At 63.6% G+C, this 57671-nt stretch carries 50 protein-coding genes (2 of these 50 only partly in view); 36 read left to right on the top strand and 14 right to left on the bottom strand.

Features of this window, described 5'->3' with window-relative positions:
• A protein-coding gene (locus tag ABUE11_RS15500; protein WP_367066245.1) for a peptidoglycan DD-metalloendopeptidase family protein crosses the window boundary here: on the bottom strand, positions 1–656 show its 5' portion. Its footprint begins 709 nt before the window's first position; 656 of the gene's 1365 nt are visible here — the first part of the coding sequence; it begins with the start codon at positions 654–656; its stop codon lies beyond the left edge, outside the window.
• 191 nt (positions 657–847) lie between these two features.
• Here ABUE11_RS15500 and tyrS point away from each other — a divergent pair, with 191 nt between their 5' ends.
• On the top strand, positions 848–2080 hold the full coding sequence (gene tyrS / locus ABUE11_RS15495) for a tyrosine--tRNA ligase (RefSeq protein ID WP_367066244.1): 1233 nt from the start codon (positions 848–850) through the stop codon (positions 2078–2080).
• A 2-nt stretch (positions 2081–2082) separates the two neighbouring features.
• Here the strand turns inward: tyrS and ABUE11_RS15490 are convergent, their stop codons facing one another.
• Positions 2083–3069, bottom strand: coding sequence for a LysR substrate-binding domain-containing protein (locus ABUE11_RS15490; protein ID WP_367066243.1), 987 nt, complete (start codon positions 3067–3069; stop codon positions 2083–2085).
• A gap of 121 nt (positions 3070–3190) precedes the next feature.
• Between ABUE11_RS15490 and ABUE11_RS15485 the strand changes: the two genes are divergently transcribed.
• The 3 genes from ABUE11_RS15485 to ABUE11_RS15475 all read left to right on the top strand — a co-directional run bounded on the left by ABUE11_RS15485 (position 3191) and on the right by ABUE11_RS15475 (position 5993).
• Entirely contained in the window at positions 3191–3535 is a 345-nt protein-coding gene (locus tag ABUE11_RS15485; protein ID WP_367066242.1) for a DUF2917 domain-containing protein, read from the top strand.
• Positions 3536–3640: 105 nt separating this feature from the next.
• On the top strand, positions 3641–5065 hold the full coding sequence (gene glmU, locus ABUE11_RS15480; RefSeq protein ID WP_367066241.1) for a bifunctional UDP-N-acetylglucosamine diphosphorylase/glucosamine-1-phosphate N-acetyltransferase GlmU: 1425 nt from the start codon (positions 3641–3643) through the stop codon (positions 5063–5065).
• 157 nt (positions 5066–5222) lie between these two features.
• A complete protein-coding gene (locus ABUE11_RS15475) occupies positions 5223–5993 on the top strand; it encodes an ATP-binding protein (protein WP_367066240.1) in 771 nt (256 codons plus the stop codon).
• A gap of 317 nt (positions 5994–6310) precedes the next feature.
• Here ABUE11_RS15475 and ABUE11_RS15470 read toward each other — a convergent pair whose 3' ends face one another.
• A complete protein-coding gene (locus tag ABUE11_RS15470; protein WP_367066239.1) occupies positions 6311–6838 on the bottom strand; it encodes a hypothetical protein in 528 nt (175 codons plus the stop codon).
• 226 nt (positions 6839–7064) lie between these two features.
• Between ABUE11_RS15470 and ABUE11_RS15465 the strand changes: the two genes are divergently transcribed.
• From ABUE11_RS15465 to ABUE11_RS15450, 4 genes are all read left to right on the top strand, one after another.
• Positions 7065–7598 (top strand): pilin, encoded by a 534-nt coding sequence (locus ABUE11_RS15465; protein ID WP_367066238.1) that lies wholly within the window; start codon positions 7065–7067, stop codon positions 7596–7598.
• Positions 7599–7759: 161 nt separating this feature from the next.
• A complete protein-coding gene (locus tag ABUE11_RS15460) occupies positions 7760–8296 on the top strand; it encodes a pilin (protein WP_367066237.1) in 537 nt (178 codons plus the stop codon).
• Between the two features lie 36 nt (positions 8297–8332).
• Positions 8333–9109 (top strand): hypothetical protein, encoded by a 777-nt coding sequence (locus ABUE11_RS15455; RefSeq protein ID WP_367066236.1) that lies wholly within the window; start codon positions 8333–8335, stop codon positions 9107–9109.
• A 118-nt stretch (positions 9110–9227) separates the two neighbouring features.
• Positions 9228–10247: an IS30 family transposase gene (locus ABUE11_RS15450; protein ID WP_367066235.1), complete on the top strand. Its 1020-nt coding sequence runs from the start codon at positions 9228–9230 to the stop codon at positions 10245–10247.
• Here ABUE11_RS15450 and ABUE11_RS15445 read toward each other — a convergent pair.
• The 5 genes from ABUE11_RS15445 to ABUE11_RS15425 all read right to left on the bottom strand — a co-directional run bounded on the left by ABUE11_RS15445 (position 10234) and on the right by ABUE11_RS15425 (position 13056).
• A complete protein-coding gene (locus ABUE11_RS15445; RefSeq protein ID WP_367066234.1) occupies positions 10234–10719 on the bottom strand; it encodes a TA system VapC family ribonuclease toxin in 486 nt (161 codons plus the stop codon). The two genes, ABUE11_RS15450 and ABUE11_RS15445, sit on opposite strands and share 14 nt — an antisense overlap.
• 3 nt (positions 10720–10722) lie before the next feature.
• Positions 10723–10962 (bottom strand): hypothetical protein, encoded by a 240-nt coding sequence (locus tag ABUE11_RS15440; protein ID WP_367066233.1) that lies wholly within the window; start codon positions 10960–10962, stop codon positions 10723–10725.
• Between the two features lie 161 nt (positions 10963–11123).
• Positions 11124–11447 carry a chaperone modulator CbpM gene (locus ABUE11_RS15435; RefSeq protein ID WP_367066232.1) on the bottom strand — a complete coding sequence of 108 codons (324 nt, stop codon included), beginning with the start codon at positions 11445–11447 and terminating at the stop codon, positions 11124–11126.
• Between the two features lies 1 nt (position 11448).
• Positions 11449–12438, bottom strand: coding sequence for a DnaJ C-terminal domain-containing protein (locus ABUE11_RS15430; RefSeq protein ID WP_367066231.1), 990 nt, complete (start codon positions 12436–12438; stop codon positions 11449–11451).
• 126 nt (positions 12439–12564) lie between these two features.
• Entirely contained in the window at positions 12565–13056 is a 492-nt protein-coding gene (locus ABUE11_RS15425; protein WP_367066230.1) for an Lrp/AsnC family transcriptional regulator, read from the bottom strand.
• Between the two features lie 150 nt (positions 13057–13206).
• On the opposite strand from ABUE11_RS15425, the gene glmS reads away from it, so the two are divergent.
• From glmS to ABUE11_RS15310, 23 genes are all read left to right on the top strand, one after another.
• Positions 13207–15117 (top strand): glutamine--fructose-6-phosphate transaminase (isomerizing), encoded by a 1911-nt coding sequence (gene glmS / locus ABUE11_RS15420; RefSeq protein ID WP_367066228.1) that lies wholly within the window; start codon positions 13207–13209, stop codon positions 15115–15117.
• 271 nt (positions 15118–15388) lie between these two features.
• A complete protein-coding gene (locus ABUE11_RS15415; protein ID WP_367066227.1) occupies positions 15389–16831 on the top strand; it encodes a mannose-1-phosphate guanylyltransferase/mannose-6-phosphate isomerase in 1443 nt (480 codons plus the stop codon).
• Between the two features lie 165 nt (positions 16832–16996).
• Positions 16997–17608, top strand: coding sequence for an XrtA/PEP-CTERM system exopolysaccharide export protein (locus tag ABUE11_RS15410; protein WP_367066226.1), 612 nt, complete (start codon positions 16997–16999; stop codon positions 17606–17608).
• 47 nt (positions 17609–17655) lie between these two features.
• Positions 17656–19218, top strand: a complete 1563-nt coding sequence (locus ABUE11_RS15405) for an XrtA system polysaccharide chain length determinant (RefSeq protein ID WP_367066225.1) — start codon at positions 17656–17658, stop codon at positions 19216–19218.
• A 9-nt stretch (positions 19219–19227) separates the two neighbouring features.
• Positions 19228–20196, top strand: a complete 969-nt coding sequence (locus ABUE11_RS15400; RefSeq protein ID WP_367066224.1) for an XrtA-associated tyrosine autokinase — start codon at positions 19228–19230, stop codon at positions 20194–20196.
• 84 nt (positions 20197–20280) lie between these two features.
• Complete coding sequence (locus ABUE11_RS15395; RefSeq protein ID WP_367066223.1) at positions 20281–21867, top strand: TIGR03016 family PEP-CTERM system-associated outer membrane protein; 1587 nt, start codon at positions 20281–20283, stop codon at positions 21865–21867.
• 3 nt (positions 21868–21870) lie between these two features.
• Positions 21871–22977: an XrtA/PEP-CTERM system-associated ATPase gene (locus tag ABUE11_RS15390; protein ID WP_367066222.1), complete on the top strand. Its 1107-nt coding sequence runs from the start codon at positions 21871–21873 to the stop codon at positions 22975–22977.
• Positions 22978–22985: 8 nt separating this feature from the next.
• Entirely contained in the window at positions 22986–23858 is an 873-nt protein-coding gene (locus ABUE11_RS15385; RefSeq protein ID WP_367066221.1) for an XrtA system polysaccharide deacetylase, read from the top strand.
• A 4-nt stretch (positions 23859–23862) separates the two neighbouring features.
• Positions 23863–24906, top strand: a complete 1044-nt coding sequence (locus ABUE11_RS15380; protein WP_367066220.1) for a FemAB family XrtA/PEP-CTERM system-associated protein — start codon at positions 23863–23865, stop codon at positions 24904–24906.
• Positions 24907–24920: 14 nt separating this feature from the next.
• Positions 24921–26156 carry a TIGR03087 family PEP-CTERM/XrtA system glycosyltransferase gene (locus ABUE11_RS15375; protein WP_367068836.1) on the top strand — a complete coding sequence of 412 codons (1236 nt, stop codon included), beginning with the start codon at positions 24921–24923 and terminating at the stop codon, positions 26154–26156.
• 13 nt (positions 26157–26169) lie between these two features.
• A complete protein-coding gene (xrtA, locus tag ABUE11_RS15370; RefSeq protein ID WP_367066219.1) occupies positions 26170–27741 on the top strand; it encodes an exosortase A in 1572 nt (523 codons plus the stop codon).
• 2 nt (positions 27742–27743) lie between these two features.
• On the top strand, positions 27744–29651 hold the full coding sequence (locus tag ABUE11_RS15365) for an XrtA/PEP-CTERM system amidotransferase (RefSeq protein ID WP_367066218.1): 1908 nt from the start codon (positions 27744–27746) through the stop codon (positions 29649–29651).
• Between the two features lie 33 nt (positions 29652–29684).
• Positions 29685–31796, top strand: coding sequence for an NAD-dependent epimerase/dehydratase family protein (locus tag ABUE11_RS15360; RefSeq protein WP_367066217.1), 2112 nt, complete (start codon positions 29685–29687; stop codon positions 31794–31796).
• On the top strand, positions 31793–32914 hold the full coding sequence (locus ABUE11_RS15355; RefSeq protein ID WP_367066215.1) for a glycosyltransferase: 1122 nt from the start codon (positions 31793–31795) through the stop codon (positions 32912–32914). The genes ABUE11_RS15360 and ABUE11_RS15355 overlap by 4 nt, the downstream gene beginning before the upstream one ends.
• Positions 32915–32927: 13 nt before the next feature.
• Positions 32928–34145, top strand: a complete 1218-nt coding sequence (locus ABUE11_RS15350) for a TIGR04063 family PEP-CTERM/XrtA system glycosyltransferase (RefSeq protein WP_367066213.1) — start codon at positions 32928–32930, stop codon at positions 34143–34145.
• Positions 34142–35269 (top strand): UDP-N-acetylglucosamine 2-epimerase (non-hydrolyzing), encoded by a 1128-nt coding sequence (wecB, locus tag ABUE11_RS15345; RefSeq protein WP_367066212.1) that lies wholly within the window; start codon positions 34142–34144, stop codon positions 35267–35269. The genes ABUE11_RS15350 and wecB overlap by 4 nt, the downstream gene beginning before the upstream one ends.
• A gap of 13 nt (positions 35270–35282) precedes the next feature.
• On the top strand, positions 35283–36503 hold the full coding sequence (gene wecC, locus ABUE11_RS15340; protein ID WP_367066210.1) for a UDP-N-acetyl-D-mannosamine dehydrogenase: 1221 nt from the start codon (positions 35283–35285) through the stop codon (positions 36501–36503).
• 48 nt (positions 36504–36551) lie between these two features.
• A complete protein-coding gene (locus tag ABUE11_RS15335) occupies positions 36552–37733 on the top strand; it encodes a glycosyltransferase family 4 protein (protein ID WP_367066209.1) in 1182 nt (393 codons plus the stop codon).
• Entirely contained in the window at positions 37720–39330 is a 1611-nt protein-coding gene (locus ABUE11_RS15330; RefSeq protein ID WP_367066207.1) for a glycosyltransferase family 39 protein, read from the top strand. The genes ABUE11_RS15335 and ABUE11_RS15330 overlap by 14 nt, the downstream gene beginning before the upstream one ends.
• Before the next feature lie 188 nt (positions 39331–39518).
• Positions 39519–40850 carry a putative O-glycosylation ligase, exosortase A system-associated gene (locus ABUE11_RS15325; protein ID WP_367066206.1) on the top strand — a complete coding sequence of 444 codons (1332 nt, stop codon included), beginning with the start codon at positions 39519–39521 and terminating at the stop codon, positions 40848–40850.
• Positions 40847–41809: a polysaccharide deacetylase family protein gene (locus tag ABUE11_RS15320; RefSeq protein ID WP_367066204.1), complete on the top strand. Its 963-nt coding sequence runs from the start codon at positions 40847–40849 to the stop codon at positions 41807–41809. Before ABUE11_RS15325 ends, ABUE11_RS15320 begins: the two co-directional genes overlap by 4 nt.
• Positions 41806–42834 (top strand): polysaccharide deacetylase family protein, encoded by a 1029-nt coding sequence (locus ABUE11_RS15315; protein ID WP_367066203.1) that lies wholly within the window; start codon positions 41806–41808, stop codon positions 42832–42834. Before ABUE11_RS15320 ends, ABUE11_RS15315 begins: the two co-directional genes overlap by 4 nt.
• A 227-nt stretch (positions 42835–43061) precedes the next feature.
• Positions 43062–44096, top strand: coding sequence for a GNAT family N-acetyltransferase (locus tag ABUE11_RS15310; protein WP_367066201.1), 1035 nt, complete (start codon positions 43062–43064; stop codon positions 44094–44096).
• Here the strand turns inward: ABUE11_RS15310 and ABUE11_RS15305 are convergent, their stop codons facing one another.
• Positions 44097–45047: a glycosyltransferase gene (locus ABUE11_RS15305; protein WP_367066199.1), complete on the bottom strand. Its 951-nt coding sequence runs from the start codon at positions 45045–45047 to the stop codon at positions 44097–44099.
• Positions 45048–45138: 91 nt separating this feature from the next.
• A complete protein-coding gene (locus ABUE11_RS15300; protein ID WP_367066198.1) occupies positions 45139–46587 on the bottom strand; it encodes an oligosaccharide flippase family protein in 1449 nt (482 codons plus the stop codon).
• A gap of 146 nt (positions 46588–46733) precedes the next feature.
• Here ABUE11_RS15300 and tviB point away from each other — a divergent pair, with 146 nt between their 5' ends.
• From tviB to ABUE11_RS15285, 3 genes are read left to right on the top strand one after another with little or no spacing between them, the layout of a single operon-like run.
• Positions 46734–48011 (top strand): Vi polysaccharide biosynthesis UDP-N-acetylglucosamine C-6 dehydrogenase TviB, encoded by a 1278-nt coding sequence (gene tviB / locus ABUE11_RS15295; protein WP_367066196.1) that lies wholly within the window; start codon positions 46734–46736, stop codon positions 48009–48011.
• 2 nt (positions 48012–48013) lie between these two features.
• Positions 48014–49087 (top strand): NAD-dependent epimerase/dehydratase family protein, encoded by a 1074-nt coding sequence (locus ABUE11_RS15290; protein WP_367066195.1) that lies wholly within the window; start codon positions 48014–48016, stop codon positions 49085–49087.
• A gap of 24 nt (positions 49088–49111) precedes the next feature.
• Positions 49112–50344: a polysaccharide pyruvyl transferase family protein gene (locus tag ABUE11_RS15285; RefSeq protein ID WP_367066194.1), complete on the top strand. Its 1233-nt coding sequence runs from the start codon at positions 49112–49114 to the stop codon at positions 50342–50344.
• Between the two features lie 157 nt (positions 50345–50501).
• Here the strand turns inward: ABUE11_RS15285 and ABUE11_RS15280 are convergent, their stop codons facing one another.
• Positions 50502–52664, bottom strand: a complete 2163-nt coding sequence (locus ABUE11_RS15280; RefSeq protein WP_367066193.1) for a hypothetical protein — start codon at positions 52662–52664, stop codon at positions 50502–50504.
• A gap of 396 nt (positions 52665–53060) precedes the next feature.
• Here ABUE11_RS15280 and ABUE11_RS15275 point away from each other — a divergent pair, with 396 nt between their 5' ends.
• On the top strand, positions 53061–54065 hold the full coding sequence (locus tag ABUE11_RS15275) for a GNAT family N-acetyltransferase (protein WP_367066192.1): 1005 nt from the start codon (positions 53061–53063) through the stop codon (positions 54063–54065).
• Between the two features lie 36 nt (positions 54066–54101).
• Here ABUE11_RS15275 and ABUE11_RS15270 read toward each other — a convergent pair whose 3' ends face one another.
• Genes ABUE11_RS15270 through ABUE11_RS15260 form a run of 3 tightly spaced genes read right to left on the bottom strand, consistent with a single transcriptional unit; the run spans position 54102 to position 56127 of the window.
• Positions 54102–54971: a hydrolase 1, exosortase A system-associated gene (locus tag ABUE11_RS15270; RefSeq protein ID WP_367066191.1), complete on the bottom strand. Its 870-nt coding sequence runs from the start codon at positions 54969–54971 to the stop codon at positions 54102–54104.
• A complete protein-coding gene (locus ABUE11_RS15265; RefSeq protein ID WP_367066190.1) occupies positions 54968–55870 on the bottom strand; it encodes a hydrolase 2, exosortase A system-associated in 903 nt (300 codons plus the stop codon). The genes ABUE11_RS15270 and ABUE11_RS15265 overlap by 4 nt, the downstream gene beginning before the upstream one ends.
• Complete coding sequence (locus ABUE11_RS15260; RefSeq protein ID WP_367066189.1) at positions 55867–56127, bottom strand: acyl carrier protein; 261 nt, start codon at positions 56125–56127, stop codon at positions 55867–55869. Before ABUE11_RS15260 ends, ABUE11_RS15265 begins: the two co-directional genes overlap by 4 nt.
• Before the next feature lie 95 nt (positions 56128–56222).
• On the opposite strand from ABUE11_RS15260, the gene ABUE11_RS15255 reads away from it, so the two are divergent.
• Positions 56223–57671 carry the 5' portion of an acyl-CoA ligase (AMP-forming), exosortase A system-associated gene (locus ABUE11_RS15255; protein ID WP_367066188.1) on the top strand. It continues 204 nt past the right edge of the window, so 1449 of the gene's 1653 nt are visible here — the first part of the coding sequence; it begins with the start codon at positions 56223–56225; the stop codon falls past the right edge of the window.

The raw sequence follows: 57671 nt of genomic DNA, 5'->3' as shown, positions 1-57671 counted from the left end.
ATGGAGCCCGAGAACACATCGGCCAGCTGCACGGCCACGGCGTCGGGGATGCGGGCCTCGTCGGTGGCGGCAAACAGCGAGCTGCGGATGACGCCGCCCGCGAGCCGCGTGCCCACGGTCAGCTTGGCGGTCTCGATGCGCGAGGCAAAGCCGCCGTCCTTCGTGCGCTCGACCACCAGGCGCTGGAACTCGTCGCCCTCGGCCGGAGCCCAGCGCGCCGTCAGGCGCGTGAGGCGATGGTCGTCCGTGGTCTCGGCCGAGAGGGCGCGGCCCGCCCGGCCCAGCAGCTGGTCGCGCACCAGGGCGTTGCCGCGCAGAAACGCGGCCGCGGCCGGGTCGGCGATGCCCATGCGCTGCAGCAGGCTCTCGGCTGTGTCCGAGCTGCGCGAAGTGTCGGAGCGGTAGAGCGCGAACGGCGGCATGTCCACCAGGGCCGAGAGCTGCGCCTCGCCGGCCAGCGACGGCACGACCTGCGACACGATGTTCACGGGCAGCTCGGCCGGATCGGGTGCCAGGGATGCCACGGCGAAGGCGCCGCCGCCTGCGGTGAGCAGCAGGGTGGCGACGGCCGCGGTGATGCGCTTCGGGTGTTGTTGGATCGTCTGCTTGAGCTGGCTGAGCAATAGCAGTCCGGCGGTGGTCAGGCCGTTGGTCAAGAGTCTTACCCCAGGCAGATGTGCTTGCGGGCCGTAGACCGGGGGCACACGGGCGCGCAGGCACAAGGAATGTGGTGATGCCGTGGAAACGGCCCCCAGGCTGTCCGAACGGACGGGGCTACTAGAATCCGCAGCTTGGAAACGCCCGAGAGTATAGCCCTTGGGGTCTAGGTAACACCCTAAAAACCCTTATGAATCAATCCACTGTTACGAAATACCCGGTCACCGATGGCGTAGGGCGGGCGCTCGAAGTCTCACTGCGTGGCGTCGATGAGCTGCTGCCGCGCGAGGACTGGGTGCAGAAGCTGGCGCGTTCCGAGGCCACGGGCCAGCCGCTGCGCATCAAGCTGGGCCTGGACCCGACGGCGCCCGACATCCACATCGGCCACACCGTGGTGCTCAACAAGATGCGCCAGCTGCAGGACCTGGGCCACCAGGTGATCTTTCTGATCGGCGACTTCACCACGCTGATCGGCGACCCTTCCGGGCGCAACAGCACGCGCCCGCCGCTCACGGCCGAGCAGATCAAGGTCAACGCCGAGACCTACTACACCCAGGCCGCCAAGGTGCTCGACCCCGCGCGCACCGAGATCCGCTACAACAGCGAATGGAACGACGCGCTGGGCACGCGCGGCCTGATCCAGCTTGCGGCGCGCTACACCGTGGCGCGCATGATGGAGCGCAACGACTTTCACCAGCGCTTCACCGAGGGCAACTCCATCAGCCTGCATGAGTTCCTCTACCCGCTCTTGCAGGGCTATGACTCGGTGGCCTTGAAGAGCGACCTTGAACTCGGCGGCACGGACCAGAAGTTCAACCTGCTCATGGGTCGCCATCTGCAGCAGGAATACGGCCAGGAGCCGCAGTGCGTGCTCACCATGCCGCTGCTCGTGGGCCTGGATGGCGTGGACAAGATGTCCAAGTCCAAGAACAACTACATCGGCATCACCGAGGACGCCAACACCATGTTCGCCAAGGTGCTGAGCATCTCGGACGAGCTGATGTGGGACTGGTACACCCTGCTGTCCTTCAAGAGCCTGGCCGAGATCGCCGCGCTCAAGGCCGAAGTCGCGGGTGGGCGCAACCCCAAGGACGCCAAGGTGCTGCTCGCCAAGGAGATCACGGCGCGCTTTCACAGCGCGGCCGCGGCCGATGCGGCCGAGCAGGACTTCATCAACCGAGCCAAGGGCGGCATCCCCGACGACATCCCCGAGGTGCAGCTCGCCGGCGCACCGCTGGGCATTGGCGCTGTTCTGAAGCAATCCAACCTCGCGCCCTCGACCAGCGAGGCCAACCGCCTGATCGACGGCGGCGGCGTGCGCGTCGATGGATCGGTGGTCAGCGACAAGGGCCTGAAGCTGGCCGCGGGCAGCTACGTGGTGCAGGTGGGCAAGCGCAAGTTCGCGCGCGTGACGCTCGGCTGACCTCAGCCGCCGCCGCTGACCTCGCCCGCCTCCCCGATCGCGCGGCGCGTGGCCTCGGCCTGCAGCAGCAGCCAGGCGCAGAAGGCCTGCACCTCGGGCCGCTCGCTGCTTCTGGGCCCCGGCACCAGCCAATAGGCCAGGGGCGATGCCAGCCGGTGGCCGGGCAGCACCTCCAGCAGGTCGCCCGTGGCCAGGCTGTGCGCCACCAGCGGGGTGCGCGCCAGCGCCAGGCCCTGGCCGGCCAGGGCCGCCTGGGCGATCTGCTGCGCGTAGTTGAAGTACAGCCAGCGCCGCGGCTGCAGCTGGGCAAGGCCGTGCACCTCGAACCAGCGGCGCCAGGTGATCAGCTCGAAATAGGGCAGGCGGTGCGCGTCGCCGGCCTCGATCAGCGTGAACTGCGCCACATCCGCGGCCTCGCGTATCGGCGTCATGCTCTTGAGCAGCCAGGGGCTGGCCACCACCGCGAGTTGCTCGCCGAACAGCCGCGTCGCCCCCGCCGGCTGGCTGCCGGGCACGTTCGAGCGCAGCGCCAGATCCACGTCGGCCGTCTCCAGATCGACCATGGCGTCGCTCGCGTCGATGCGGATGTCGATGTCCGGGTGCTCGCGCTGGAACTCCTCCATGCGCGGAATCAGCCACATCGAGGCAAAGCTCGCCCAGGTGGCGATCGCCACGCTCTTGCGCCCCGCCTGCTGGCGCACCAGGCGCACGGCCGCGTCCATGCGCTCGAGCGCCGGCGCCACGGCGCGCAGCAGCTGGCCGCCCGCGCCCGTCAGCTCCACGGCGCGCGTGTGGCGCAGGAACAGCGGCACGCCCACCTCGTCCTCCAGCGCCTGGATCTGGCGGCTCACGGCCGACTGGGTCAGCGCCAGCTCCTCGGCCGCGGCGCGAAAGTTCAGGTGCCGGGCCACGGCCAGAAACGCGCGCCAATGACCGACGGCCACGGGCCGCGTGCGCAGATGGGTGGTGGAGACAGGGGGCGCTTTCATGGCCGTCGATGATGCCGCAATTGATGCGGGAATGGAATCTATGAGGCGCCGCGCTTTCATTGGACGCATGGCCCATGCCGGGCGCAAACTGGCGCCACGCAAACGCTTTCAGGAGACCATCATGAGCGCGGTACATGTTCTCAATTCGCAACAATCCCAGGGCCACGGCCGCTGCCTTCTCGCCGTCGGCACGACGCGCAGCCTGCTCCTCCGGCACGCCATGCAGCTGCACGTGCTCGCCGGTCGCGCGTGGGTGACGCTGGACGACGGCCCGCATGGCTGGCATGAGGGCTCGGGCGACCTGCTGCTGCGGCCCGGCCAGAGCCTCGCCCTGGCGCCGGGCCGCCATGTCGTGATCGAGCCCCTGGGCCACGAGGCGCTGCAATACCAATGGCTCCGCCCGGCCGTGGCCCGGTCTGCGGGTCGCCAGGTGGCCGGCATCGAGCCCGCGACCTGCCCCGCCTGAAGCTTGTTGACGCTGTGCGGCCCGGGTGGCGCCGGATAATGCGAGGTTTGTCGGCGGGCATGGGGCCCGCCGGCCAGAGCCGATTTGCCACCACATTCACCACACATGACAGCACTGGACATCATCATCATGGCCGCGGGCAAGGGCACGCGCATGAAAAGCCGCACCCCCAAGGTATTGCAGCGCCTGGCCGGCCGGCCGCTGCTGCACCATGTGCTGGACCAGGCGGCCAGCCTGCAGGCGCGGCGCGTGGTGGTGGTCACGGGCCATGGCGCTACAGAAGTACAAGCTGCCTGCACAGGTGGGACGGGCGCTGGAGGCCAATTTGACCTGTGTTTTGTGCGCCAGGAGCCGCAGCTCGGCACCGGCCACGCCGTGCAGCAGGCCGTGCCACGGCTGGCCGGCGACGGCATGGTCGTCGTGCTCTCGGGCGACGTGCCGCTGACCCAGGCAGCCACGCTCGCTGCCTTGGTCGATGCCGCGGGCGGCGAGCGCCTGGCGCTGCTCACCGTCACCCTGCCCGACCCCACGGGCTACGGCCGCATCGTGCGCGGCGCGCAGGGCACCGTGCAGCGCATCGTCGAGCACAAGGACGCCAGCGCCGAAGAGCGCGCTATTCAAGAGATCTACAGCGGCATCATGGCCGTGCCCGCGCGCCTGCTGGCCGGCTGGCTTGCGCGCCTGACGAATGACAACGCCCAGGGCGAGTACTACCTGACCGACATCGTCGCCATGGCCGTGCAGGATGGCGTGCCCGTGGTGGCGCACCGCATCACGGACGCGCTGCAGGTCGCCGGCGTGAACAGCCCCGTGCAGCTGGCAGAACTGGAGCGCGCGCACCAGCTGCGCCAGGCCACCGCCCTCATGGAGCAGGGCGTGCGCCTGATGGACCCGGCGCGCTTTGACCTGCGCGACGACGCGCGCGGCCGCCGCGCCGAGCTCCTCTGCGCGCAGGACGTGGAGATCGACGTCGGCTGCATCTTCACGGGCCGCGTGGAGCTGGGCGAGGGCGTGCAGATCGGCGCGCACTGCCACATCAGCAACGCGCGCATCGCCGCGGGCGCCGTCATCCACCCCTACACCCATATCGACGGCGAAAAGGCCGGCGCCCAGGTGGGCGAGGGCGCGCTCGTCGGCCCGTTCGCGCGCCTGCGCCCGGGCGCCGACCTGGGGCGCGAGGTGCACATCGGCAACTTCGTCGAGGTCAAGAACTCCAGCCTGGCCGCCGGCGCCAAGGCCAACCACCTGGCCTACCTGGGCGACGCCACCGTGGGCGAGCGTGTCAACTACGGCGCGGGCAGCATCACCGCCAACTACGACGGCGCGAACAAGCACCGCACCGTGATAGAGGCCGACGTGCACGTGGGCAGCAACTGCGTGCTGGTCGCGCCCGTCACCCTGGGCGCGGGCGGCACCGTGGGCGGCGGCTCCACCATCACCAAGGACACGCCCCCCGGCGCCCTGAGCGTGGCGCGCGGCAAGCAGGTCAGCATCGCGGGCTGGCAGCGCCCGGCCAAGCAGGCCAGGTGACGCCGGCCTTCCCTGACTCCCAAACTCCCTCTCCCCCCTGGGGGAGAGGGCAGGGGTGAGGGGGTAGTTTGAGCGCCACGCTCATGAAAAACACCCTCACCCCAGCCCTCTCCCGCCCGCGGGAGAGGGAGCGACAGCCCCCATTCCCCGCCACCCCATGACGGACGACGCCCCCCCACCCACCCTCGCCACCCTGCAGGCCGAGCTGGCCGCCGCGCACGAACAGATCGCCCGCATGAGCGCCGCGCAGGAGGACTATCTGCGCGGCGTCTCGCACGACCTGCGCGCGCCGCTGCGTCATGTCACCTCCTACGGCGCCCTCGTGCGCGAGCTGCTGCAGGAGCTCCCCGCAGGCCAGCACCCCCAGGTGGACGAGGCGCTGGACTTCCTCGCCACCATGGAGCAGTCCGCGCGCCGCATGGCCCTGATGATCGACGGCCTGCAGGCGATATCGCGCGCCCAGCGCGCGCCGCTGCGGCTGCAGGGCGTGGACCTGGGCGCCGCCGTCGATCAGGCGCGCGCCGCCCTGGGCAGCGCGGTCGAGGGCCTGCAATGGCACATCGCCCCCGCCATGCCCGCCGTGCAGGCCGATGCCGAGCAACTCGCCCAGCTGCTGACGGAGCTGCTGGCCAACGCCCTCAAGTTCACGTGCGGCGTGGCCGAGGCGCAGGTCACCATCCATGCCCAGGCGGCGGCGCCGGGGCGCGTGCACATCACCGTGCAGGACAACGGCGTGGGCTTTGACGATGCGCGCGCCGGGCAGCTGTTCGGCGTCTTCCAGCGCCTGCACCGCGAGGCCGACTTTGCCGGCGTGGGCGCCGGCCTTGCGCTGTGCCGCGCCATAGCCCAGCGCCACGGCGCCACCATAGGCGCCACGGCCCGGCCCGGCGCCGGCTGCCGCATCACGCTCGACTGGCCTGCGGCCTGAACGCCCCCGGGAGCGCCCCGGGAGCGCCGGCATTCTGCCGGCACCCAAGCATCGACACCGCAGGCCCGGCACCACCGCAGAGGGCACAGGTATCTACACAGGTTTTCCATGGAAGGCTTCACCATGCTGACGGGGCTGGCGGCCGCTTCTCCCTCTACACCAAAGCGTAGAGGGATCTGATCAGGCACATACCTCAGATCACCGTCATTCCGGCTTTCGCCGGAATGGCGTGGTATTCCTAGGTGCCCTCTGAGGCATCTCAAAAATCAGGCAAAAATGGGCTCCAGCCCTTGCCCGGCAAGCGTCGGCAGCTATCTTTATTGCTGCGCAGCCTGACTGCCGCCACCCGCAGGCAGCAGCGCCGCCACCTGCCGCGCCGCAATCGCATGGCCATGCGCCGCGGCCCTGGCCACCCACATCAGGGCCTGGGCGTCGCGCTCGGCCGCATCGCACAGCCCGGCCGCGTGCAGCAGGCCCAGCCAGTGCATGGCGTCGGCCTCGCCCTGGTCGGCGGCGCGGGTCAAAAAATGCAGGGCAGGCCCCAGGTGGGCGGTCGCGTCCTCGGGGCCGCGCAGGGCGGCCAGCGCAAACAGCGCGCCCAGCTCGGCCTGGGCAGCCGCCTCGCCGTGGTCGGCGCGCACCAGCAGCGCGACCTCCGCCTCGCCCAGCGGCAGCGCCAGCGCCGGCAGCACCGCATCGACCGCCACCAGCGCCCGCCCGCGCTCATCGCCCAGGCGCGGCACGGCCCCTTCCTCGATGCGCCGCTGCCAGGTGCGCAGGCTGCGCCCCGTGAGCACGGCGGCGGTGTGCAGGCTGATGCAGGGGGCGGTGGGCGCAATGGACATGGGGCGATTCTATGGGGCGCACCCGCCAGATGTTGGTGTCGCGCAAAATTTGCGACATGTCGCAACCGTTTGTCGCAACATGGCAGCGACGTAACGTGATGTGTCCTTTTGTGTTGACGACAAATGGATACATCTGGCCCGCAGGCACGGCGCCGCAGGCTGGCACGGCGCTTGCGTTGCAGTCTGCGTCCGGGCCCCGTGCCCGTTTTTCAAAGAGGAGTTTGCAATGAAAACGCAACTGCAAAAGGGCTTTACCCTGATCGAACTGATGATCGTGGTGGCGATCATCGGCATTTTGGCTGCCGTGGCCTTGCCGGCGTATCAAGACTACACCGTGCGCTCCAAGGTCTCGGAGGTGCTCATTGCTGCATCCTCGCCCAAGAGCCTGATCAGCGAAGCCTTCCAAAGCGACAGCCTGGCCGGCGTGACCGCTGCGGCGACGGAATACAACGCCCGCCCTGCCGCCGAGAAGACCAGCAAGTTCGTTGGTGGCATCACGATCGATACCGCAACCGGCGATATCACCGTGACCACGGCTGCTGCGGCCACCTCCGGCCTGCCGACCGACGCCGCTGGCACGAACGTGGTGTTTCGGCCGAATGTGAACAACGTTGCGTTGGCCGCTGGTGCCACGGGTGCCATCGACTGGGCCTGCACCTCGTCTACCAACACCACGTCGACCGCGCGCGGCTTGGGCAACAACGCTGTCGCGCCTGCGACCCCCCTGCCCGCCAAGTACGCACCGTCCGAGTGCCGTTAATGGCCAGCCGCCATGCCCTTGCGCATGGCGTTGGCTCAACGAACCACCCCGCTGCGGCGGGGTTTTTCATGGCCGCGCCGCAGGCCGTGGCACGCACGGCACGGCGGCTGCCCCAGGCGCGGCCATTCCCTTTCACGCCCTTGACCCGCAGGAGCATGGCCATGCACCAGCACCCCCGCCCCCACGCCCACCCACACAGCGGCTTCACCCTGATCGAGCTGATGATTGTGGTGGCCATCATCGGCATTCTGGCCGCCATTGCCCTGCCGGCCTATCAGGACTACACCACGCGCGCCAAGATCACCGAGGTCATGGTGGCCGGCACCTCGGCCAAGGCGGCGGTGACCGAGGCCTTCCAGACCGGCGGCGTGGGCGCCGTGACCGGCCTGGCCAATGAATACAACGCCCGCCCGGTGGCGCAAAAACGCTCCAAGTTCGTGGCCAACATCCAGATGCACACCACCCAAGGCATTGTGACGGTGACCACCGCTGGCGCAGCCTCGGGCCTGCCGGGCGACGCCCAGGGCCGCACGCTGATCTTCACGCCCAATGTGCGGGGCGCCCTGATTGCTCCGGGTGTGACCGGCGCGCTGGACTGGGCCTGCGCCTCCAGCACCCGCGCCACGGCCACCAACCGGGGGCTGGTGAGCGGCACTGGAACCCTGCCCGCCAAGTACGCGCCGGCGGAATGCCGTTGATTGTTGGCCTGCCTGTCTGCCTGCCTGTTTGCCTTCATGCCCGCTTCGGATTCCCGCCTGCGTTTTGCCGTTCGCTATGCGCTGCGCCACTTATTGATTTCCCTGGTGGTGGCCTTGGCCTCTGCCGCCTTGGTCTATGGCCTGCTGTACCCGCAGCCTTGGCAGACTATGTTGGGCGTAGGGAGCATTTTTGTCTTGCTGCTCGGGGTGGATGTGGTGTGTGGGCCGCTTCTGACCCTGATCCTGGCCAGCCCGCGCAAATCGCTGCGCGAGCGCTGGCTGGATTTTTCGCTCGTCGGCCTGGTGCAGTTGGCCGCGCTGCTCTACGGCCTGCACAGCCTGTGGCTGGCGCGCCCGGTGGTGCTGGCGTTTGAGACCGATCGCCTGGTCATCGTCACCGCGCCCGAGGTGCAAACCGACCATCTGCCCCAAGCCCCTGCGGGGTTGCAGCGCCTGCCCTGGTGGGGCGTGCAGCAGGTGGGCACGCGCAAGGCGGCAGGCAGCGACGAGTTCATGCGCAGCGTGGAGCTGGGCCTGCAAGGCATCAGCCCGGCCATGCGCCCAGATTGGTGGCAGCCCTGGCCAGCCGCACAAGCCGCGATGAACCAGCGCGCCAAACCCATCACCGAACTGCTGGCGCGCCGCCCGCAGGACGCCGCCACCCTGCAGGCCGCCATCGACAAAACCGGCCTTGCGCCCGCACAACTGCGCTACCTGCCCCTGACCAGCAGCAAGACCAAAGACTGGGTGGCTCTGTTGGATGAGCAACTGCACATTGTGGGTTATGCGCCGGTGGACGGCTTTTTGGATTGACTTGGCTGGGCCCGTATTCCAATTGCCCCCTTTGGAATAATTGGGGTCGGATTACAACTTATTGCGTGGCGGTCTCAACTCCGAAGTGCAACACCCGCACCCGGGGTAATGTACGCAAATGGGATCGACATACACGCACTTGCAGCCTGAAGAGAGAATGACGCTGGCCTCGCTGCACCAGCAGGGCTGGAGCCTCAGGGCCATTGGCAAGCTGCAAGGGCGCAGCCCCAGCACCATCAGCCGCGAGCTGCGGCGCAATGCCTGCGAAGGCAGCTACGCCAGCGCAGTGGCCCAACGCCTGTGCACGCAGCGACGCATTGACTCCCGCCCCTTGCCCAAACTGCATGGCGATGGTTGTCTGTGGTACCTGGTGAGCACCATGCTCAGCTGGTTGTGGTCGCCTCAGCAAATTGCCCGCACACTCAAGCGCATGTACCCCAACGATTCGGCCATGCACGCCAGCCACGAGAGCATCTACACCGCCATCTATGCCTACCCGCGAGGGGAGTTGCGTCGCCAGCTCATCTCGCTCTTGCGCCAGGGCAAGAGTACGCGCCGCCCCCGGTCGGCGGGCCAGGACAGGCGCGGGCAGATTCCCGACATGGTCTCTATCCATGTGCGCCCGCCCGAGGTCAATGACCGCGTGATGCCGGGCCACTGGGAGGGCGACCTGATCAAGGGAGCGGGTAACAAGTCTGCTGTGGGCGTGTTGGTGGAGCGTTCGACCCGCCTGGTACTGCTGTGCAAGATGCCCGACGCTTCGGCCGAGAGTGCGCTTGCCGCGTTTACCAACAAGCTGCGCCAGATCGCCGAGCCCATGCGCCAGACGCTCACCTACGACCAAGGCAAGGAGATGGCGCGGCACAAGGAGCTCGCGGCGGCCACGGGCATGCGCGTGTACTTCTGCGATCCGCACAGCCCTTGGCAGAAGGGCAGCTGCGAAAACACCAATGGCTTGCTGCGCCAGATGCTGCCCAAGGGCACAGACTTGAGCGTGCATGACCAGGATGCGCTGGACTCCATGGCCGACTTGATGAACAACCGGCCCAGGCAGACGCTGGGCTGGGACTCGCCCTATCAGGCGTTCCAGAAATTCATGGCCGCCATCAACGAGAAAAACGCAGCTACCATTCATTGAATATCAACCAGTGGTGTTGCACTTCGGAGTTGAGACCGCCCGTTGACAGGGTCACCAAATGTTCCGGCCCTGCGCCGGGAACGGCGTTCAGGCTCAACCGGGCGTCAAAGCTGACAAAGCGGCATTGATGGCGAACCGCCAGGCCCAGCAGGTAGCTGTCGGTAATCTGCCGGTGACCCAGCAGGTGCTGCCAGTGCAACTGGCCGGCGTCCAGCAGGCTGTAGTCGTCGGCGACAAAGGCGTGTGCCGGGTGGGCCGCGGCCTGCGCCAGACGGCTGGCGACTGCGGCCAGTGGCAGGGCTTGGGGGTAGGCGGGCTGGCTCATGATGCGCAGGCAGCCGTTTTGCGTCAGGGGGCAGGAGGCCCAGCCGTGGGAAATCTCTTGCTGCAGCCATTGCGTGGCACGCGCGTGGTGCATGTGTGCCGCATCGAGCAGGGCGATCAGGACGTTGATATCCAGCAGCGCGCGCATGGTCTAAACACCGTCGGCATCGCGCAGGCGGTCGATCAGCTCGTTGCTGACCACGACCCCGCGTGGCTCAAAGGGTACAAAGCCCGTGGCCGTGGCCGCGTCGGCGGCTTGAGGTGCCCCATGACCCGTAAGCGCCTGGCGCACCAGGCGCGAGATGACCTTGCCCAGGCTGGTGTTCTCACTGCGGGCAATTTCCTTGGCGGCGACCAGGGTGTCGTATTCCAGATCAATCGTGGTGCGCATGAAGTGTCTCCTTCTTCCGCTGTAGCGTTGCGCCATGATTCTAAATCATCATGATGCGATCGCATCGTGGCGGAGGATTTGGGCCGGAGGAGTATTGGGGTCGGATTCCAATTTCAGAATGGACCGGTGCTGCCGCGCCACCAGCGCTCCTGACTATCCGCTCACCTCTGGCCCAGTCTGCTTTCGAGTTGCCGCAGCCTCTGGCGCAGCGCTGCCACTTCCTCGATCAGATCGGTGGTGAGGGCGGCGAGCTCGGGGTCGGCGCCGAAGCTCTCTTCCAGCCGCGCCAGGCGCCGCGCGCGCAGCACGGTGGTGCTGGCAAACAGCCAGTGGCCGCCGGTCTGCTCGGCCTGCAGCAGGCCGGCGTCGAGTCGTGCCATGACCCAGTCGGGCGGCATGCAGCAGCTGCGCGCGAGGTCGTCCAGGGTCAGGCGGGTGGGGTCGTCCAGCAGCTCGGCCAGGGCATTGTCAAGAAAGTGGGGCATGTCAGGCTCCTTGGGTGCCATGCACGCCCTGTGTGGCGCGGGGCTTGAATTGCGGGAAGGCCTGGGCGAAGGCGCGGTACGCCTGCTGCTGGGCCGGCGTGGTGGCGGCGGGCAGGGCGACGTGCAGCTCCAGGTACAGGTCGCCGGGCGTGGCGGCGGGGATGCCGCGCTCTTTGAGGCGCAGCTTGCGGCCGCTCTTCCAGCGCGGCGGCACTGTGACTTCCACGGTGTTGCCGCCGGGTGTCTGGACCTCGATGGCGCCGCCAAGCTCGGCCTCCCACGGTGCGAGGGCGACGCTCTGGTAGACGTCGCGATCCTCGGCGCGCCAGCGGGCGTCGGGTTTGAACTGCACCTCCAGGAACAGGTCGCCGGCGGGCGCACCGGCCAGGCCCGGGCCGCCCTGGCCCGAGAGGCGTATGAGCTGGCCCGCGCGCACGCCCTTGGGGATGGTGACCTGCAGCTGCCGCTCCTGGCCGACGAGGCGGCCGTCCGCGTCCAGGTGGGCGCCGTGCAGGGTGAGCACGCGCTGGGCGCCGTGGTAGGCGTCCTGCAGGTCGAGCTCGATGCTGGCGTGGTGGTCGCGCCCGCGCTGGCGTGGCTGGCCGGCGCCGTCGCCGCGCTGGGCATGCCGGGCGCGGGCGGCGCGGCCGAAGAGCTGCTCGAAGAAGTCGCTGAACTCGGCGCCGTCCATACCCTCGGCGCCCGGCGCGCCGGTGAATTCGAAGCCGGCGTCCCAGTGGGGTGGCGGGCGGAAGTCCTGGCCCGGGCGGTGGGGTACCTCGCGGCCCAGGGCGTCGTAGGCGGCGCGTTTTTCGGGGTCGGACAGGACGGTGTTGGCCTCGTTGACCTCGGCCATGCGCGCGGCGGCGTCGGGTTCCTTGCTCACGTCCGGGTGGTACTTGCGCGCGAGCTTGCGGTAGGCGCGCTTGATGTCATCCGCGCTGGCGTCGCGTGCCACGCCGAGGATGGCGTAGTAGTCCTTGAACTCCATGTGTCCTCCATGCCGGGCTTCAGGCTGCGAGGGTGGGGGCGATGGGGGCTTTGGTCAAGGGGCGGGCGTGGGCAGGACGGCAGCCGTCTTTTGGTGCACTCTTGTTTTGATAGCTTCTGACGCCTGTCAGGTAAGGGCTATGGCTAGTTTTGGCTCAAACTTTGCGCGCTGTGTGGCAAAGAAGGCCTTGACGTTGCGCACGTTGGCGTCCTGCGAGAACAGGCGTTGCGTCAGCGCCAGGTAGCCCGGCATGTCGCGCATGTGCACGACGAGCACGAAGTCCGGCCCCGGCGATACGCGCCAGCATTGCTGCACGGCTGCTTCCTGCACGGCGCGGGCCTGGAAGGCGTCGAGGTGCTCCACGCCCTGACGGTCGAGGGTGACCTCGACGATGGCCGTCAGGCCGTGGCCCTGCAGCGCGGCGAGCCGGTCGGGCTGCAGCAGCGCGACCTGGCGCTCGATCAGGCCGGCGGCCTGCAGCCTGCGCACGCGGCGCAGGCAGGTGGGGGGCGAGACATGCACGCGCTCGGCCAGCGCCTGGTTGGTGAGGGAGGCGTCGGTCTGCAGCAGGTCGAGCAGCTGCAGGTCAATGGCGTCGACTTCGAAATCAGATTCCATGCGTGCAATATAAATGACCAAATATTTCTACAACAATTGTCAATGAAATAATGAGTCACTGATACTTAAAAATAGAATAAAAATTTCCTTACATATTGCATAGTATCGGCCGATTCACAGCTAAGGCTGTTTTCGCAGGAGTGTTTTCTTATGTGCGGCATCGTCGGCGCGGTATCCACGCGCAACATCGTTCCCATCCTGGTGCAGGGCCTGCAGCGGCTGGAGTACCGTGGCTACGACTCGTGCGGGGTGGCCGTGCACGAGGCCAGCCTGGGTCAGCAGCCGGGCGGCGGCCTGCGCCGCGCGCGCAGCACGGCACGCGTGGCCGAGCTGCTGGCGCAGGTGACGCAGGATGATCTGCAGGGCGCCACCGGCATCGCCCACACGCGCTGGGCCACGCATGGCGCGCCCGCGGTGCACAACGCCCACCCGCATTTCAGCCATGGCGCGGGCGCGGCGCCTGCCGATACGGCGCGCGCCGGCCGCGTGGCGCTGGTGCACAACGGCATCATCGAGAACCACGAGGAGCTGCGCGCGCAGCTGCAGGCGCGCGGCTATGTGTTTTCCAGCCAGACGGATACCGAGGTCATCGCCCATCTGGTGGACAGCCTGTACGACGGCGATCTGTTCCAGGCCGTGCGCGCCGCCACGGCGCAGCTGCATGGCGCGTTTGCCATTGCCGTGATCCACAAGGACGAGCCGCATCGCGTGGTGGGCGCGCGTGCGGGATCGCCCCTGGTGCTGGGTGTGGGCGAGGGCGAGAACTTCCTCGCCAGCGACGCCATGGCGCTGGCTGGTGTGACCGACCAGATCGTCTACCTGGAGGAGGGCGACCTGGTGGACCTGCAGCTCGGCCGCTACTGGATCACCGGGCCGGGTGGCCAGCCGCTGCCCGAGGGCAGCCGCCCGGTGCGCACGGTGCACGCCCACAGCGGCGCGGCCGAGCTCGGGCCTTATCGCCACTACATGCAGAAGGAGATCTTCGAGCAGCCGCGCGCCATTGCCGACACGCTGGAGGGCATGCAGGGCATCGTGCCCGAGCTGTTCGACGGCGCGGGTCAGCATGGCCAGCCGGGCACGGCGGCCTGGCGCGTGTTTCAGGAGGTGGACTCGGTGCTCATCCTGGCCTGCGGCACGAGCTACTACAGCGGCTGCACGGCCAAGTATTGGCTGGAGGCGATTGCCGGCATCCCCACGCAGGTCGAGGTGGCGAGCGAATACCGCTACCGCACCAGCGTGCCCAACCCGCGCACGCTGGTGGTGACCATCAGCCAGTCCGGCGAGACGGCGGACACGCTGGCCGCGCTGCGCCACGCGCAAGGCCTGGGCATGAAGCACACGCTGACCATCTGCAACGTGGCCACGAGCGCCATGGTGCGCGAGTGTGCGCTGACCTATGTGACGCGCGCCGGCGTCGAGATCGGGGTGGCGTCGACCAAGGCCTTCACCACGCAGCTCGCGGGCCTGTTCCTGCTGACGTTGGCGCTGGCGCAGTCCAAGGGGCGGCTGAGCGAGGAGCGAGAGGAGCAATACCTCAAGGCCATGCGCCATCTGCCCGCCGCGCTGCAGGCCGTGCTGGCGCTGGAGCCGCAGATCATCAGTTGGGCCGAGGACTTCGCGAAGCAGGAGAACGCGCTGTTCCTGGGCCGCGGCGTGCATTACCCGGTGGCGCTGGAGGGCGCGCTCAAGCTCAAGGAGATCAGCTACATCCATGCCGAGGCCTATCCCGCGGGCGAGCTCAAGCATGGCCCGCTGGCCCTGGTCACGAGCAGCATGCCCGTGGTCACGGTGGCGCCCAACGACGAGCTGCTGGAGAAGCTCAAGAGCAACATGCAAGAGGTGCGCGCGCGCGGCGGTGTGTTGTACGTGCTGGCCGACGCCAACACCAACATCGAGAGCAGCGAGGGCATGCACGTGATCCGCATGCCCGAGCACTATGGCGCCCTGTCGCCGCTGCTCCATGTCGTCCCCCTGCAGCTGCTCGCCTACCACACGGCCTGCGCACGCGGTACGGACGTGGACAAGCCCAGAAACCTTGCCAAGAGCGTGACTGTCGAGTGACGGCCCTGAGTCCTGGGGCTGTGTCCAGGCGGGCATTGGTGATTCAGGGGCGGCCTGCCGTCAGGATGAGGGTCTGGATGTAACTTTTTCGGCTTTAACGCATGGATGACATTTGCTTTGTTTTGGCCGGTGAGGTCATCGGTTATGCTGCGCCGCATCAAGAACTCGAATCGTCTCGTGCGCGTGCTCATCCGGGGATGAGCGCCGTGGGCGTCCGGGGCTCGTCCCGGATGGCCTTTTTCTTTCCCGATTGAAGGATTGCCTGCAGCTCATGTTGATACAGCCAGTAGTCTTGTCGGGTGGTTCGGGCACGCGCCTGTGGCCGCTGTCGCGCGAGAAATATCCCAAGCAGTTGCTCACCTTCCTGGGGGAGGATTCCCTGTTGCAGGCGACATTGCGTCGTCTGGAGGGTTTGAGCGGTCTGCGCATGGCGCCCGATCTGGTGGTGTGCAACGACGAGTACCGCTTTGTGGTGGCCGAGCAGTTGCGGCTGATCGGCAGGCAGGGGCGCATCGTGCTCGAGCCCGTTGGTCGCAACACCGCGCCTGCCTTGACGCTGGCGGCATTGGCGGCGCAGTCGCAGGGTGACGACCCCGTGCTGCTGGTCATGCCTGCGGACCATGTGGTGACCGATGTGGCGGCGTTTCAGGCGGGCGTGCAACATGCGGCCCGTCTGGCGCAGGACGGGTGCATCGTCACCTTCGGCATCACGCCGGATCGGCCGGAGACGGGGTACGGCTACATACAGGCCGGCGCCGCAGTGGATGCCGAGGGCTCTCGAAGCATCGCGCGATTTGTCGAAAAGCCCGACCGCGCCACGGCGGAGCGCTACCTGCAGGAGGGCAACTACTTCTGGAACAGTGGCTTGTTCGTGCTGCGCGCATCGGTGTGGCTGAATGCCTTGCGCCTGTGCCGGCCGGACATCCTGCAGGCATGCGAGGCCGCGTGGGCAGGCGGCGCTGCCGACATGTCGTTTCAGCGCGTGGATGCCGAGGCGTTTGCCGCATGTCCGAGCGATTCCATCGACTATGCCGTGATGGAGCGACTGGCTGGCGGGCAGGCGGTGGCGGGAATGCCACAGGGGGTGGTGCTGCCGCTGTCCGCTGGGTGGTCCGACGTGGGGGCATGGGATGCGCTGTGGCAGATCCTTCCCAAGGACGAGGACGGCAACGTGGCACGCGGAAGGGTGATGCTGCAAGGGTGTACGGATACGCTCGCCATGTCTTCGGGCCGGCTTCTCGCATGCGTCGGCGTCAAGGGGCTTGTGGTGGTGGAGACGCCCGATGCGGTGCTGGTGGCCGATCAGCGTCACACCCAGGATGTCAAGCAGATCGTGGAGCGCCTCAGGCGCGAGGGTAGCGCCGAAGGCCTGCTGCACCGCAAGGTCTACCGTCCCTGGGGTTGGTACGACGGCGTCGATGCCGGCGAGCGCTTTCAGGTCAAGCGCATCATGGTCAAGCCCGGCGGCACGCTGTCGCTGCAGATGCACCACCATCGGGCCGAGCACTGGATCGTGGTACGCGGTACGGCGCGTGTCACCAAGGGGGAGGAGGTGTTTTTGCTGACGGAGAATCAGTCAACCTACATACCCGTGGGTGTGACGCATCGCCTGGAGAATCCCGGCCGCCTCGATCTGGAGATGGTCGAGGTGCAGTCTGGCTCCTACCTTGGAGAGGATGACATCGTGCGCCTGGGCGACGTGTACGGGCGCTGATTCACGCAGAGTCTCGTTTTCACGAGCATGCAACGGTATCGCTTGCCCGCATATTGCGAGTGTTTACGCACAGCAGGTGTTCAGATATCCTGTTGTGACATTTTGTTAGTGTCACTATAAATTTTGTATCGGAGTGGTTCCATGCATCGATTTGTTTCCGGACTAATGGGTTCTCTGGTTCGTGCGGCGGCCGTGCTCGTCGTTGCTGCAGGTGCCGTCGGCTGTGCCAGTACTGGCAGCTATCCGCCGGCGCCGACCAATGCGGCCACGCCGGATTACAACTACATCGTGGGGCCCGGCGACATGCTCAACATCATCGTCTGGCGAAATCCCGATCTGTCGATGTCGGTGCCCGTGCGTCCGGACGGTCAGGTGTCGACCCCCCTGATCGATGGCCTGGTGGCGCAGGGCAAGACCTCGGCGCAGATCGCACGCGACGTGGAGAAGGAGCTTTCGAAATACGTGCGCGATCCTGTGGTGACCGTCATCGTGACCTCGTTTGTCGGTCCCTACAGCGAGCAGATTCGCGTGGTCGGTGAGGCGGCCAAGCCGCAGTTCCTGCCCTACACGCAGAAGATGACCGTGCTCGATGTGATGATTGCCGTCGGGGGCCTCACGGACTTTGCCGATGGGAACAACGCCACCCTGGTGCGCGCAAGAGAGAACAACAAGCGCTACACCGTCCGCCTGAATGACCTCGTCAAGCGCGGCGACATCGGTGCCAACGTGGAAGTGTTGCCGGGCGACATTCTGATCATCCCCCAGGGCTGGTTCTGACCGAGTTTGAGATTTGCTAGGCGCCCTGGCGCCATTTAGGGAAGAGGATGAACGAGCTTCTGGGTCAAATCACTACCGTTGCGCGCGGTATGTGGATCTACCGCCGGATCGCAATGGTTGTGGTCTGGCTGGTCGGCGCGATTGGCGCGATGGTCGTGCTTTCCATGCCCGATCACTATCAGGCATCGGCACGTGTGTACGTGGACACGCAAACCATTTTGCGTCCGCTCATGACGGGTATTGCCGTGCAGCCCAACATTGAGCAGCAGGTGTCCATGCTCAGCCGTACGCTGATCAACCGCCCTACGGTGGAGCGGTTGGTTCGTATGGCGGATCTGGACCTTGGCGCGCATTCCAAGGCGTCGACCGATGCCGTGGTGGATGCTGTCACCAAGGCCATCAGCATCAAATCCACGGGGCGCGACAACCTCTACACTCTGTCCTACCGGGACACAAGTCCCGACAAGGCCCAGCGGACGGTGCAGGCGCTGTTGACGATCTTCGTCGAGTCCAGCCTCGGAGCCTCGCGCCAGGACTCGGAGAGCGCACGCCGTTTTCTTGATGAGCAGATCAAGGCATACGAGACCAAGCTGTCCGATGCAGAGGGTCGCCTCAAGGCCTTCAAGCTGCGCAACATCGAGATGCAGTCCGAAGGGGGGCTGGATACTGCTGGGCGCGCCGCAGAAATCGACAGAACGCTGAGTCAGGCCAGGCTGGAACTGCGTGAGGCGGAAAGCTCTCGTGCGGCCATCGCACGTCAGCTCGATTCTCTGCGGACGCAGGTGGCGAAATCGTTGGGTGGCCCAGCGTCCGAGGTGCAGACCCCCGAGCTTGATGCCCGGATCAGCGCGCAAAAGCAGAACCTGGACACCTTGCTGCAGCGTTACACGGATGGGCATCCCGATGTGGTCAGGGCCAGAGCCTTGATTGCCGAGCTGGAGGCACAAAAGCGCAAGGAAATCGAGGAACTGCGGCGCAAGGTGGAGCAAGGCGGGGTCATGCCTGCGACACAGAACAATCCGGCGGTGCAGGAAATGACGCGTGCCTATGCGGCCGCGGAAGTGCAGGTGGCATCGCTGCGGGCGCGCGTGGTCGAGTTCGAGGACCGTGCGCGGCGCATGCATGAGCAACTCAAGCTGGCACCTCAGCTCGAGGCTGAACTGGCTCAGCTCAATCGGGACTATGAGGTGCACCAGAAGAACTACCACGACCTGGTGGCTCGTCGCGAATCGGCTCTGATGTCGGGCAAGTTGGAGAACACGTCGAACGTGGCCGAGTTCCGCGTGATTGACCCTCCGCGCGTGGAGCCGAAGCCCGTGGCTCCCAACCGCTTGTTGTTGCTGCCGGTGGCATTGCTTGCCGCCATCGCGGCGGGCTTGGGCGTGGCGTTCTTGCTGAGTCAGCTCCGTCCGGTGTTCTTCGATGCAGCGACCTTGCGGCAGGTGACGCAATTGCCGTTGCTGGGCGTCGTCGGATTGATCCCCAACGAAGAACGGCGGCGACATGAATCGCGCAGCATGAAACGATTCATCGTGGCCAGCGTGGCTTTCTTGTTGCTCTACGCGGGTGGCATGGCGGCGCTGTCCATTCGCACAGGCCTTCTGCGGTGACAAACAACTATGACAAGTTCCATTGAAAAGGCAGCCCAGAGGCTGGAACAACTGCGCAAGGCTGGTGCCGTGCTGCCCGGCGACAAGGTCGCGTCTACCGGCGTTGCCGCGTCTGAGGCACCCGTGCTTTCGCGGGGGACCCCTGCGCCCCACGCCGGGGTGGATTCGCACACCGCCTTGGCCGAGCATGGTCGCTCGAAATCGGTGCAATTGGATCTGACGGCGTTGACTGCCAATGGCTTTGTCACGCCCAATGCCCCGCGCTCTGCGACGACAGACCAATATCGTGTCATCAAGCGCCCATTGCTGGACAACGCAACCGGCAAGGGCGCGAGTCTGGTAGCCAATGGCAATCTGATCATGGTTACCAGTGCTCTGCCAGGCGAGGGCAAGAGCTTTACCGCCATCAATCTGGCCATGAGTCTGGCGATGGAGCTCGACCACACCGTGATGCTGGTGGACGCGGATGTCACGCGGCCCACGGTCATGACGAAGCTCGGCCTTCCACAGGCGGCGGGCTTGCTGGACGTGCTCCGTGGGGACAAGACGGAACTGGCAGATGTGCTTTTGCGCACCAACATCGACAAACTGACGCTGCTGCCGGCGGGTTTGGCTCATGAGCGCGCCACGGAGTTGCTGGCCAGCGACGCCATGACCAGCCTGCTTCAGGAGATGAGCAAGCGCTACAGCGATCGAATCATCATTTTTGATTCGCCGCCCTTGCTGCTCACGACGGAGGCCCGTGTCCTGGCCAGTCACATGGGACAGGTCGTAATCGTCGTGCAGGCAGGGCAAACCCTTCAGTCCGATGTGGAGCACGCGCTGTCCACGATCGAGTCCTGTCCCATCAAACTCATGGTTCTCAACCAGGTTCGTAGTCACGGCTTGGGAGGCTATGGGTATGGATACGGGTATGGCTACGGGTATGGCCACGAGCGAAACGCGGGAGAGCGTGGCGCTGCTTCTGCGATGGCGTGAAACAAGGGAGAAAGCGCCCATATGCATTTGCACCACCACTGGATGGCGAACATATCTTTAGCTGGTTGCACAGCATGCGTGCTGATGGCGATGCCCACGCTGTTTTCGGCGTCTGTGTTCGCGCAGGTACCCGAGATGGGCGGTGCTCAGTCGGCGGGCCATGCTGATGGTGCGTCGCCTCAGGGGACGTCCACCGGTGCAGCTGGATCGAGCCCCGCTCAAGGGGGGGCACCCACTGGCGCGCCTGAGCACAAGGGGCGATGGTTTGAACCTCGCATTACCATCCAACACACCGTCACCAGCAATGGGCCGCTTACCAGCGGCGGCGGCAGTGACCAGGTGACGGAGGTGATGCCCGGGTTCAGCGTGATCCGTGACTCCGCTCGTGTCAAAGGTTTTGCTGATTACACGCTTCATGGTACCCACTATGCACGCGGAACAAGCTCCGACAAGGTGTGGCACAACCTCAATGCCAGGGGGACGGTTGAGGCGATTGACAATCACCTGTATATCGACATCGATGGCATGCTGGGTCTGCAGCCAGTATCAGCGTTCGGTCCGACTGGCACCTCGTTGGCAAATTCGAATATGGCGAAAACGTCCAGTTTTCGTGTGTCGCCATACATCAGGGGCGAATTTGTCAATGGTGTCGACTATGAGGTTCGATACGGCCTGCAGGAATTTCGATCCGATACGGCGAGCAATTCCAATGTCACAATCAACGATTGGCGGCTTCATTTGGGAAAGGTACCCCGCGGCCAGTTGTTTGGTTGGGGGTTGGATGCCACTCAGGAGGATGCAGACTACTCGAATGGTCGAAACATAGATACTACAGCCCTGCGTGGTCGTCTGACCTATCTCCCCGTCGCCACGTTGAGCGTTACGGGTATAGTGGGCGTGGAATCTACCAATCAACTATCTCCAGAAAAAAAATCACACAGGATCACTGGTTTTGCCATCGATTGGCGGCCGTCTGAGCGGAGTCGACTGTTTGTCGAGCGGCAAAGCAGGTACTTCGGTGAGTCTCACAATGCGAGCTTGGAGTACAGAACTGCGCGCACCGTTTGGCGCTACACCGATCAGAAGGACGTCATGAGTGGGTTGGGCGTCCAGTCCGCATCAATGGGTTCACTCTTTGATTTGCTTGATGGTTTTTACGCGGGTCTGGAGCCTAATCCGATTCTGCGCATGCGAATTATTCAGGCAGAACTGGCGAGGCTGGGCTTGCCTCCCGATACCAAAATATTCCAGGACTTTCTGTCCTCTTCCAGTCGATTGCAGCGATCGCAGAATTTGTCGCTTGCCTTGTTGGGGCGTCGCAGTACCTTGACATTGGCGGCTCTGCGCTCTGATACAAGGCAGATGGATGGCTCATTGAGCCTTGGTGATGATTTTCAGAACAATCAGAGAATTCGCCAGCGAGGTTGGAGTGCAATCATCGGCCATCGCCTCACGCCCAATACAACTGTGAATGCCATGGTAAGCGGAACGCGAAGCATAGGCAGCACCCTTGGCTGGGAGATGAAGACGCGCATGTTTCAACTTGGGATGAATACATTGGTTGCTCCGCGGACAAGCCTGGGGTTGCAACTGCGCCGCGTGTTGTCCGACGGAAATGTCAGTAATTATGATGAGTCGGCAGTCATGGCCTTCATCACACATCGGTTCTGATTCATGTATGAAGCCTTTTATGGATTGACTGGAAAGCCCTTTCAACTCAATCCAGACCCCAGTTTTTATTTCAGCAGCAAGCAGCACCAGCGCGCCCGTGCATACCTCGAGTATGGGGTCATGTGCCGTGAAGGTTTTATCGTAATTACTGGCGAGGTGGGAGCCGGTAAAACCACGATCGTGCGTGGCCTGTTGGACAGTCTGGATCCAGACACCGTGGTGGCCGCGAACCTCGTCAGCACCCAGCTGGGCGCGGAAGATACGTTGCGCCTGGTCGGTGCTGCGTTTGGCGTGCATGTTCAGGGGATTCCCAAGGGTGACCTGCTGATGGCCCTGGAGGCGTTTTTTGTAACCCAGACGCTACAGGGCAAACGCTGTCTCTTGATCGTGGACGAGGCTCAGAATCTTCAACCCCAAGCGGTTGAGGAGCTGCGCATGTTGTCCAACTTTCAGAATGGTCAGGACGCATTGCTGCAGACGTTTCTCGTGGGGCAGCCTGAGTTTCGTGAGATTTTGCAGAGCCCGAGCATGTTGCAATTGCGCCAGCGTGTCATTGCGACATGTCATCTGGGTCCCCTGGACGCCGATGAGACCCGTGAATATATTTTTCACAGATTGAAATGTACCGGATCGGAGGGCCATCCGACGTTCGATTCAGAGGTTTTTGACAGCATTTATCGGTTTACTGCTGGCATTCCCCGGCGAATCAATACCTTGATGGATCGCGTTCTTTTGCAGGGGTTTCTTGCCGAGAAGACGCATATCGATGCTGCATTGGTTGGTGAGATCATTCAGGAGGTCCAGGCCGAAATGCGTCCGCCTCCAAAAATGCTCTCCTGGGAGTCTGCACTGGAGGAGTCGGCTGCGTCTTGCCCGGCCGATGTTGTGCACAATGAGGGAGAGGCTGGTGTGCTGGAGTTGGACGCCGATCTGGCGGACAACATATCGAACCACATCATGAGCATGACGGCCGAGCAGTTGGCGGCGCATCTACTGCGTATTGAGCGCAGCGTGCTGCGCCAGGAGCGTGTCAGTCTCGAAATTCTCATGAATCTTCAGAAACTCGTGGCTGGCAGTCGGAAAACGCAGACGGACGAGACGGCGGGGTGAGGGAATCCATGAATATGTCGATCACTCCCGTCATCAGGAATGCGCTGACCATCGATGTGGAAGATTATTTCCAGGTATCGGCGTTCGCTCCTTACATCGAGCGCGACAAGTGGGATGCGAGTGAATGCAGGGTGGAGAGGAATGTCGATCGCATACTCGCCATGTTGGATGACAACGGGGTGCATGCGACGTTTTTCACCCTTGGATGGGTGGCGCAGCGGTATCCGGCGCTGGTGCGTCGCATAGTCGATGGTGGCCATGAGTTGGCCAGCCATGGTTATGGCCATGAACGAGTCACCGACCTGTCCGAGTCGGAGTTCTTCGACGATATTTCTCGAGCCAAGAATTTGCTCGAGGACATCGGAGGTGCGAGGGTGCAGGGGTATAGGGCACCGAGTTTCTCGATAGGGTCCGGTAACCTGTGGGCGTTGGACAGCCTTCAGCGTGCGGGCTATCGTTACAGTTCAAGCATCTACCCGATACAGCATGACCACTATGGCATGCCGAATGCCCCTCGGTTTGCGCATCAAATCCGTGAAGGCCTGGTGGAGGTTCCGCCCACCACATTGAGGTTGTTCAATCGCAATCTACCATCGAGTGGTGGTGGGTATTTCCGTCTGTTTCCGTATTCGCTGTCGCGCTGGATGTTGCGCCAGGTTCACATGCGGGATAGGTCGCCTGCGGTGTTTTATTTTCACCCCTGGGAAATTGATGTCGACCAGCCACGTGTTCCAGGCGTGGGTCTCAAGGCACGATTTCGGCACTACGTGAATATCGGACGCATGGAGCAGCGCCTTCAGTACCTGTTGCGGGATTTCAGCTGGGGGCGCATGGACCAGATTTTCCTGCCGCAGCAGACGCAAAAGGTTTCCATTAAGTAAACGCATGAATGCACTCGTAATCCGTCAGCTCGACCGCCACAAGGCCGGCGACGTGGCGCGCTGGGAGGCCTTTGTCCAGTCGTGCCCACATGCCACGTTTTTCCATCGTGCGGGCTGGCAGGAAATCATCGAAGACGTCTTCCGACACGACACGTATTACCTCTACGCGGAGGAGCAGGGGCAGATTCGCGGCGTGTTGCCGCTCGGGCATGTCAACAGCCTGCTGTTTGGCAACGCGTTGACGGGTTTGCCGTTTGCGGTCTATGGAGGCGTGGCCGCCATGGATGAGGATGCCGCCAGCGCCCTGGAGCAGCACGCGCAGGACCTTGCGCAGCGCCTGGGCGTGGCGCATCTGGAGCTGCGCAACGTGCAGAGGCGTCATGCTGACTGGCCCTTGCAGGATCTGTATGTGACCTTCCGCAAGTCCATTGCGCCCACAGAGGAAGAAAACATGCAGGCCATTCCGCGCAAACAGCGCGCCATGGTCCGCAAGGGCATCAAGAATGGCCTGACGTCCCACATCGATGAAACGGTCGAACGGTTCTTTGCGCTCTATGCCGACAACGTTCACCGTCATGGCACGCCCGCAATGCCCAAGGCCTACTTCAAGGCGCTGTGCCGGGTTTTCGGGCCGGACTGCGAGGTGCTCACGGTGTGCGCGGCCGATGGCCAGCCGGTCAGCAGCGTGCTGAGCTTTTATTTCCGCGATGAGGTGCTGCCGTACTACGCCGGCGATGCCGAGGCTGCGCGCGACCTGGCGGCCAACGACTTCAAGTATTGGGAGCTGATGCGCCGGGCCTGCGCACGTGGCCTGAAGGTGTTTGACTATGGCCGCAGCAAGCAGAACACCGGGTCATATTCGTTCAAGAAGAATTGGGGGTTCGAGCCCACGCCCCTGCACTATGAATACCGGCTCTACAAGACCGATGCCGTGCCGCAGAACAACCCGGCCAACGCCAAGTACCGCCTGCTGATCGCCACCTGGCGGCGCATGCCGATTCAGCTCGCCAATTGGCTGGGCCCCAAGATCGTGCGAAACCTGGGATGAAGGCTGTCGACCCCATGGCTGCCGTGAGCAACATCCTTTATCTGGTGCACAGACTGCCGTACCCGCCCAACAAGGGTGACAAGGTGCGTTCGTATCACCTGCTGCGCCACCTGCAGAGAAACCACCGTGTGTTTCTTGGCACCTTCATCGACGATCCGGACGATGAACAGCATCTGGCCACGCTGCGTTCCATGTGCCCGGATCTCCATGTGGAGCGCATCCATCCACGCCAGGCCAAGTTCAAGAGCCTGACGGGGGTGCTGCGCGGCGAACCGTTGACCCTGGCGTACTACCGTCATGCAGGCATGCAGGCCTGGGTGCGGCAGATCGCAGCGGCCCACCGCTTGCAGGCCTGCGTGGTGTTCTCGTCCGCCATGGCGCAATATGCACAGATGCTGCCGCAGGTGCCCATGCTGGTGGACTTCGTCGATGTCGACTCCGCCAAGTGGACGCAATATGCGCCGGCACACCGCTGGCCACTGTCCATGCTCTACCGGCGCGAGGGGCGCGAGCTGCTCGCCTATGAGCGAGCCATGACCATGCTCGCGCACCGGTCCTACTTTGTCACGCCCAACGAAACGGCATTGTTTGTGTCACAGGCGCCGGAATGCGAGGGGCGTGTCGAATCCATGCCCAATGGCGTGGATTCGGAGTTCTTCGATCCGTCGGTGCGGCTGCCCAGCCCCTTTGCGGCCGATGAGCGGGCCATTGTGTTCACCGGGGCCATGGACTACTGGCCCAATGTGGATGGTGTCTCCTGGTTTGTCCAGGACATGTTGCCGCGACTGACGGCCCGCCATCCCCGGCTGCGCTTCTACATCGTGGGGCGCAGCCCGACGCCGCAGGTGCGCGCCCTGGCCGGCGCGCGGGTCGTTGTCACCGGTACGGTGCCTGACGTGCGCCCCTATCTGCAGCATGCAAGCGCCGTGGTGGCGCCGCTGCGTGTGGCGCGGGGCATTCAGAACAAGATTCTCGAAGCCATGGCCATGCAGCAGCCCGTGGTCACCGTGACCAGTTGCGCCGATGCCATTGGCGCCACCCGGGAGCAGGGCCTGCTGCGCGCTGATTCGCCCGCAGACTTTGTCCAGGCCCTGCAGTCCCTGCTCGACGCGCCTGCCGAGACGGCGGCGCTGGGTCGACAGGCACGCGTCTACGTGGAGGGGGCGTTCAGCTGGCATGCGCATTTGCAGAAGATCGATGGCGGTTTGGCGATGGCGCGCAACCTGGCTGGCCAAGGGGTGACAACGTGAAAGGTCGGAATTCATGAGCGGCTTGCCCGTCATCCCGGCGCACTGGCGCCGCCCCTTGGCCGCATGTGTGTTGCTGCAGACCGTCATTCTGGTGACGTACTGGCATTCGGCATGGACGATGGCCGCCACCTGGGCGCGTTCCGAGACCTATGCCCATGGCTTCGTCGTGCCGCTGATCTCGCTCTGGCTGGTATGGCGCCAACGCGCCAACCTGGCACCGTTGGTGCCGCGTCCCGGGAGCCTTGCATGGCTCCTCATGGTGGGGGCTGCGCTATTGTGGCTGGCTGGTGACCTGGTTGCCGTGAACGCGGCGACACAGCTGGCGCTGGTGAGTTTGATCGTCTTGGCCGTGCCGGCCGTGCTCGGCTGGCAGGTGACCAGGGCCCTGGCCTTTCCGCTGGGTTTTCTGTTCTTCGCCGTACCCATTGGGGACTTCATGCTGCCGCGCCTGATGGAGTGGACGGCTGATTTCACCGTCATGGCCGTGCGTGCCAGCGGCATCCCCGTGTACCGCGAGGGGCTGCAGTTCGTCATTCCCTCGGGCCGGTGGTCGGTGGTGGAGGCGTGCAGCGGCATCCGATACCTTATCGCCTCCGTCACCGTGGGTAGCCTGTTTGCCTATATCAGCTATCACAGCATGCGCAAGCGGCTGGTGTTCGTGGGCATCGCGATTGTGGTGCCGCTGGTGGCCAATTGGGTACGTGCCTATCTGATCGTGATGCTGGGGCATTTGTCGGACAACGCCATTGCCACCGGCGTGGATCACCTGATCTACGGCTGGGCATTCTTTGGTCTGGTGATCGGTGTCATGTTCCTCATCGGCGCGCGCTGGACCGACCCGGCGCCGCAGACTCCCCAGGTGCCGGCCCATGTGGTCGCACCCCGGGTGGCGCGGGTGGCTTCTTCCTCGCTGTGGTCCGGTTGGGTGCTTGCACTGGTGGCGGTTCTGGTGCCCCATGGTGTGCAGGCCATGATGAGTCTGGGCACACAGTCTGCGCCGGTTCACCTGGTCAGCCCCCAGCCATCGGCGCCTTGGCGTGCTACGGCGCAAGCGCCCAGCACATGGGTGCCTGCGTTCCAGAACGCATCCGCCAGCCTCGACATGGGCCTGACCGATGGGGGCAATGAACCCGTGGGCCTGCACATCAGTTACTACCGCCAGCAGGACTACGAGCGCAAGCTGGTCAGTTCGGCAAACGCGCTGGTGCGCAGCGACGACGAGGCCTGGGCGCGTGTGACGCGTGGTGCCGGCAGTGCCCGGCTGCAGGGTCAGCCGCTGCAGGTCGAGACGGCCGTACTGCGCCAGCTTGTGCCCGGCATGTCCGGCGAGGGCGCACGCCTGCTGGCATGGCGCTTCTACTGGGTGCATGGCGCGTTCACGTCCAGCGACTATGCGGGCAAGCTCCAGGGGGCGCTGGGGCGCATCACCGGTTGGGGCGACGATGGGGCAAATATCGTGATCTACACCACCTTGCCGGATGGCCAGGATTCCGAACAACTGGCCGCCGTACGCCTGCAGTCCTATCTGGACAGCCAGGGCAATGCCCTGGTCGCCGCGCTGCGGCAAACGCGAGGGCGCGACTGACCATGTGCGGTATTTCCGGCATCTTTGACACCCAGGGCACGCGAGACATTGCACGTGCCCTCATCGCGCGCATCAATGACTCGCAGGCCCACCGTGGCCCCGACGAGCATGATGTGCATCTGGAGCCCGGCCTGGCCCTGGGTCACAGGCGCCTGTCGGTGATCGATCTGGCCGCGGGCCAGCAGCCCTTGTTCAACGCGGAAGGCACGGTCGGCATCGTCTTCAACGGCGAGATCTACAACTACCGCGACCTGACGGCCGAGCTGCAGGCTCTGGGCTATCGGTTCAGGACGCGCAGCGATACCGAAGTCATCGTCCATGCCTGGTCGGCCTGGGGCGAGTCCTGCGTGCACAGGCTGCGCGGCATGTTTGCCTTCGCACTGTGGGACCGTCGCGAGCAAACACTGTTTCTGGCGCGCGACCGCATGGGGGTGAAGCCCATGCACTACGCCTGGTTGCCCGACGGCAGCTTCGTCTTTGGCTCCGAGCTCAAGGTGCTGACCAGCCACCCCGACTTCGTGCGCGAGCTCGACCCGCTCGCGGTGGAGGAGTACTTCACCCTGGGCTACGTAGTCGACCCGCGCTGCATCTACCGCAATGCCCACAAGCTGCCCCCGGCCCATACTCTGACGCTGCGACGTGGTGAAAAAAACCGGCCTACCGCACGCCAGTACTGGGATGTAAGCTTCACTAATGATAGTACCATCACGCTGCAGGACGCACAGGCCGAGCTGCGCGATCGCCTGCGTGAGGCTGTGCGGCTGCGCATGGTGGCGGACGTGCCGCTGGGAGCCTTTCTGTCCGGCGGCGTGGATTCGAGTGCCGTGGTCGCCACCATGGCCGGCCTGTCCAGCACGCCGGTGCACACCTGCTCCATCGGCTTTGACGACCCGCGGTTCGACGAGTCCACCTATGCGCTGCAGGTGGCCGAGCGCTATCGCACCGACCACCGACTGGAGACGGTGAGCAGCGAGGATTTCGATCTCATAGACACCCTGGCCTGGCTGTACGACGAGCCCTTTGCCGACAGCTCGGCCATCCCCACCTACCGTGTCTGCCAGATGGCGCGCAAGCATGTCACCGTGGCGCTGTCTGGCGACGGTGGTGACGAGAGCCTGGGTGGCTACCGGCGCTATCGCATGCATCTGGGGGAGGAGGCGGTACGCGGGCGCATGCCGCTGGCCCTGCGCCGGGCCATGTTCGGCCCCTTGGGGCGCCTGTATCCCAAGGCCGACTGGGCGCCGCGCCCCCTGCGTGCCAAGACCACCTTCCAGGCACTGGCCATGGACAGCGTCCAGGCCTATTGCCACAGCATGTCGCAGTTGCGCGGCGATGCGCGCCGGGCATTGTTCTCGCAGGCGTTCCAGCGCAGCCTCGGCGGATACGGTGTGCTCGACGTGTTCCGCCAGCACGCCGCCAGGGCGCAGACCGATGACCCTCTGGCACTGATTCAATACCTGGACTACAAGACCTGGCTGGTCGGAGACATCAACACCAAGGTCGACCGAGCCAGCATGGCGCATTCGCTGGAGGTGCGTTCGCCGCTGCTCGATCACAAGCTCGTCGAGTGGCTGGCCACATTGCCCAGCGATTTCAAGATCCGCGGCGGCCAGGGCAAGGCCGTTTTCAAGCAGGCCTGTGAACCCCTGTTGCCCCATGACTTGCTGTACCGGCCCAAGATGGGATTTTCGGTGCCGCTGGCCAGTTGGCTGCGCGGTCCGCTCAAGGGACGTGTGCAGCAGGCCTTGCTCGGCGAGCGCATGCACGGCTGCGGATTTTTCAACCCATCGACCGTGCGCCGCCTGATCGACGAACACAACAGCGGCCTGCGCGACCACGCCACGGCGCTGTGGATGCTGCTCATGTTCGAGGCGTTCCTGCGGCTCAATGACGGCGCCGCGGGGCATTGAGCACAAACCATTTGTATTACGAGGAAAGATCGAGTGAGCCTTAAGAAAGTACTGCTGGTTGGTGCCGGCAATATTGCGAGAACCCATGCCGCCGCGCTACAGGAGACGCCCGGTGTTGCGTTGTATGGCGTGGTGGATGCCAATCCTGAAACTGCGAGGGCACTGGCGCGGGATTTCCGCATTCCCCATGTCTTTGACTCGCTGGAGCAGGCGGCCGCCAGCGAGGCCGACGCTGTGCATGTGCTGACACCGCCGGACCTGCATCTGAGCACGGCCATGCCCTTTGTCAAGGCCGGCAAGACCGTGCTGCTGGAGAAGCCCCTCGGCGTCAGCAGCTCCGAGTGTGATGCGCTGCGCGAGGCTGCGGCCGCCTCGGGGGCGATCGTGGGTGTGAACCAGAACTTCGTGTTCAATCCCGCCTACCAGCAACTCAAACAGACCATCGCCTCGGGCAAGCTGGGGCGTCCGCGCTATCTGAGCTATGTGTACGAGGTGCCGTTGCGCCAGTTGTCCGCGCGCCAGTTCAGCCATTGGATGTTCCGCGAACCACTGAACATCCTGCTCGAGCAGGCGGTTCACCCGCTCTCGCAGGTGGTGGACTTTGCGGGCTCCGTGCGTGAAATATCCGTGCTGAGCGAAACGCCGCTCGAGATCTCGCCGGGCGTCGCGCTCCACACGGCCTGCCAGGCGAGCCTGATGTGCGAACGCATGCCGGCGCATCTGCGCTTTCATGTGGGCTCGCAGTTCACGGTGTGCCGCCTGACGGTGGTGTGCGACGACGGTGTTGCCGTGGCCGACATGTTCGCCAATCAGTTCCACACTCTGGGGCGCACGGCCTATATGGAGCCCGTCGACGCATGGCTTTCGGCGCGTGCGACGGCGCGCCAGATCGGTCATCAGGGCTTTTCGGTGCTGCGTGACTATGTGCTGGCGATGGCCAAGCTCAAGCCACGCTCGGATGCCTTTTACGTGGGCATGAAGCACAGCATTCATGCCTTCTACCGCGATCTGGCTGGCGGTGGCCGCCCGCGCATCGACCTGGAATTCGGCGCATCGCTGGTGAATGTCTGTGAGCAGATTGCGCGTGGATTCAAGCCCTTACCTGCGGTGGCGCCCGCCGCGACGCCTGCGCCAAGGGGCGAAGGCGAGCTGGTCGCGCTGTTGGGTGGCACGGGGTTCATCGGCTCCTACACCACGCAGGCATTGCTCAATGCCGGGTACAGGGTGAGGGTCATGGCGCGTGGGGCACGCAATCTTCAGGCCGTGTTCAGCGACCCTGCAGTCGAGGTGGTCAGGGGCGACGTCAAGCGGCGCGAGGATCTGGAGCGCGCCATGGCGGGAGCCGACTATGTGGTCAACCTCGCGCATGGCGGCGGCGGGGCTGACTTCGAGGCCATTCGCGCAGCCATGGTGGACACGGCGGTCCAGGTGGCCGAAGTCGCCCATGCGGCGGGTGCGCGCCGTCTCGTGCATGTGGGTTCGATCGCCGGCCTCTTTCTGGGCAACGCGAGCGAGACGGTGCGTGATGACACGCCGCCCGATCCGATGCCGCAGACCCGCAACGACTACGCCCACGCCAAGGCCCTGGCCGATGCCGCCGTGCTCGATGTGCATCGCAGGCTGGGCCTGCCCGTGGTGTTGCTGCGTCCCGGTCTCGTGATGGGAGCCGGCACCTCTCCCTTCCATGGGGGACTGGGCTTTTTCAACAACGATCAATACTGCGTGGGCTGGAACGACGGACGCAATGCCTTGCCCTGGGTGTTGGTGACGGATTGTGCGGACGCCATTGTCGGGGCGCTGAAGTCACAGCAGGCCGTGGGGCGTGCCTACAACCTCGTCGGCGATGTGCGACCGTCGGCGCGCGAATATCTGGCGGATGTGGCACAGGCCACCGGCAGGCCATTGAAGTTCGTGCCTTCGTCTCCGGTCGGGCTGTGGCTTGCCGAGATGGGCAAGTGGCTTGTCAAGCGTGTCACGGGCCGGCGCGTGCCCAGACCCTATCTGCGCGACATCCGTTCGCGGGGCATTGCCGCCAACTTCGATTGCAGTGCGGCCAAGCGTGATCTCAATTGGGCTCCTGTGTCGGACGTGCACACCTTCCGGAGGATGGCCGTACAGATCCATGCCGAGGAGCACACTGCGTGACCGACGACCTGCGGCCTCGCCACTTGCTGCATGCGTTTTCCACCTTTCAGCTGGGTGGGCCGCAGGCACGCTTTGTCGAGCTGGCCAATGCCTTTGGGCCCCACTTTCGCCACACCGTGGTGGCGATGGACAACCGCTTCGATGCGGGTGAGCGCCTGAATGCATCCGTGAACTGGAGCCCGATGCCCTTGAAGGTCGTCAAGGGTGGGGCGCTGGCCAACCGCAGCGGCTTTCGGCAGGTGCTTCGCAGCCTGAAGCCCGATCTGCTCATGAGCTACAACTGGGGCGCCATCGAATGGGCGGCCGCCAACGTTCCTCGACTCTGTCCTCAGATTCATGTGGAGGATGGGTTCGGGCCGGAGGAGGTCGAGCGGCAGTTGCCCCGGCGCGTGTGGATGAGACGCGTTTTCCTGGGCTGGACAGGGCTGCCGGTGGTGGTCATCTCGCGCCAGCTCGAGCGCATAGCTCTTGAGGAATGGCGGCTGCCGCGCCGCGGCGTCCATTTCGTCGCCAATGGCGTGAGCGTGCCGGCGCAGCCCATGCCGCGTGCAAGGCCGTTGGCGGGCGATGTCGTCTGCATAGGCACGGTCGCGGGCCTGCGCGCGGAAAAGAACATCCCGCGCCTGATCAAGGCGTTCGCGCGGTTGCGGGCGGTGCAGCCGGCACGTCTGGTCATCGTCGGTGGTGGGCCCCTGATGGCGGAATTGCAGCAACTGGCCCAGGCACTGGGCGTTCAGGACGACGTAGAGTTCACCGGCTACCTGAGCGACCCTGGGCGCAGGTTGCCCGAGTTCGACATCTTTGCCTTGTCCTCGGACACCGAGCAATTGCCCATGGCGCTGCTGGAGGCCATGGCCGTTGGCATGCCCGTGGTGGCGACGGCCGTGGGCGATGTACCGCAGATCCTGGCCGACGTGTCCCCGAACAACACCTGTCCGCCCGATGACGAGGCCTTTGCCCGGCTGATGCTGCGTGTGGTGCAGGCCCGCGCCGACTGGGCAGACTGGCGTGCCAGAGGGCATGCCGTCGTCAGCAGCCTGTATGCGAAGCCGGCCATGTTGGCGCAATGGCAGGCACTTTGGGCGGGGCGATCGGCCACTGGCATGGCCACTGCCTGAATCATGTCGATGTATGCGAATCCTTCACGTTCTTGATCATTCCATACCGCTGCACAGCGGTTACACGTTTCGCACCGCCGCCCTGCTGCGCGAGCAGCGGGCCCTGGGCTGGGAGACCTTTCACCTCACTTCGCCCAAGCAGGGGCCGACCGATGCGGCGCTGCAGACGGTGGACGACCTCAGCTTCTATCGCACGCCGGTTGCTCAGGGTGCGCTCGCCGGCCTGCCCGTTGTCGGGCAATGGCAGCTCATGGGGCAACTGGCGCGCCGGCTGCGCGAGGTGGCCAAGGAGGTACGGCCGGACATCATCCACGCCCATTCGCCCGTGCTCAATGCGTTGCCCGCCATACGCGTGGGGCGTGAGCTGGGTATTCCCGTGGTGTATGAGATCCGTGCGTTCTGGGAAGACGCTGCGGTCGATCATGGCACGACGAGCGAAGGCAGCCTGCGCTACCGCTTGACGCGCGCGCTCGAAACCCGCGCCATCCGCAGCGCCGACCATGTGTTCACGATCTGCGAGGGCTTGCGTTCCGACATCGCCGGCCGCGGTATCGATGCGGCCAAGGTGACGGTCATCCCCAATGCCGTGGACACGCAGAGCTTTCAGGCATCGCAGGCACCCGACCCGGCGCTCAAGCATTCGCTGGCGCTCGATGGCAAGGTGGTTTTGGGATTCGTCGGGTCGTTCTACGCCTACGAGGGGCTCGACCTGCTCGTGGATGCCCTTCCCGCAATCCTGCAGGCCAACCCGAACGTTGCGCTGCTGCTTGTGGGCGGTGGGCCGGAGGAGGCCCGCCTGCGTGAGCAGGTCGCGCGCCAGGGGCTGCAAGCCCATGTGGTGTTCTCCGGCCGTGTGCCGCACAAGGATGTCAGCCGCTACTACGACCTCATCGATGTGCTGGCCTACCCGCGCCACTCCATGCGGCTGACCGAACTGGTCACGCCGCTCAAGCCGCTCGAGGCCATGGCCCAGCACAAGCTATTTGTGGCGTCTTCCGTGGGCGGTCACCGCGAGCTGGTCGAGCACATGAAGACCGGCGTGCTTTTCAAGGCCGACGACAGGCAGGCGCTGACGCAGGCGGTGCTGGACCTGCTCGCGCGCCCGCAGATCTGGCCGCAGCTCAAGGCCAACGGGCGGGCGTTTGTCGAGTCCGTGCGCAATTGGCGCAACAGCGTGGCCAACTACAAACCCGTCTATGAACGGATCACCCGGTCGGAGGTGCGTGCATGAAGGTGATGGTGGTATTTGGCACGCGGCCCGAGGCCATCAAGATGGCCCCCCTGGTCAAGGCCCTGCAGCGTGCAGCCCCGGCCATTCAGACCGTGGTGTGCGTGACTGCCCAGCATCGCGAAATGCTGGACCAGGTGCTGCGGCTCTTCGACATCCAGCCCGAGCATGACCTGAACATCATGCAGCCGGGGCAGGACCTGTTCGACATCACCGCCAACATCATCACCGGCCTCAAACCCGTGCTGGCGGCAGAGCGGCCCGATCTGGTGCTGGTTCATGGCGACACCTCCACCACGCTGGCGGCCAGCCTGGCCGCCTACTACATGCGCGCCAAGGTCGGGCATGTGGAGGCTGGTCTGCGCACCGGCGACAAGTGGGCGCCCTTCCCTGAGGAGATGAACCGCCGCATCACGGGCGCCGTGGCCGACATCCACTTTGCGCCCACAGCGGCTGCCAGGGTCAATCTGCTGCGCGAGGGCGTGAGCGAGGGTGATATCCATGTCACCGGCAACACCGTGATCGATGCGCTGCTGGACGTGGTGGGCAAGCTGCGCGAGGACGGCGAGTCACGCAGGCGCCTGGATGAGCAGTTTTCCTTTCTCAACCCTCGCCGCCGCCTGGTGCTGGTGACGGGCCACAGACGGGAAAACTTTGGCGAAGGCTTCCAGAACATCTGTCATGCGTTGGCCGACATCGCCTCGGGCCACCCCGATGTGGACGTGCTCTACCCCGTGCACCTCAATCCCAACGTGCGCCAACCGGTGCGTGACATCCTGGCCGCGCGCCGGTTGGACAACGTGCATCTGATCGACCCCGTGGACTATCTGCCCTTTGTCTACCTGATGGACAGGTCGCACCTCATCATCACCGACTCGGGTGGCGTGCAGGAAGAGGCGCCATCCCTGGGCAAGCCGGTGCTCGTCATGCGCAACACCACCGAGCGACCCGAGGCCGTCGAGGCCGGCACCGTGCGCCTGGTGGGCACGGACAGGGACAAGCTGGTCCATGAAACACACCACCTTCTGACCGACGCACAGGCCTATGCCGCCATGGCACAGGCGCACAACCCCTATGGCGATGGCAAGGCCGTGCAGCGCATCGTTACCACTTTGTTAGACATGTAAAAAGAGGGCCGTCATGGCGCGTGAACTGCAAAAAATCATCGTGATGGGCCTGGGCTATATCGGCCTGCCCACGGCATCCATGCTGGCCACCAAGGGCCATCAGGTTCTGGGGGTGGACGTCAACGCCCGGGCCGTTGACACCATCAACTCCGGCCGCATCCATATCGTCGAACCAGACCTCGACATCCTGGTGAAGTCTGCGGTCAACAGCGGCAACCTCAAGGCGTCCATGACGCCGGAGGAGGGTGACACTTTCATCCTGGCCGTGCCCACGCCCTTCAAGGAAGTCGATGGCAACCCCAAGGCTCCCGATCTGGCCTATGTGGAAGCAGCCACGCGCGCCATTGCGCCCTACCTGCGCGAGGACAACCTGGTCATCCTCGAGTCCACCTCGCCCGTGGGTACGACCGAACGGGTGCAGGAGATCATCGACGCCATGCGGCCCGAATTGGCCGGCAGGGTGCACACCGCACATTGCCCCGAGCGGGTATTGCCCGGGCAGATCCTGCGCGAGCTCGTGGACAACGACCGCATCATCGGTGGCACGACCAAGACCGCGGCCGCCAAGGCCAAGGCCTTGTACAAGACCTTCTGCAATGGCTCCATTCTGGAGACGGACAGCCGAACGGCAGAGATGTCCAAGCTGGTCGAGAACTCGTTTCGCGACGTCAATATCGCTTTTGCCAACGAGCTGTCGGTGGTGTGCGATCGGCTGGGCATCAATGTCTGGGAAACCATCGCCCTGGCCAACCGCCACCCGCGTGTCAACATCCTCCAGCCGGGCCCCGGCGTTGGCGGGCACTGCATCGCCGTGGATCCGTGGTTCATCGTGGCCAGTGCGCCTGCCGAATCGCGCCTGATCCGCACCGCGCGGGAGGTCAATGACGCCAAGCCCGATTGGGTGATCGCCAAGGTCAGGGCCAAGGCGGCGCGCTTTCATGAGCCGGTGATTGGCTGCCTGGGCCTGACCTTCAAGGCCAACATCGATGACATGCGCGAATCTCCGTCCATGGACATCGTCGAACAGTTGCACGCGTCGGGCATCGGAAAAATCATGGCCTGCGACCCGAACGTGCACAAGGAGAAGTCGCCCTTTCCCTTGTACGACTTGAAGAGCGTGATCAAGGAGGCGGACATTCTCGTGCTGCTGGTCGACCACGACGAGTTCAAGGACATCGACCCCCAGGTCATCAAGGACAAGGTGGTCATAGACACCAAGGGCGTGCTGCGGTGAGCGGCGTCCTGGCAATGACGTCCGGGCAAGCCTGATTCGGGAGTGACCGTGAGGATTCTGCTCTTCTCGACCCTGTACCCCAGTTCGGTGCGGCCCATCCACGGCATTTTTGTGGAGACGCGCCTGCGCGAGCTGCTCAAGACGGGTGAGGTGCAGGCCAAGGTCGTGGCTCCGGTGCCATGGTTTCCCTCGACAGCCAGCCGTTTTGGCAGCTATGCCAAGTTTGCGGCGACACCGCGCATGGAGCAGCGCAACGGGGTCGAGGTACATCACCCGCGCTATCTTCTGCTGCCCAAGATAGGCATGACCATGGCGCCATATGCGATGGCATTGGGCGCACTGTCGACGATACGCAGGCTGCAGCACGAGGGTTTTGACTTCGATCTGATCGACGCCCACTACTACTACCCCGATGGCGTGGCGGCGTCCCTGCTGTCCAAGTGGCTGGGCAAGCCCTTTGTCGTGACCGCGCGTGGCTCCGACCTGAACCTCATTTCCCAGTACGCGATACCGCGCAGGCTGATACTGCAGGCGGCCGACCATGCCGCCGCTTCAATCGGCGTCTGCCAAGCACTCATGACCAAGTTGGCTGAGCTCGGGGGAAACCAGGCCAAGCTCAACGTTCTGCGCAACGGCGTGGACCTGGAGCGCTTTGTGCCTGTGGATCGCCGTGAGGCGCGATGCCGACTGGGCTTGGCGCCCGATGGGCGCTACCTGCTCATGGTGGGCAACCTGGTTGAGCTCAAGGGCCATCGCATCGCCATCGAAGCCCTTGCGCAGTTGCCCGATGTGACCCTGCTCGTTGTCGGCGCAGGTGCCGAACAGGCAGGCCTGAAGGCATTGGCGCAGCAGCTTGGTGTGACCGATCGCGTGCATTGGGCAGGGGTGGTGCCGCAGAGCGAACTCAAGTGGTGGTACAGCGCCGCCGATGTCATGGCCTTGTGCAGCAGCCGCGAAGGCTGGCCCAACGTGCTGCTGGAGGCCATGGCCTGTGGCACGCCCGTGGTCAGTACCAATGTCTCGGGCACGCCAGACATCGTGACCGCGCCCGCTGCGGGGCTGCTGATGGAGCGTCGTGACGCCGCTGCGCTGGTGGCTGCTTGGCTGCATTTGCAGGCATCGCAGCCGAGCCGCGATGCCACCCGATCTCATGCAGAGGCCTTCTCCTGGGAAGCGACGACACAGGGCCAGCTGCGGCTGTTCCGGAGGGTGGTTGATGCTCGAACCTGAGACGCAAGACATTGATGCACGCGAGCGCCTGCTTGTCTGGTTGTTGACGTTTGCCTGCGTGGCATTGCTGTTCCTCCAGGCGCCGCACGGTGGAGATTTCTACTGGAGTGACTCGCCGCGTCACGCGCTCAACGGTGTGTTTGTCATGGACCTGATCAAGGCCATGCCGCTGGATGATCCTGCGGGATACGCCTATCGCTACTACGCACAGTATCCGGCGCTCACCATCCTGTTCTATCCGCCGCTGTTCTATGCCATCAGTGCGCCGTTCTATGCGGTGTTTGGCGTGTCGCAGGAGACGGCATTGCTGGTGGTGGCGCTGCACTACCTGGCGCTCGGCCTGGGATGCTGGCGCCTGGCGCGGTTCTGGCTGCCTGCTGTGCCATCCATGGCCTTTGCCGTGTTGGTGATGTGGTTGCCGGAAGTGGCCTTCTGGGGGCGGCAGGTCATGCTGGAGGTGCCGGCGTTCGCCTTCCTGGTGTGGAGCGCCGTGGCCGTGATGGCCTATCTGCGCGGCGGTCATGTGAAATGGCTGTATCTGGGCGCCGCGCTGCTCGTGCTGGCCATGTATACCAAGATCAGCGTGGGCTACATGGGCCTGGTCTATGCGGCCCTGCTGGTGCGGCAACAGGGTTGGGCCATCTTGCGCAACCGCCACCATTGGTGGGTGGCGGTTCTGGCCGTTGCTGGGCTGGTGCCCCTGGCCATCATCACCGTCAAGTTTGGTCAGGCCAATGTGCAGTCCGCCACGGGGATTGCAGACGCCGTGGCATCGCGCGCGAGCTGGCAGGGTTGGGTTTGGTACCTGCGACAGATTCCCTCGCAGGTGGGGTGGCCCCTGGCGCTGACGGGTGCTGCGGGGGCCATGCTGGCCGCGCGGCGGCGGGCACCCCGGCTGGGCCTGTGGGTTTGGAGCTTCGTGGCGGGCTACCTGTTCTTTTCTGCCATTGACCTCAAGGAAGCGCGCCACAGCGTCTTCCTGCTGCCGTCGGTGGTGTTCTTTGCTGTCTATCTGTTGCTGGAACTGCTGCCGCGGCGCATGGCGAACGGGGCGCTGCTGCTGCTGGTGCTGACCACCGTGGGGCTGACCGTGTGGACGCGTCCCGTCTTCTACGTGCAAGGCTACGCCCAGGCGGTCGCAGAGGTGGCTCGCCTGGCGCCGAAGGACAGCGCGGTCATGTTTTCTGGCTACCGCGACGGCTCCTTCGTGTTCAACATGCGCGCGCGAGAGGACCGGCGCGATCTTCATGTACTGCGTGCGGACAAGCTGCTGCTGGGCGTGTCCGTGCGGCGTGAACTGGGCGTCGAGCAGAAAGGCTTGTCCGAAGGCGAGATTTCCGAGGCCCTCAACGCCAGCGGTGTGCACTACGTTGTGATGCAACCGGGCTTCTGGACCGATCTGGAGGCCATGCGGCGTTTTGAACGCGTGATCGGCAGCGCCCAGTTTGAAGAAGTGGGGCGCATTGCGACCCCGGCCAACTTTCCGGCGCACGAGTCGCAACTGGTGATATATCGCAACAATGGGATGGTATCCGAGCGGTCAAGGGGTTCGGATATTGAGCTGAAAATCATCAATCGACGGATATCTGTTGACTGAAGGCGAACAAGGAGTCATCGGGGATGGAGGCGCTCATTCTGCTGTTTGATATGGGATTTATGTGGTATCTGTGTTGGCGCTTGTCTCGTGGGCGGGAAGGGCGAGAGGTTGATCTAGGAGTTCTTGGATACAAGAGCAGTGACAAAGCATCTTGATTGGGGTGTTGTTGCCAAGTATTAAGAAACATCATGCGTGATCTGGCCTTTGCCCTAATGGTCCTTGCCGTATTGCCACTGGCTTTTGTGCGCCCGCTCAATGCCTACCTCATGTGGGGTTGGACTGCAATGCTGGCGCCGACCACTTATTTTTACGGTTTTATGGTGGGCGCTCGGGTTAATTTCCTGTTTGCAATTCTCACCTTGGTGCTGCTTCTGTTGGGGCGCGTGCAGTGGCGCGCTTACCAGGGCAATCCAGTGACCTGGCTCTATGTGTTGTTTGCGTTCCATGCAACCTTGGCATTTTGGTTTGGCTATGCTGGCAATCCCCACGACGCACAGTACTATGAGTTTCTGGTGAAAGGGCTTTTGTTTGCCGTGGTCATGCCCTACTTCGTGCGGGAGCGAGTGCATTTTCATGCGATGTTCATCGTCATTGCTCTGGGGTTAGGTATTCATGGTGTGCTCAATGGACTCAAAAGCATTGCTTCGGCGGGCGGGCACCTTATGGAGGGGCCCACGGGAACGATGCTGGACGACCGCAACCATCTTTCGACAGCATTGGCCTTGGTGTTACCGCTGCTTCTATACCTCCACACCTATGCTGCCAATCGTGTACTGCGCTTGGGCTACCTTGGTGCCTTCTGTGTGATAGTGCTGGCCATTCTTGCCGGTGGTTCGCGTGGGGGATTTGTTGCCGTGTCCGTGGTAGGGGTGTGGCTGATTCTTACGACCAGGCGCAAGGGGTTGGCGCTGGTCCTGGTCGCTGCGGCGGTCGTTGGCTTTTGGGCCTTGGCGCCAGAGAGTATTCTGGAACGGATGTCTACCATCAAGGAGGCGGATGATGACAGTTCTTTCATGGGGCGAGTGTTCGCGTGGCGGGTAAGTTCGGCTATCGCGTTATCCAATCCAGTCTTTGGCGGAGGTTTCCATGCTGTGCAGGTTCAGTCGATCTGGGACAGTTTCAAGGAATCGTCAGGCTTGCTGGGGTTCTTGGACTTGCCCGTTCCCACGTTCCGCGCGAAGGCGGCGCACAGCATTTATTTTGAGGTGATGGGTGATCTGGGTTTTGTGGGTTTGGGAATATTTTTGTGCATTGTCCTGAGGCCGTTCTCGAGTAGGCGCACCATAAAACGGGCCGTTGCCAAGCTAGGTGCGCCGTATCAATGGGCCGGTGATATGGCCGACATGCTCATGCTATCGGTGCTTGCATATCTGGTTGGCGGTGCGACTGTCAGCCTAGGGTACTATGAGGTGATCTACATGATCGTGATGCTCATGGAACTGCTGCGTGTGTATGCAACCCGGGCTCTTGCAGGCCAGGGCCATCAAGCCGTGAAACTGGCGAGGGAGTGCTCTTCATGATCTCGACGCTCATGGTTCGGTCGTTGTCGAGAGGCAAGCTATCGGTATTTCTGTTTCACAAGGTGCCTCGACAATGTGATCCGTTGGTTCCGGCAGATGTTGACCTGATGCGGTTTGAGCATCTGCTTGATCACATGTGCTCGCAGTTTGAGGTGCTTCCGCTCGAGGATGCCGTGGATTGCCTGCACACCGATCGTCTTCCACCGTGTGCAGCGTGCATTACCTTCGATGATGGCTACCCGGACTGGTTGATCGGTGCAGCACCAGCGCTCAGAAAGCGCAATCTGCACGCCACGTTCTTTATCACCTCGGGCCAGTTTGCTGGTGTGCCTCTGTGGCACGAACGAATTCTGGCGGCCGTGCGCCGCCTGCCCGGACCGGTGTTCGACCTGGGGTTTCCATTCCTGCCGGCTCAATCGCTGGCGGGCCTTGATGATCGGCGCCGCCAGGTGCAGCGGTTGGAGCACGAATTGAAGTACCTCACCCTCCATCGGCGCGAGCAAATCTTGCTGCAGTTGGAGGCTGCGGCCGGTGTTCAGGCGGCAGATGTTCCGGTGATGAGCGAGGCGCAATTGCGCGATCTGCACAGCCAGGGTTTTGGCATTGGTGCCCACACCATCTTGCACCCCATCCTCGATTACTGCAGTCCCGAAGAGGTGGAGCGCGAGATTGGTGGTGTCCGCGAGCATCTGCAGGGCATTGTTGGGGGGCAGGTGAACGGTTTCGCCTATCCCAATGGCCGGCCGTATGCCGATTTTTCTCGCCTGCACGTCGATGCCGTGAAGCGCGCGGGCTACCGCTACGCCGTCACCACGCATTGGGGCGTGGCCGACGCGGCGACCTCCCCATTTCAGATACCACGTTTCACGCCCTGGGCCGAACGCGATTGGCACATGACCTATCAACTGGTGCGCAATCTGATGACGGCGCCGGTGCAGGTGCCCGAGGTGGCTGCATGAATGTGCCTGCCGTCTTGAAGGACGTTCTGCGCACTGTCTTGTATCGCAGTGGTGTGCTGGGAGCCTGGCACCGTTGGCGCAATCGGCACGCGCTCACGGTACTCATGTTCCATCGGGTGCTGCCGGCCGATGACCCTGTGTTCGCCTTGGCCGAGAGGGAATTCACCTTTACCGTCGATGGCTTTCGGCGCACCTTGGATTTCGTGCAGCGCCACTACTCGGTGGTCGGCCTCGATGATCTGCAGGCAGCCTTCCTGGCACAGCGGCCATTGCCCCCAAACCCTGTATTGATCACCTTTGATGATGGCTGGCGTGACACGCTGACCCATGCGGCCCCGGAATTGGAGCGGCGCGGCCTGCCCTCTGTGCTGTTTCTGGCCAGTGAGGTGGTGGAGCTCGAAGCTCCGCGCTGGTGGCAGGATGCCCTGGTCGCCGCATTGCAGGAGCCTGGGGCGCCTGCACGACTGTGCGCAGCGGCGGGCTGGGCCGAACCTCCCAAGGCAAGCATCACTCAGGCCCTGGCGGCGCATCTGGCCGCCATGCCCGAGGTGGCGCGCAGGGTGTGGCTGGACCGGCATGCGCCAGGTGTTCTTGAGCAGCTGACCCAGCGGCAGATGGTGACGTTGTCCGAACTGAAGGCTCTGTCGGCGGAGGCTGGGCGTCTTGCCATCGGCGGGCATGGCCACACCCATGCGCCCTTGACCTTGTCTTCTGCCCCTGAAGCCGAATTACAGGCAAGCCAGCGCATGCTGGACGGGTTGAGCCAGCCTGTGCGCAGCATGTCCTTTCCCCACGGCGCCCGCTCCCGCGCGCTGGAGGACATGGCGCGCAGTTGCGGGTTTGGCTGGATATTCACGAGCGAGGCTGTCTTGACGAACGTATCGAAATGGCCGAGTCCCGTACCAGCGCTGGGGCGCATTCATGTCCCTGAAAACTCCGGGACCTGCAGCAGGGGGCGCATTGACCCGTCCCGCCTGGCCACCTTTCTGTTCCTTCGGACGGTTCGATCGTTACATCGACCGTGAGCGGCACTTGCAAATACTCGTTTATTTATAGCGTTTGTCGCTTGTATTGCAAGTGCTGGAGCCTGATTTGATCGGATATCCGATAGGGCTTGAACAGCACCTGGGCAACTGAGACCACGCCATTTCGGCAGAAGCCGCAATCCAGCGTTCTTGTGCACGTTTCCCCAGAGGGCTGTGCAAGAAAAGGCTGCTGTGCCACTGACGAATTACTTTCTTGATAGGTATCTATGAGTCGCGAACGCCTGCGCATCCAGTGCAAGCCATTTGGCAAATTGACCCCAGCCGAGCGCAGTGGCTGGGAACAGTTGCTTGAGGAGGGCTGCGCACGCTGGGCCTTTCTGTCCCTCGCATATGCCGAGGCCGTGAACGCGACCATTGGGCCGGTGGATGTCTTGCTGTGCTGGCGTAATGATCGACTGGTGGCCGTGATGCCCATTCAACGTGTGTCTGGATGGATAGGGCGGCTCGGATTGCGTGAGCCCGTAGGGCGCGAGATGAGTGACTACTTTGGCCTCCTGGCATATGCCGATGTCCAGGTGGACTGGGCAGCTTTGCTGGGTGCGGCTGGCATACCTTGTCTGCGCTTCTCCCACCTCGATGAAACCCAGGCGGCCCATGGGTTGACGGGAAGGGATCCCCGCAAGGGCTTGCGCACGCGTATCCACGCCGATGGTGGTGATGCCCATTGGGCCTGGCTGCGCACCCAGGACAAGAAGCTGGTCAGCGACACCGAGCGGCGCGAACGCAAACTCGTTGCCGAGCATGGTCCGCTGGAGTTTGAAATGCAGTCAGCCAGGCCGGAGGAGGATCTGCGAACCCTGGTGGCGATGAAGAACGCGCAGTACAAGCGCACGGGCCATGATGGGGGCGCGTTGCTGAATCCGGCCAACGCACGCTTGCTGCAGCGCTTGCTGGCGTCTGACGATCCCCATTGCCGTCCGCGCCTGAGCGTGCTGCGCGCTGGAGGGCAATTCGTCGCGGGCCATTTTGGGTTGCAGTGCGGGCCGCTGCTGCACTACTGGTTTCCCGTTTACGACAATCGGTTCGCGGCCTATTCCCCTGGGCGCATCCTGTACCGGCATATCCTGTCAGGAGCGGGGCGTGAGGGCATTGCCTGCATCGACCGAGGCGAAGGTGACAGCATGGCCAAGCGGGACTTCGCCAACGAAGAGCATCAGTTCTTCAAAGGCATGATCGAGACTGGCCCCAGGGGGCGGGTACTCGGTCTTTTGCAGCGCTTGCGCTGGCGATTCGCGGTCTGACTACGACGCCGCTTGAGCCTGTGCGCGCACAGGCAAATAGGACAACGCGATATAGACCAGGCACCGCAGGGGGCGATGGCGGCGACGCAGCGCCTGCCAGAATGCGGCACGTGCAATGCGCCGGTTGCCTTGCCAGTAATGTGCGTAGGCATGGTCGAAGTAGACGCCGGCCAGACGCTTCTCGAACGCTCTGGCTGTCAGCTTCTGATCGTCCAGGGTACTCAACCCCCAGCGCAGACTCGCCGCGTGCAGCAGATTTGCAAGATGGCTGTCGTTGGATAGCCGGTGCATGGCGCTCGCATTGTGGATGCGGTACAGGGCCACGGCGCCGTTCAGTGAATGCATTGGCGCCACTCTCGAGGCCTTGAGCCAGAAGTCATAGTCCTCGCCCTGCCGCATGGCCTCGTTGAAGCCGCCCACGGCTTCATACACCGATCGCCGCACCACTGCGGTGTTCATGCCTACCAACAGTCCGTCGAGCAGGCGGGTATACAGCCAGCCCGAGCGCTCGGGGTCTGCTTCGGTGTGCTGTGCTGCGTCCTCGATCAGTGTTGACGCGGGCGGAAACTGCCCATCCGGCTGTGCGTTCCATCGAATGAACTTGCCGAACACGACCCCCACTTCAGGGTGCTCGTCAAAGTAGGAGACCTGTGCCTGCAGCTTGCCGGGAAACCAAATGTCATCGGCATCCAGAAAGGCCAGCAAATCGCCACGTGCCTGGGCCATGCCCGTATTGCGTGCGTGGGACACGCCCCTGCCCGTCAGGTGAATGACGCGAATGCGATCATCCTGAAGGGTGTACCGGTCGTAGTCGTCATCCGTGGAGCCGTCGTCGATCAGCAGCAGTTCCAGATCCGTGAACGATTGCTGAAGCACGCTGTCAAGGGCTTCCTGCAGATAGTCCTTGCCATTGCGGACGGGGATGATGACGGATACGCGGGGTGGGTTCATGGGCGTTGTGGGCCTCAGGTCAACAAGGGTTGGGGTTCCTGCCTGGCTCACTTGCGAGCGGCCGGGAGTTCGGTAGCTGTTGGGTCTGCGTTCATCTGCTCTGGCGTCGCTGTACGAAGGCCAGTCGCATCCGCTTCAATTCATCGGCCATGGGGAGTGACAGCGCGAAGCAGCCTGCCAAGAATGTAACTCCCGCCGCGATGCCTGTGAGCACGATGGCGGCCCAGGGTGCAATACCGGAGGGCAGCAACTGTCTGACGCCCAGACCCACAACTCCCACCAGCAGCCCTTGTGCTGCAACGGGGAGCGTGGTTCTGCTCCATGTGGTCCAGCGCAGGCTCAGAAACCGGTGGTGGACCCAGAGGTAGTAGGGCACGCTGAACAACTGGCCCAATGCCATTGCCAGGGCAAACGTATGCAGGGTTCCGTCCATCAGCCACAAGGCGCATGCGATCTTGGCCACCACCAGCATGGCGTAGGGGCCAATGGCCGCATAGGGTTTGCCCACACCAGTCAGCGATGGGGCGCTCAGTGTGAACAGGCTGGCGATGGCATATGACAGGCACAGCCACGGAATGGCCGGCACGGCTTCCAGCCAGGCCTTGCCGTAGAGCAGGGCCACAATGTCATGTGCGAGCACGGCAATGGTGGCAAAGGCCGGCAGCATGAGCGCATTGATGAGCGAGCTGGCGCGCAGGTATTCCGCGCCCACGGCCCCGTGCGAGTGATGCACCTTGGCCATGTGCGGCAGGGCAAAGTAGTTCACCGTCGGCAACAACACCGTGCCCGCCATGTTCACGGTGGAGTTGGCCCGGCTGAACAGACCCACGGCAGCCGGACTCATCCAGCGCCCCAGAAGGATGTCGGGCAAGGCGTTGTCGGCCGCCTTGAGCAACGCAGTCAGCAGATTGCCCATGCCGAAGTGAACGATGTCCCGCAGCTGCCGGAAGCCCGGCAACCATGGCAGCGGACGCTCCATCATCCACCGCGCCATGCCACCGGCGACGATGATGTTGATCAGGTTGGCCCACGCCATGGTCATGGCACCAAAACCCTTGAGTGCAAGAATGACCGATGCAACGAAGTACACCACGGTGCCGACCCCGGTCACGTATGCGGTTTTCTCCACCGCCATCTCACGCGACAAGATGGCCGTGGGAATGGCACCGAACGGAATGAATACGAATCCCAGTGCCAGCACCTGCACCACGGGTATCACACTGTCCTGCTGGAAAAAACGGGCCCAATACGAGGCACTCAGATACATCAAGAGTGCGACACTCCAAGAGCTGATCAACAGCACACCCAGTGCGTTGCGCAAAATGTCAGGCGTTAGCTCTTTTTCCCGCTTGATGAATGCGGTAACGCCAAAGTCACGAAATACATGGGCAACGGCGATGAGCACGGCGCTCATCGAAAAGATGCCAATCTCCTCGGGTGAGAGCAGGCGCGCCAGGACGATCGACAGCACGAAATTGGCAACCAGGGCGAGATTGCTGAAGACAAACTGCAGCGCGACTTTTTGACGAACGGAGAGCACGTTGGGGCTGGGTATGGTTCTTCGCCGCACCAAGGGGGCAAGGCCTGCGGTGACGGGATTTGAAGCCCGTCGGATGGAGTGTGCGGAACTCTGGATGCTACTGGCTCTATGATCTATCCGTAGAGTCCTTCTTCAGTTTCCTGTCCATGAATCTCTCAAATGCAACAATCGCCATCATCGGTTTGGGTTACGTGGGTTTGCCGCTCGCTGTCGAGTTTGGCAAACATCGCCCTGTGCTGGGTTTCGACATCAATCCGGCCCGGGTGGCTGAACTGCAGACAGGACGCGACCATACCCTGGAGTGCGGTATCGAGGAGTTGCAGGCTGCGCGCCATTTGCGCTACAGCCATCAAGCCGAGGACTTGAGGGCGTGTCAGGTGTTCATCGTCACGGTCCCCACGCCCGTGGATCCGGCCAATCGACCTGACCTGACGCCCCTCATCAAGGCCAGTCGGACGGTGGGAGCAGCGTTGAAGCCGGGCGACGTCGTGATCTATGAGTCCACTGTGTATCCCGGGGCGACCGAAGAGGTCTGCGTGCCCGAACTCGAACGCACCAGCGGCCTCAAGTTCAACAGGGATTTCTTCTGCGGCTACAGCCCGGAGCGCATCAACCCGGGCGACAAGGACCACCGTCTGCCGAGCATCAAGAAAGTCACCAGCGGCAGCACCCCGGCCGTGGCCGATGCCGTCGATGCCCTGTATGGGCAGATCATCACCGCCGGAACACACAAGGCCAGCAGCATCAAGGTCGCTGAAGCGGCCAAGGTCATCGAGAACACGCAGCGCGACATCAACATCGCGCTGATGAACGAACTCAGCCTGATCTTCGCGCGGCTTGGCATCGACACGCTCGAGGTCCTGCAGGCCGCTGGTACCAAGTGGAACTTCCTGCCTTTCCGTCCCGGCCTGGTCGGCGGGCATTGCATCGGCGTGGATCCCTACTACCTGACGCACAAGGCCCAGGAAGTGGGTTACCACCCCGATGTCATCCTGGCCGGCCGTCGCGTCAACGACAACATGGCCCGTCATGTGGCGGATGCCACCGTCAAGCTCATGCTGCGCAAGGGTATTCCGGTGCTGGGCAGCAAGGTGTTGGTCCTGGGGCTGACCTTCAAGGAAAACTGCCCCGATCTGCGCAATACCAAGGTGGTCGACATCGTACGTACCCTGCAGGGCTACAACACCGAGGTCGACATCTACGACCCCTGGATCGACACGAACGAAGCGCAGCACGAATACGGACTGACTTGCCTGACGGCGATGCCAGAACCGGGCAAGTACGCCGCAGTGATCCTGGCTGTGGGCCATCGTCATTTTGTGGAACTGGGTGTGGCCGGAATCAAGGCGCTGGGCGAACCCAACGCGGTGCTGTTCGACGTCAAGAGCATCCTGCCCATGGGCGCTGCGGATGGGAGGCTGTAAGCATGTTGTCTCGCTATCAGGAGGTGCAGGATCAACTGCGCGGCTCACCCAAGACCTGGCTCATCACCGGGGTGGCGGGCTTCATCGGCAGCAACCTGCTGGAGACTTTGCTCAAGCTGGGGCAGCGCGTGGTGGGGTTGGACAACTTTGCCACAGGGCACCAGCGCAATCTCGACGAAGTGCAATCCCTGGTCACTTCGGCGCAGTGGGCCAACTTCCGTTTCATCGAGGGGGACATCCGCAACCTGGACGATTGCCGTCGGGCCATGGCTTTCCTCCCGTCCGTGCCCGGTGGCGAAGAGGGTGGCGGCGCCATTCCGGTCAACTACGTCCTGCATCAGGCCGCCCTTGGCAGCGTGCCGCGCAGCATCGATGACCCGATCACCACCAACAGTGCCAATATCACCGGCTTCTTGAACATGCTGGTGGCTGCGCGCGATGCCGAGGTTCAGAGCTTCACCTATGCGGCCAGCAGCAGTACCTATGGTGATCACCCGGGCCTGCCCAAGGTCGAGGATGTGATTGGCAAACCTCTGTCGCCCTATGCGGTCACCAAATATGTCAACGAACTGTATGCCGACGTGTTCGCGCGCACCTATGGTTTCCGTTGCATAGGGTTGCGTTATTTCAATGTATTTGGTCCGCGACAGGACCCTGACGGTGCCTATGCCGCGGTCATTCCAAAATGGACTGCGGCCATGATCAAGGATCAAGAGGTCTTTGTGAATGGCGATGGTGAGACCAGTCGCGACTTTTGTTATGTGGCAAATGCGGTTCAGGCGAATATTCTGGCAGCAACTGCGACAGATGTCGGTGCTCTGAATGAGGTGTACAACGTTGCGGTTTCTGGGCGCACCACGTTGAATGTGCTATTTCGTGAAATAGCAGCGGCTCTGCATGAAAATGGTGTTCCCTACACCAGAGGGCCGGTGTACAGGGATTTTCGTAAGGGGGATGTTCGTCATAGCCAGGCGGATGTAAGCAAGGCAAAGAGGCTCCTGGGGTATGTTCCGAGTCATGAGATTCGTGCGGGTATATCTGCCGCCATGCCTTGGTATGTCAAGTTATTGGGCTGAGCGGCGATATTTTCTGGAGTGCTGATGTCGAGAAATCATGTGGTCGGATCTCCGAATCAAGGAGGGTGTGTCGACTGTCGCGATTCTGAAGGTCGCTACATACTCTATGGTGCAGTGGTTGATGTGCCGGACTCTTTCTCCTATGGTGTAAAGCATTCCATTAAGAGGTTTGTTGACAAATCGGCGTTCCGTTTTGGGTATGTCGATCGGATTGATTACCGAAACTATCAGGACGGGCGTGCATACAATCGGGGGGATCATTCGATTATTGTGTCAATGGCGCAACGAATCGGGGCCCTTGATGCGGATGGTCGTATTGTCGCTGTCCAGTGGGGCGGGTTGGAGTCTGCAAAGCTCGAAAGTACAGACAAAGTTTTGATTTGTGGGAGTGGCTATTTTTTTCCGGATGCAATAGGGCGACTTCCTCAGCGGATGTTCTCGGATTTGCGTGCCATTGAGGCTGCTGGGTGCGAGCTTCATTTCATTGGCGCAGGATACAATCGCTTGTTGGCTTGGGAGAGGTCGGGGGCGCGCGGTCTGTCAGTGGAGTCGTGCCACTTGTTAAGGAGGTTGCTTGAAAGAGCCTCGACTATTTCGGTGAGGGATGACAATACAAAAATATTTCTTTCGGGACTGGTAGATAAGAATATAAGTGTGATTGGGGATCCTGCCCTGTTTATCGACTCGCCGATAAGTGTTGCTGATTATTTTGGTGGGGGTGTTCCGTCAAGGATTGGTTTGAATATTCCATTTCATGGTCCGCAGTCAACTGCGTGGGTGAAAAAGAATTTTCGTCAATTCATTGATGCTGTCAGAGAAATTCAAAAACTGACGAAATGTGAGTTTGTCTATTTTGTTCACTACGACTCTGAATTGTTGATTGCCGATATTTTAAGGAGCTATGGGGTTCGGCTTGATGTGGTGAATGCTGTGGCGGATAGGTTGTCTTGTGAGTATGCGAAAATTGACATGCATATTGGGGGGATGCTCCATTCTTGTATTATTGCCGCGGCGGCTGGTGTTCCTTCTGTTGGGCTGGCCTACGATGAGAAACACTTTGGTTTCTTCTCGCTGATGGGGCGGTTCCGATACTGTTTGGATGCAAGGCTATTCAGATCTGAAAAGTTGATTGAGAGAGCTTTGGAGTTGTGGAGGGATCTGCCTGGGGAGAGAAGTCGTATGAATGCAAGGCGGTGTGAGCTGTTCCGTGTTTTCGATTCCACTCTGCGGAAGGTGATGTTTTCGTCGGTGCCGTAACTCTTGATTCTTGATGAATAAGCGTACCTGTCAGTTTTTTTGATGTGTTCTTGTGCTTGAGGGGTGGCCAGTATCGTACTTTCTCCTCTCTCTTGTTAGGGGGCTTAAGGCGATCAGTTTGGATGATCGCCATTTTAAGAATTGCGAGGCTTGTTGACTATCTCGGGATGATGGCCCAGGTGGGATTGTTGGTGTAATCCTTGTCCATCAATGGCGTCTTGGATTTGAGTAACGCATATGCAGTTGCTGCATTTTCAATGTCTAGGCTCGATGCGGTTGCTAGCATGGCTCGTGCATTCGCGGCATAGCCACCAGCCCATTCCGGATAGCCGTCAAATTTCAGTGAGGGGTCGCACTTGATGTTCGGTAGGTTGACTTCCGCAAATTCTTTCCAGCTTGTGATCCATTGGCCCGTTGCGTTCTTGAGGCTCATGAAATAAGCGGGTGCCTTGGCAATACAGAATCCCTGATCTTCATTCAGGAAACGTTCCACACCGAACTTGCTGGTCCAGCGCAGGAGCTCAATGGCCCGGGGTTCTCCAGCCTCGGCCTGCTGAGCCATCACAATGCTCCAGAAGTCGTTTTGCCACGGGCCAACATGTGCTTTGCCGTATGGGTTGACCGGTGAGCCCATCGGTGAAACGTCATCCCTGGGGGTAACTATCCAGTTTTGGTAATACCATTCAAGATTGTTGGAAAGTCGGGTCTGAAAATATCCCTTCATTGCGTGAGAGTCGGGGAGGAAGCGCGAGGCGTCACCCAGTGCGCGCATTGACCATGCTTGTGCTCTAACCTCGTTCTCTCTCAATACACCTTTCCCTCCCTCGCGATATGCGGGATTGCTTGCGCTGATATTCCATGCGGCCCAGAATGCAACTTCATCCTGATAAAAGGTGTCTCCAGTAATCAGATATGGTATGTACGCAAAAGAGGCTTGGTGCCCCATGTCGGGAGTCCAAATGGTGGTTCCATTGACCACGGTCGGTAATGTTGGCTGTGATATGCCGCGAAGTGTTGACACATTTGGATGTCTGTCTAGATCCAATGGTTGGCTGGATGCTTCATCACGGTAGTGAACCGGGACGGAGCCTGCTGCGTCAGCGTGCGCAAGCATGACTTCTTTGATGCGATCGTCCTGGGAGACAAGATACATCGCGGTCCATTGAGGGACGGGGCCAATCTCAAATCTCCCCCCAGTTGTCGGGAAATAGGGTTGGAGCATCAGATTCGCCATAGGCCCCAGATTGGCCTGTGACGCCTTTTTATTTGTAAAGCTATTGTAGAAATTCGATAGGACTGCCTCCGGGATATTCAGGCTCAGGTCGTAGTTCCAGATTGCCTTGCTCGCAACAAAATACGGCATGTTGTGCCGCACCTGTGCCAGTGGCTCGGTGGATGAACCCGTCCACACCACCTTGTGCCAGCGTGCGTGGTGGTAGTGGGTGAACTGTGGCTGCGTGAATATCGTGCTGCCGTTGCGCTTGATAGCAAGCGAATAGGTCATGTTGCCTGGGTTGGCCGTCCAGGTGCGGGTGTTTTCTATCACCACGTCGGTACGGATGCGCTGGCCGCCATCGACCATCCGGGTGTGTAGGCGTGCCGTCAGGTGCGGGTGGGGGGTGCCTGTGGCCTTGTTTTTGAAGGGTATGGCCACGGTGTACTCTGTAGCGACGGGGCCCGACAGGCGGCGCCCGGTGCCGCTGGCGATTTGTTTGACCAGTTCGGCTTGCGGCTGAGCGATCAAGGTGGATGTGCCACCATTGGCGTCAATGACCTGGGCCTCAATCTCCAGATTCCAGTCGGGATTGGCGGGGACATTGGCGGTGCTGCTGGTCTTGACCCCCGGATACAGATTGATGATCTTGCTTTGGCCGGGCTGTACGTTGTTGAGCTGGGCGCTGAGTACGGCAAAGCGCGCGGAGCCATCGCGGTGCGTAGCAAGTTCATCCGTTTGAAGAGGGATGGTTGCGCCGTCCACCTTTGCTATCAGCCCCTGTTGCGCAGGTTTCCAATCGCCGGCCTTGAAGGGTTGGCCAAAGGTGACGGGCAGACTGGCTTGTGTTTGCGCGCTGGTGGAGGTGACCTGGACGCAGGTAACCGCATCGCTTGCGCACGTGAAGGCTGCTGGCGCGGGCGCGGGCGCTGGTGCTGCTGTTGGCGGGCGCGGTGTCGGATTCGGTCGGCGCGTGCTGTCGATGGCGACGTCCGTTGCCTCGCTGCCACCGCCGCATGCGGACAATGTTGCAAAAACTAGTGCCGTGGCCAGGTTCTTGCCAACAGCGGATTTGACAGCGCTAGGGCGCGGTGGGGTACGGTTCATGACAATGGTCAAGGTCTGATGGAGGGGTGGGTCCCCAGGGATGCGGCTGAACGCCGTCACGCGGGGTCTCGGGATTGGCTGCGCCAAGACTGCGGGGGAGCGCCCCCGCATGGCGAGCCGAATGTTTGCCAGGGTTGCCGAATGCCGGCGCCACCCGAACGATGAAATTATCGGAATGCATGACAAGTTAGGTACTCGTTAATGTGACTCTCGATACAAAATGTGTCAATACAATCCGTAAGAGCGGCGCAACACGACTGCTATTGGGTAGCCTTGATGGGGATGTTCTTTGGTTGGTTGAGTTTTACGTGGCGTTTTCAGTGTGTTTTGAAGTGATACATGCAAAAAGTTACAACCAGCCCTGCGTCTTCACGGCCAGCAAGCACGCCGAGGCCCATGGTGGTGGGGGACCTGTTCACCACCGAAGCCTGGTTTGCGAATCTGCTGGCGCATGGTCTTGAGCGGCTTCCCGAGTGGCATGGGGTCTGGTCGCTTCCCACCACGGCCGGTGCTGAACAGGCCCACTTTTGCCTGATGCGCCAGCGGCCCGGCGGTCCCTTGCTGGCGCTGGGCAACTACTACAGCTGTCTATATGGCCCCCAGGGTGCGGCCGAGGCCGTGCTGGCGTTGTCGCCCGCGCAGTGGCGCCAGGCCGTCAGCGCTCTGCCGCACTGGCGTGCCTCTGGCGTGCTGCGGCTACAGCCACTCGATGCCGACAGCGCATGGCTGGGGGCGCTTGAGCGGGGCTTGCGCTCGGCGGGTTGCTGGTCGGACAGGTTCTTTTGCTTTGGCAATTGGTTTCAGCCCGTGCCCATGGGTGGTTTTGACGCCTACTGGCGGCAGCGCCCATCGGCACTGCGCCACAGTGTGGAGCGGGGTCGCAGGCGGCTCGACCGCGCGGGCGACTGGCGCATCGACATCCATACGCCCGGCTCACCGGGGCTGGAGGAGGGGTTGGCGGCCTACCAGAGCGTCTACGCGCAGAGCTGGAAGTCGCCCGAGCCCTGCCCCGACTTCATGCCTGGGCTGGCGCGCATGGCCGCGCGCGAAGGGTGGCTGCGCATGGGCGTGCTGTGGCTGGGGCAGCAGCCGCTGGCGGCCCAGGTCTGGTTGGTGCATGGGGCCAAGGCCAACATCTACAAGCTCGCCTACGTCAAGGGGCATGAGAAGCTGTCGGTCGGGTCGGTGCTCACCGCGGCCCTGATGCGGCATGTGATGGACGTGGACCGCGTGGCCGAGGTGGACTATCTGAGTGGCGATGACGCCTACAAGCGCGACTGGATGGCCGAGCGCCGCGAGCGCGTGGGTCTGGTGGTGTTCGACCCGCGCAGCCCGCGAGGCCTGCTGGCGGCGGGTAGGCATTTTGCGGGCGCCCTGTGGGCGCGATTGCGCAAGGCGTGATGGGCGTGGCCAGTGCCGCTGGCTGGGCTCAAACGCTTACCGGGTCAGCGTGGCCAGCCAGCGCAGGGTCAGGGCTTCCACCTCCTGCTGGCTGGCGGGTTGCGAGCAGGTGTGATCGGCGCCCTGCAGATCGTGGCGGGTGACGGTCGGCCGCTGTGCCGCCTGGCGCCAGGGGGCGTCGCTCGCAAGGCATTCGGCAAACTCCTGGGCGGTCACGTCGCGCGTGCTCAGAATAAGCAGTGTTTTGCCTTCAAAGCCTTGCCAGGCAAGCGCCATAAGCTCTTGAAATGATAGTGATTGTGGTCTCTTGCGGCGCATGCTGCGCAGATTGCGGCCCAGATCGCGCAGCGCCTTCAGGCCCACGCCGCCGGCCCAGAGCTTGCGCCAGAAGGCGGGCTCGAGCAGGCGCTGCCGGTAGTAATGCTTGACGCGCGTCCTCGCCAGTCCGGCCTCGGAGCGCACCCAGGGGTTGAGCAGCACCAGCCCCGCCACACGCGCGTCACGCCTGGCCTGCAGGTACAGCAGGCTGGCCGACGCGCCGTCGCACAGGCCCCAGAGCACGATGCGGTGGGCGCCACTGGCGCGCACGGTGGCGTCGATGGCCGCGCCGATGTGCGGGGCCGTCTGCTCGAAAGGCACGCTGGCGCCGGGGCTGTCGCCCATGCCGGGCAGGTCAAAGCGCAGCACAGGATGGCCCGCGCCCGCCAGCCGGCGCGCCAGCTGCACAAACTGGCGGTGGCTGCCCACCCGGTACTGCGCGCCGCCGACGACGATGACGATGGCCGTGCGCTGCACCTCCATGCCCGCCGCCGGCATGGAGAGGATGCCCAGCATGGCACTGGCGGGATCGCCTCCCGCGCCACGGCTTGCGCCGGTGATCTCCAGGGCTTGCTCGCGTATGTTCATGGCATCGGAGCGGCAGCGGGGGTGAGTGCGGCCAGCGTGGCGTCGATCAGCGCCGGCGCATCGCCGCCGTCCACGGTCTGCCAGAAGGCGGGGCCGGCCACGGCCTGGGCCTGCACCTGCCAGCCGGCGGCGCGCCAGGCGGCCACGGCCCTGTCGGCAGAAGCGCCGAGTGTCGGTGGTTGGGCGCTGGACAGCTCGAGCCACACCAGTCGTGAAGTGACCGCTGGCGGCGCGGGTGGGGTCAGCCGGGCCAGGCCCAGGCCCTGGGCCAATGTGGGGCTCAGTGCATAGCCCGCAATGTGCACCGTCTGGCCCTGGGCCAGGGCCTGGGCCGGCGCCGGGGCGTCACCGGGGCTGGCGCCCAGCCACTGGCTGGCGCTGTGCAGGCGCAGAAACTGCTGCAGCAACTGCTGGCCGCTGGCGACGGGTTGCCACAGCAGCAGATGCACGGGTTCGCCCCCACCTTCGCCTGCACCTTCGCGCACGCCTTCGGCGGGACTTGGCAGCAGCCGGCTGGCCAGTTGTGTGGCCAGCAGGGCGCCGGCGCGCAGGCCCCACAGCCAGATCGGGCCGCCGGCCCGCGCGGCCAGCCAGCGATGCGCGGCCAGGGCATCGGCCAGCCAGGCGTCCCAGGTGGCGTCGGCAAAGTCGCCACTGCTGTCGCCGCAGCCCAGCAGGTCGATCTGCAGCACGGCGTAGCCGGCCTTGGCCAGCGCGCGGGCCTGGGCGGCCACCACGCGGCGCGTGCAGTTGAGTTCCTCGGCAAAGGGATGCAGGTAGAGCACACGCCCCAGCGGCCTGTCGCCGCGCGGTGCGTGGTACAGGCAGAAGCGCTGCCCGCCGTCGGCGGCCTCGAGAAAGAAGGCCTGCGGCAGCCCGGCCTGCGGGGGCAGGCTCATGTGTCCTGCCTGGCCAGCGCCTGCTCCACCAGATCGCACAGGCTGCCCACGGTGGCAAAGACCGCGCCGCTCAGGTCTTCATCGCTGAAGGCGATGCCGAAATGGTTCTCCAGTCCGGTGATCAGCGCGAGCACGGCCATGGAGTCGAGTTCGGGCAGGGCCCCGAGCAGCGGTGTGTCGCGGTCAAAGGCGGTGGCGCGGCCGTGCAGGGCCAGGGCCTCGTCCAGCACGCGCAGGACTTGTTCGGTGAGATTCATGATGTGTAGGGGTTTGCACTGCAATTGCGGCGCGATTCTAGTGGCCCGGTGGGTGCGCTGCCTGTGGCGCCGAGGCGATGCCTTAACATGCGCCAATGCCTCATCAACCGGATTTTCTCGGAGGGATTCCCCCTGTTTTGCTGCATGACCTGCCGGCGCGCGCTGCCGCCTGCTGGCCCGGCCACACCGCGCTGTCGGTCAACGGCGCGCATGTGAGCTATGCCGATCTGCAGGCACAGACGCAGCGCTGCGCCGCAGGCCTGCTGGCGCTGGGGCTCGAGCGCGGCGCGCGCGTGGCCGTGTACCTGGACAAGCGCGTGGAGGCCGTGGTGGCCAGCTTTGCGGCGCCGGCTGCGGGCGGCGTGCTGGTGCCCGTCAACCCGCTGCTCAAGGCCGCGCAGGTGGCGCATATCCTGCAGGACGCAGAGGCGCAGGTGCTGGTCACCTCACGCGCGCGGCTGGCGGCGCTGGCGCCGGTGCTGGCGGACTGCCCCTCGCTGCGCCATGTGCTGCTGTGCGACGAGGCGGCAGCAGGTGCACTCGCGCCGCTGCCCGCCGGCCTTGCCGTCCACGCCTGGGCCGACATGCAGGCGCTCGAGCAGCAACCCCTGCCGTCCTTGCAGTCGTTGCCGAGAGGGCTCGACGTCGATGTGGCGGTGATCTTCTACACCTCGGGCAGCACGGGCCGGCCCAAGGGCGTGGTGCTGTCGCACCGCAACCTCGTGGCCGGCGCCGTCAGCGTGGCCAGCTACCTGGGCAACCGCGCCGACGACAGCCTGCTGGCCGTGCTGCCGCTGTCGTTCGACGCGGGCTTCAGTCAGCTCACCACGGCGTTCCTGGTGGGCGCGCGCGTGGTGCTGCTCAACTACCTGCTGCCGCGCGACGTGCTGCAGACCATGGCGCGCGAGCGCATCACCTGCCTGACGGCCGTGCCGCCGCTGTACATGCAGCTGGCGGCGCTGGACTGGCCCGCGGGCGCGGCCGAGCACCTGCGCTACTGGGCCAACACCGGCGGGCGCATGCCGCGCGCCACGCTGGAGCGCCTGCGCGCGCTCGCGCCCGCGGCCCGGCCCTATCTGATGTACGGCCTCACGGAGGCCTTTCGCTCCACCTATCTGCCGCCCGAGGAGGTGGACCGCCGCCCCGACTCCATCGGCCGGGCCATTCCCAATGCCGATGTGCGCGTGCTGCGCGAGGACGGCACGGAATGCGCCGTCGACGAACCCGGCGAGCTGGTGCACCGAGGGGCTCTGGTGGCCCTGGGCTACTGGCGTCGCCCCGAAGAGACGGAACGGCGCTTCCGACCCTGGCCTGCGGCGCTGCAGGCGGCCGATGCGGGGCGGGCAGCGCCCGAGTACGCCGTGTTCTCGGGCGACACCGTGCGCCGCGATGCGGACGGTTTTCTGTACTTCGTGGGCAGGCGCGACGAGATGATCAAGACCTCGGGCTACCGCGTGAGCCCGACCGAGGTGGAGGAGGCGCTCTACGCGAGCGGCCTGGTGGCCGAGGCACTGGTCTATGCCCGCCCCGACGACGCCCTGGGC

The organism is Oryzisolibacter sp. LB2S (genome assembly GCF_040732315.1).
Taxonomy (GTDB): Bacteria; Pseudomonadota; Gammaproteobacteria; order Burkholderiales; family Burkholderiaceae_C; genus Alicycliphilus; species Alicycliphilus soli.
The sequence above is the reverse complement of the archived record's forward strand: the minus strand, read 5'-3'. Positions and strand labels throughout refer to the sequence as shown.

Coding starts and splice junctions, on each gene's coding strand:
- ABUE11_RS15375 (WP_367068836.1), top strand. CDS start 24,921: ATGGCTGCCGTGAGCAACATCCTTTATCTGGTGCACAGACTGCCGTAC.
- ABUE11_RS15385 (WP_367066221.1), top strand. CDS start 22,986: ATGAATATGTCGATCACTCCCGTCATCAGGAATGCGCTGACCATCGAT.
- ABUE11_RS15415 (WP_367066227.1), top strand. CDS start 15,389: ATGTTGATACAGCCAGTAGTCTTGTCGGGTGGTTCGGGCACGCGCCTG.
- ABUE11_RS15450 (WP_367066235.1), top strand. CDS start 9,228: ATGGGATCGACATACACGCACTTGCAGCCTGAAGAGAGAATGACGCTG.
- glmS (WP_367066228.1), top strand. CDS start 13,207: ATGTGCGGCATCGTCGGCGCGGTATCCACGCGCAACATCGTTCCCATC.
- ABUE11_RS15430 (WP_367066231.1), bottom strand. CDS start 12,438: ATGGAGTTCAAGGACTACTACGCCATCCTCGGCGTGGCACGCGACGCC.
- ABUE11_RS15460 (WP_367066237.1), top strand. CDS start 7,760: ATGCACCAGCACCCCCGCCCCCACGCCCACCCACACAGCGGCTTCACC.
- ABUE11_RS15315 (WP_367066203.1), top strand. CDS start 41,806: ATGAATGTGCCTGCCGTCTTGAAGGACGTTCTGCGCACTGTCTTGTAT.
- xrtA (WP_367066219.1), top strand. CDS start 26,170: ATGAGCGGCTTGCCCGTCATCCCGGCGCACTGGCGCCGCCCCTTGGCC.
- ABUE11_RS15350 (WP_367066213.1), top strand. CDS start 32,928: ATGCGAATCCTTCACGTTCTTGATCATTCCATACCGCTGCACAGCGGT.
- ABUE11_RS15285 (WP_367066194.1), top strand. CDS start 49,112: ATGTCGAGAAATCATGTGGTCGGATCTCCGAATCAAGGAGGGTGTGTC.
- ABUE11_RS15320 (WP_367066204.1), top strand. CDS start 40,847: ATGATCTCGACGCTCATGGTTCGGTCGTTGTCGAGAGGCAAGCTATCG.
- ABUE11_RS15490 (WP_367066243.1), bottom strand. CDS start 3,069: ATGAAAGCGCCCCCTGTCTCCACCACCCATCTGCGCACGCGGCCCGTG.
- ABUE11_RS15400 (WP_367066224.1), top strand. CDS start 19,228: ATGACAAGTTCCATTGAAAAGGCAGCCCAGAGGCTGGAACAACTGCGC.
- ABUE11_RS15405 (WP_367066225.1), top strand. CDS start 17,656: ATGAACGAGCTTCTGGGTCAAATCACTACCGTTGCGCGCGGTATGTGG.
- ABUE11_RS15310 (WP_367066201.1), top strand. CDS start 43,062: ATGAGTCGCGAACGCCTGCGCATCCAGTGCAAGCCATTTGGCAAATTG.
- ABUE11_RS15380 (WP_367066220.1), top strand. CDS start 23,863: ATGAATGCACTCGTAATCCGTCAGCTCGACCGCCACAAGGCCGGCGAC.
- ABUE11_RS15275 (WP_367066192.1), top strand. CDS start 53,061: ATGGTGGTGGGGGACCTGTTCACCACCGAAGCCTGGTTTGCGAATCTG.
- ABUE11_RS15290 (WP_367066195.1), top strand. CDS start 48,014: ATGTTGTCTCGCTATCAGGAGGTGCAGGATCAACTGCGCGGCTCACCC.
- ABUE11_RS15280 (WP_367066193.1), bottom strand. CDS start 52,664: ATGAACCGTACCCCACCGCGCCCTAGCGCTGTCAAATCCGCTGTTGGC.
- ABUE11_RS15435 (WP_367066232.1), bottom strand. CDS start 11,447: ATGCCCCACTTTCTTGACAATGCCCTGGCCGAGCTGCTGGACGACCCC.
- ABUE11_RS15365 (WP_367066218.1), top strand. CDS start 27,744: ATGTGCGGTATTTCCGGCATCTTTGACACCCAGGGCACGCGAGACATT.
- wecB (WP_367066212.1), top strand. CDS start 34,142: ATGAAGGTGATGGTGGTATTTGGCACGCGGCCCGAGGCCATCAAGATG.
- ABUE11_RS15395 (WP_367066223.1), top strand. CDS start 20,281: ATGGCGATGCCCACGCTGTTTTCGGCGTCTGTGTTCGCGCAGGTACCC.
- ABUE11_RS15485 (WP_367066242.1), top strand. CDS start 3,191: ATGAGCGCGGTACATGTTCTCAATTCGCAACAATCCCAGGGCCACGGC.
- ABUE11_RS15330 (WP_367066207.1), top strand. CDS start 37,720: ATGCTCGAACCTGAGACGCAAGACATTGATGCACGCGAGCGCCTGCTT.
- ABUE11_RS15465 (WP_367066238.1), top strand. CDS start 7,065: ATGAAAACGCAACTGCAAAAGGGCTTTACCCTGATCGAACTGATGATC.
- wecC (WP_367066210.1), top strand. CDS start 35,283: ATGGCGCGTGAACTGCAAAAAATCATCGTGATGGGCCTGGGCTATATC.
- ABUE11_RS15425 (WP_367066230.1), bottom strand. CDS start 13,056: ATGGAATCTGATTTCGAAGTCGACGCCATTGACCTGCAGCTGCTCGAC.
- ABUE11_RS15470 (WP_367066239.1), bottom strand. CDS start 6,838: ATGTCCATTGCGCCCACCGCCCCCTGCATCAGCCTGCACACCGCCGCC.
- ABUE11_RS15325 (WP_367066206.1), top strand. CDS start 39,519: ATGCGTGATCTGGCCTTTGCCCTAATGGTCCTTGCCGTATTGCCACTG.
- ABUE11_RS15270 (WP_367066191.1), bottom strand. CDS start 54,971: ATGAACATACGCGAGCAAGCCCTGGAGATCACCGGCGCAAGCCGTGGC.
- ABUE11_RS15475 (WP_367066240.1), top strand. CDS start 5,223: ATGACGGACGACGCCCCCCCACCCACCCTCGCCACCCTGCAGGCCGAG.
- ABUE11_RS15455 (WP_367066236.1), top strand. CDS start 8,333: ATGCCCGCTTCGGATTCCCGCCTGCGTTTTGCCGTTCGCTATGCGCTG.
- ABUE11_RS15410 (WP_367066226.1), top strand. CDS start 16,997: ATGGGTTCTCTGGTTCGTGCGGCGGCCGTGCTCGTCGTTGCTGCAGGT.
- ABUE11_RS15390 (WP_367066222.1), top strand. CDS start 21,871: ATGTATGAAGCCTTTTATGGATTGACTGGAAAGCCCTTTCAACTCAAT.
- tviB (WP_367066196.1), top strand. CDS start 46,734: ATGAATCTCTCAAATGCAACAATCGCCATCATCGGTTTGGGTTACGTG.
- ABUE11_RS15260 (WP_367066189.1), bottom strand. CDS start 56,127: ATGAATCTCACCGAACAAGTCCTGCGCGTGCTGGACGAGGCCCTGGCC.
- ABUE11_RS15445 (WP_367066234.1), bottom strand. CDS start 10,719: ATGCGCGCGCTGCTGGATATCAACGTCCTGATCGCCCTGCTCGATGCG.
- tyrS (WP_367066244.1), top strand. CDS start 848: ATGAATCAATCCACTGTTACGAAATACCCGGTCACCGATGGCGTAGGG.
- ABUE11_RS15440 (WP_367066233.1), bottom strand. CDS start 10,962: ATGCGCACCACGATTGATCTGGAATACGACACCCTGGTCGCCGCCAAG.
- ABUE11_RS15265 (WP_367066190.1), bottom strand. CDS start 55,870: ATGAGCCTGCCCCCGCAGGCCGGGCTGCCGCAGGCCTTCTTTCTCGAG.
- ABUE11_RS15305 (WP_367066199.1), bottom strand. CDS start 45,047: ATGAACCCACCCCGCGTATCCGTCATCATCCCCGTCCGCAATGGCAAG.
- glmU (WP_367066241.1), top strand. CDS start 3,641: ATGACAGCACTGGACATCATCATCATGGCCGCGGGCAAGGGCACGCGC.